43 protein-coding genes, 1 rRNA gene and 1 pseudogene are annotated in these 40999 nt (G+C 70.1%); 23 read left to right on the top strand and 22 right to left on the bottom strand.

The genetic code is table 11. The features are described 5' to 3' along the window. Positions 1-5: 5 nt before the first annotated feature. Positions 6-122, top strand: a 5S ribosomal RNA gene (rrf, locus tag ACH34W_RS53900). Positions 123-163: 41 nt separating this feature from the next. Here the strand turns inward: rrf and ACH34W_RS53895 are convergent. Further along, complete coding sequence (locus ACH34W_RS53895; protein ID WP_395969079.1) at positions 164-1174, bottom strand: saccharopine dehydrogenase family protein; 1011 nt, start codon at positions 1172-1174, stop codon at positions 164-166. A 102-nt stretch (positions 1175-1276) separates the two neighbouring features. On the opposite strand from ACH34W_RS53895, the gene ACH34W_RS53890 reads away from it, so the two are divergent. Continuing rightward, the gene (locus ACH34W_RS53890; protein WP_395969078.1) at positions 1277-2161 is read left to right on the top strand and encodes an AraC family transcriptional regulator; all 885 of its coding nucleotides are present in this window, start codon (positions 1277-1279) and stop codon (positions 2159-2161) included. Here the strand turns inward: ACH34W_RS53890 and ACH34W_RS53885 are convergent. Together ACH34W_RS53885 and ACH34W_RS53880 are read right to left on the bottom strand one after the other, a co-directional pair. After that, a complete protein-coding gene (locus ACH34W_RS53885; RefSeq protein WP_395969077.1) occupies positions 2132-2644 on the bottom strand; it encodes a hemerythrin domain-containing protein in 513 nt (170 codons plus the stop codon). The two genes, ACH34W_RS53890 and ACH34W_RS53885, sit on opposite strands and share 30 nt — an antisense overlap. Positions 2645-2686: 42 nt before the next feature. After that, positions 2687-3799, bottom strand: coding sequence for a serine hydrolase domain-containing protein (locus tag ACH34W_RS53880; RefSeq protein ID WP_395969076.1), 1113 nt, complete (start codon positions 3797-3799; stop codon positions 2687-2689). 110 nt (positions 3800-3909) lie between these two features. On the opposite strand from ACH34W_RS53880, the gene ACH34W_RS53875 reads away from it, so the two are divergent. The 3 genes from ACH34W_RS53875 (at position 3910) to ACH34W_RS53865 (ending at position 6934) form a co-directional block, all read left to right on the top strand. After that, on the top strand, positions 3910-4524 hold the full coding sequence (locus tag ACH34W_RS53875) for a TetR/AcrR family transcriptional regulator (protein WP_395969075.1): 615 nt from the start codon (positions 3910-3912) through the stop codon (positions 4522-4524). Further along, the gene (locus ACH34W_RS53870; protein WP_395969074.1) at positions 4521-5681 is read left to right on the top strand and encodes an NADH:flavin oxidoreductase; all 1161 of its coding nucleotides are present in this window, start codon (positions 4521-4523) and stop codon (positions 5679-5681) included. The genes ACH34W_RS53875 and ACH34W_RS53870 overlap by 4 nt, the downstream gene beginning before the upstream one ends. A 113-nt stretch (positions 5682-5794) precedes the next feature. Beyond that, entirely contained in the window at positions 5795-6934 is a 1140-nt protein-coding gene (locus ACH34W_RS53865) for a serine hydrolase domain-containing protein (protein ID WP_395969073.1), read from the top strand. Here ACH34W_RS53865 and ACH34W_RS53860 read toward each other — a convergent pair. Both ACH34W_RS53860 and ACH34W_RS53855 read right to left on the bottom strand, forming a co-directional pair. Beyond that, positions 6931-7692 (bottom strand): endonuclease/exonuclease/phosphatase family protein, encoded by a 762-nt coding sequence (locus ACH34W_RS53860; RefSeq protein ID WP_395969072.1) that lies wholly within the window; start codon positions 7690-7692, stop codon positions 6931-6933. The genes ACH34W_RS53865 and ACH34W_RS53860 overlap by 4 nt on opposite strands. Before the next feature lie 6 nt (positions 7693-7698). Beyond that, positions 7699-8292 carry a helix-turn-helix domain-containing protein gene (locus ACH34W_RS53855; RefSeq protein ID WP_395969071.1) on the bottom strand — a complete coding sequence of 198 codons (594 nt, stop codon included), beginning with the start codon at positions 8290-8292 and terminating at the stop codon, positions 7699-7701. 78 nt (positions 8293-8370) lie between these two features. Here ACH34W_RS53855 and ACH34W_RS53850 point away from each other — a divergent pair, with 78 nt between their 5' ends. The 3 genes from ACH34W_RS53850 (at position 8371) to ACH34W_RS53840 (ending at position 10064) form a co-directional block, all read left to right on the top strand. Continuing rightward, positions 8371-8745 carry a hypothetical protein gene (locus tag ACH34W_RS53850; protein WP_395969070.1) on the top strand — a complete coding sequence of 125 codons (375 nt, stop codon included), beginning with the start codon at positions 8371-8373 and terminating at the stop codon, positions 8743-8745. Then, positions 8742-9590: a class I SAM-dependent methyltransferase gene (locus ACH34W_RS53845; RefSeq protein WP_395969069.1), complete on the top strand. Its 849-nt coding sequence runs from the start codon at positions 8742-8744 to the stop codon at positions 9588-9590. Before ACH34W_RS53850 ends, ACH34W_RS53845 begins: the two co-directional genes overlap by 4 nt. 87 nt (positions 9591-9677) lie before the next feature. Then, the gene (locus ACH34W_RS53840; RefSeq protein WP_395969068.1) at positions 9678-10064 is read left to right on the top strand and encodes an ATP-binding protein; all 387 of its coding nucleotides are present in this window, start codon (positions 9678-9680) and stop codon (positions 10062-10064) included. A gap of 40 nt (positions 10065-10104) precedes the next feature. Here ACH34W_RS53840 and ACH34W_RS53835 read toward each other — a convergent pair whose 3' ends face one another. Beyond that, positions 10105-10734, bottom strand: a complete 630-nt coding sequence (locus ACH34W_RS53835; RefSeq protein WP_395969067.1) for a GPP34 family phosphoprotein — start codon at positions 10732-10734, stop codon at positions 10105-10107. An 80-nt stretch (positions 10735-10814) separates the two neighbouring features. Here ACH34W_RS53835 and murA point away from each other — a divergent pair, with 80 nt between their 5' ends. After that, on the top strand, positions 10815-12122 hold the full coding sequence (gene murA, locus ACH34W_RS53830) for a UDP-N-acetylglucosamine 1-carboxyvinyltransferase (protein WP_395969066.1): 1308 nt from the start codon (positions 10815-10817) through the stop codon (positions 12120-12122). Positions 12123-12131: 9 nt separating this feature from the next. On the opposite strand, the gene ACH34W_RS53825 is transcribed toward murA, so the two are convergent. Then, complete coding sequence (locus tag ACH34W_RS53825) at positions 12132-12929, bottom strand: MBL fold metallo-hydrolase (protein WP_395969065.1); 798 nt, start codon at positions 12927-12929, stop codon at positions 12132-12134. Between the two features lie 49 nt (positions 12930-12978). Between ACH34W_RS53825 and ACH34W_RS53820 the strand changes: the two genes are divergently transcribed. After that, positions 12979-13407 carry a MerR family transcriptional regulator gene (locus tag ACH34W_RS53820; protein ID WP_395969064.1) on the top strand — a complete coding sequence of 143 codons (429 nt, stop codon included), beginning with the start codon at positions 12979-12981 and terminating at the stop codon, positions 13405-13407. Here ACH34W_RS53820 and ACH34W_RS53815 read toward each other — a convergent pair. Then, a complete protein-coding gene (locus ACH34W_RS53815) occupies positions 13359-14540 on the bottom strand; it encodes an FAD-dependent oxidoreductase (protein WP_395969063.1) in 1182 nt (393 codons plus the stop codon). The two genes, ACH34W_RS53820 and ACH34W_RS53815, sit on opposite strands and share 49 nt — an antisense overlap. Before the next feature lie 62 nt (positions 14541-14602). On the opposite strand from ACH34W_RS53815, the gene ACH34W_RS53810 reads away from it, so the two are divergent. Further along, positions 14603-15235, top strand: coding sequence for a TetR/AcrR family transcriptional regulator (locus ACH34W_RS53810; RefSeq protein WP_395969062.1), 633 nt, complete (start codon positions 14603-14605; stop codon positions 15233-15235). Here the strand turns inward: ACH34W_RS53810 and ACH34W_RS53805 are convergent. Both ACH34W_RS53805 and ACH34W_RS53800 read right to left on the bottom strand, forming a co-directional pair. Further along, a complete protein-coding gene (locus tag ACH34W_RS53805) occupies positions 15227-15838 on the bottom strand; it encodes a TetR/AcrR family transcriptional regulator (RefSeq protein ID WP_395969061.1) in 612 nt (203 codons plus the stop codon). The two genes, ACH34W_RS53810 and ACH34W_RS53805, sit on opposite strands and share 9 nt — an antisense overlap. Before the next feature lie 9 nt (positions 15839-15847). Next, positions 15848-16546 (bottom strand): crotonase/enoyl-CoA hydratase family protein, encoded by a 699-nt coding sequence (locus ACH34W_RS53800; RefSeq protein ID WP_395969060.1) that lies wholly within the window; start codon positions 16544-16546, stop codon positions 15848-15850. A 101-nt stretch (positions 16547-16647) separates the two neighbouring features. On the opposite strand from ACH34W_RS53800, the gene ACH34W_RS53795 reads away from it, so the two are divergent. Next, positions 16648-17511, top strand: coding sequence for an SDR family oxidoreductase (locus tag ACH34W_RS53795; RefSeq protein ID WP_395969059.1), 864 nt, complete (start codon positions 16648-16650; stop codon positions 17509-17511). Positions 17512-17533: 22 nt separating this feature from the next. On the opposite strand, the gene ACH34W_RS53790 is transcribed toward ACH34W_RS53795, so the two are convergent. Beyond that, positions 17534-18706 (bottom strand): pyridoxal phosphate-dependent aminotransferase, encoded by a 1173-nt coding sequence (locus ACH34W_RS53790; RefSeq protein WP_395969058.1) that lies wholly within the window; start codon positions 18704-18706, stop codon positions 17534-17536. A gap of 82 nt (positions 18707-18788) precedes the next feature. On the opposite strand from ACH34W_RS53790, the gene ACH34W_RS53785 reads away from it, so the two are divergent. The 3 genes from ACH34W_RS53785 to ACH34W_RS53775 all read left to right on the top strand — a co-directional run bounded on the left by ACH34W_RS53785 (position 18789) and on the right by ACH34W_RS53775 (position 23008). Next, positions 18789-19724, top strand: coding sequence for an aldo/keto reductase (locus ACH34W_RS53785; protein WP_395969057.1), 936 nt, complete (start codon positions 18789-18791; stop codon positions 19722-19724). Between the two features lie 71 nt (positions 19725-19795). Beyond that, the gene (locus ACH34W_RS53780) at positions 19796-21412 is read left to right on the top strand and encodes an acyl--CoA ligase family protein (RefSeq protein ID WP_395969056.1); all 1617 of its coding nucleotides are present in this window, start codon (positions 19796-19798) and stop codon (positions 21410-21412) included. An 81-nt stretch (positions 21413-21493) separates the two neighbouring features. Further along, on the top strand, positions 21494-23008 hold the full coding sequence (locus ACH34W_RS53775; RefSeq protein WP_395969055.1) for an FAD-dependent monooxygenase: 1515 nt from the start codon (positions 21494-21496) through the stop codon (positions 23006-23008). Here the strand turns inward: ACH34W_RS53775 and ACH34W_RS53770 are convergent. Beyond that, positions 22988-23578: a hypothetical protein gene (locus ACH34W_RS53770; protein WP_395969054.1), complete on the bottom strand. Its 591-nt coding sequence runs from the start codon at positions 23576-23578 to the stop codon at positions 22988-22990. The genes ACH34W_RS53775 and ACH34W_RS53770 overlap by 21 nt on opposite strands. Positions 23579-23673: 95 nt before the next feature. Beyond that, positions 23674-24081: a DUF2795 domain-containing protein gene (locus ACH34W_RS53765; protein WP_395969053.1), complete on the bottom strand. Its 408-nt coding sequence runs from the start codon at positions 24079-24081 to the stop codon at positions 23674-23676. 241 nt (positions 24082-24322) lie between these two features. Between ACH34W_RS53765 and ACH34W_RS53760 the strand changes: the two genes are divergently transcribed. Both ACH34W_RS53760 and ACH34W_RS53755 read left to right on the top strand, forming a co-directional pair. Next, complete coding sequence (locus tag ACH34W_RS53760; RefSeq protein ID WP_395969052.1) at positions 24323-25828, top strand: aminotransferase class I/II-fold pyridoxal phosphate-dependent enzyme; 1506 nt, start codon at positions 24323-24325, stop codon at positions 25826-25828. 49 nt (positions 25829-25877) lie between these two features. Next, positions 25878-26084 (top strand): DUF5302 domain-containing protein, encoded by a 207-nt coding sequence (locus tag ACH34W_RS53755; protein WP_395969051.1) that lies wholly within the window; start codon positions 25878-25880, stop codon positions 26082-26084. 105 nt (positions 26085-26189) lie between these two features. Here the strand turns inward: ACH34W_RS53755 and ACH34W_RS53750 are convergent, their stop codons facing one another. After that, the gene (locus ACH34W_RS53750; RefSeq protein WP_395969050.1) at positions 26190-26828 is read right to left on the bottom strand and encodes a pyridoxamine 5'-phosphate oxidase family protein; all 639 of its coding nucleotides are present in this window, start codon (positions 26826-26828) and stop codon (positions 26190-26192) included. A gap of 26 nt (positions 26829-26854) precedes the next feature. Beyond that, positions 26855-27961: an isoaspartyl peptidase/L-asparaginase family protein gene (locus tag ACH34W_RS53745; protein WP_395969049.1), complete on the bottom strand. Its 1107-nt coding sequence runs from the start codon at positions 27959-27961 to the stop codon at positions 26855-26857. 236 nt (positions 27962-28197) lie between these two features. Here ACH34W_RS53745 and ACH34W_RS53740 point away from each other — a divergent pair, with 236 nt between their 5' ends. After that, positions 28198-28827, top strand: a complete 630-nt coding sequence (locus ACH34W_RS53740) for a TIGR03086 family metal-binding protein (RefSeq protein WP_395969048.1) — start codon at positions 28198-28200, stop codon at positions 28825-28827. Here the strand turns inward: ACH34W_RS53740 and ACH34W_RS53735 are convergent. From ACH34W_RS53735 to ACH34W_RS53725, 3 genes are all read right to left on the bottom strand, one after another. Beyond that, on the bottom strand, positions 28817-29854 hold the full coding sequence (locus ACH34W_RS53735; protein ID WP_395969047.1) for an MBL fold metallo-hydrolase: 1038 nt from the start codon (positions 29852-29854) through the stop codon (positions 28817-28819). The two genes, ACH34W_RS53740 and ACH34W_RS53735, sit on opposite strands and share 11 nt — an antisense overlap. A 75-nt stretch (positions 29855-29929) precedes the next feature. Further along, positions 29930-30814 carry a hypothetical protein gene (locus tag ACH34W_RS53730; RefSeq protein WP_395969046.1) on the bottom strand — a complete coding sequence of 295 codons (885 nt, stop codon included), beginning with the start codon at positions 30812-30814 and terminating at the stop codon, positions 29930-29932. Between the two features lie 10 nt (positions 30815-30824). Next, complete coding sequence (locus ACH34W_RS53725; RefSeq protein WP_395969045.1) at positions 30825-31373, bottom strand: TetR/AcrR family transcriptional regulator; 549 nt, start codon at positions 31371-31373, stop codon at positions 30825-30827. Between the two features lie 82 nt (positions 31374-31455). On the opposite strand from ACH34W_RS53725, the gene ACH34W_RS53720 reads away from it, so the two are divergent. From ACH34W_RS53720 to ACH34W_RS53710, 3 genes are all read left to right on the top strand, one after another. Then, the gene (locus tag ACH34W_RS53720) at positions 31456-32358 is read left to right on the top strand and encodes a TIGR03620 family F420-dependent LLM class oxidoreductase (protein ID WP_395969044.1); all 903 of its coding nucleotides are present in this window, start codon (positions 31456-31458) and stop codon (positions 32356-32358) included. Positions 32359-32424: 66 nt separating this feature from the next. Continuing rightward, on the top strand, positions 32425-34317 hold the full coding sequence (locus ACH34W_RS53715; RefSeq protein WP_395969043.1) for a S41 family peptidase: 1893 nt from the start codon (positions 32425-32427) through the stop codon (positions 34315-34317). Position 34318: 1 nt separating this feature from the next. Beyond that, complete coding sequence (locus ACH34W_RS53710) at positions 34319-34669, top strand: hypothetical protein (protein WP_395969042.1); 351 nt, start codon at positions 34319-34321, stop codon at positions 34667-34669. 362 nt (positions 34670-35031) lie between these two features. Here ACH34W_RS53710 and ACH34W_RS53705 read toward each other — a convergent pair whose 3' ends face one another. Both ACH34W_RS53705 and ACH34W_RS53700 read right to left on the bottom strand, forming a co-directional pair. Further along, a complete protein-coding gene (locus ACH34W_RS53705) occupies positions 35032-35469 on the bottom strand; it encodes a hypothetical protein (RefSeq protein ID WP_395969041.1) in 438 nt (145 codons plus the stop codon). 1386 nt (positions 35470-36855) lie between these two features. Then, positions 36856-37146 carry a hypothetical protein gene (locus tag ACH34W_RS53700; RefSeq protein WP_395969040.1) on the bottom strand — a complete coding sequence of 97 codons (291 nt, stop codon included), beginning with the start codon at positions 37144-37146 and terminating at the stop codon, positions 36856-36858. Between the two features lie 293 nt (positions 37147-37439). Between ACH34W_RS53700 and ACH34W_RS53695 the strand changes: the two genes are divergently transcribed. Both ACH34W_RS53695 and ACH34W_RS53690 read left to right on the top strand, forming a co-directional pair. Then, positions 37440-37757 (top strand): hypothetical protein, encoded by a 318-nt coding sequence (locus ACH34W_RS53695; protein WP_395969039.1) that lies wholly within the window; start codon positions 37440-37442, stop codon positions 37755-37757. A gap of 532 nt (positions 37758-38289) precedes the next feature. Beyond that, on the top strand, positions 38290-39213 hold the full coding sequence (locus ACH34W_RS53690) for a hypothetical protein (RefSeq protein ID WP_395969038.1): 924 nt from the start codon (positions 38290-38292) through the stop codon (positions 39211-39213). Between the two features lie 148 nt (positions 39214-39361). Here the strand turns inward: ACH34W_RS53690 and ACH34W_RS53685 are convergent, their stop codons facing one another. Both ACH34W_RS53685 and ACH34W_RS53680 read right to left on the bottom strand, forming a co-directional pair. Further along, positions 39362-40624, bottom strand: a complete 1263-nt coding sequence (locus ACH34W_RS53685) for a DUF222 domain-containing protein (RefSeq protein ID WP_395969037.1) — start codon at positions 40622-40624, stop codon at positions 39362-39364. A gap of 232 nt (positions 40625-40856) precedes the next feature. Continuing rightward, positions 40857-40999, bottom strand: a pseudogene (locus ACH34W_RS53680) (IS110 family transposase); the annotation flags it as partial.

The raw sequence follows: 40999 nt of genomic DNA, 5'->3' as shown, positions 1-40999 counted from the left end.
GGTCGTTCGGTGGTTATGGCGAAGGGGAAACACCCGGTCCCATCCCGAACCCGGAAGTTAAGCCCTTCAGCGCCGATGGTACTGCACGGGAGACTGTGTGGGAGAGTAGGACACCGCCGGACACATACAGGTAGAAAGGCCCCGCCTCACGGCGGGGCCTTTCTCATTTCACCTGCCAGGTGACTCCGAAGGGTTCCAGGAAGTTCAGGAAGTCGGCCGGATCGAAGGCCTCTGCGGGTGTCCGGGCTCCGCGCGGAGCGCCTCCTTCGGCCAGACGCCGGGCGCCTTCGACGGCGATCACGGCGGTGAGGCGGTAGGCGTCGAGGCCTGTCACCCAGCCTTGTGCTTGACCACCCTGCGCATCGGTGGCCTCGGCGAGCATGAACCATCTGCCCATGGCTCGTTCCTCCGCATCCGGAACCTCTGGCACACTCTCGATCACGTCGGCGCCCAGAGACAGGAAGAGCTCGGCGACTTCCTCACGGATTGCACTGCGCACGCGTGCCGCCTGGATGTGCCGGGGTGCCAAGGCCACGCCGGGCAAGGCGAAGTTCCGCACGGCGACCTCGGCCTCCTCTCCGGGAACCTGGATCGTCGATCGGGCGCCCGCGTTCACCGGATGCCAGTCGCCGTCGGCGAATTCGAGCGGTACCTGGGTGGCGACCGCAGCCATTGACCGGGCCGTGCCTCTGGAGGCGGCACCTGGGCCGCGGAGGTCCGCGATGAGCAGGTCCGCGGGGGAAGCCTCCAGGCGTTCGGCGGTGAGACGGGCGATCAGGTCGCCGGGGGCTCCGTCGTCGGCCATGGCGGGGACGATGGTGATTCCGCTCTCCTCGCGGAAGGTGGTGAGGATGTGGTGGACGTAGCGTTGCTCTCCGGCGGTGTCGACGTAGTGGGCGCCGGCGGCTATCGCGGCCCGGACGACAGGCTCGCCCCAGAGGGTGAACGGCCCGGCGCCGTTGACGACCGCATCGCAGTCCTTGAATGCCGCGGCGAGGGTGTTCACGTCCTCCAGTCCCGCGACCCGGACATCGTCCGCCTCGACCTCCGCGGCCACCCGGCGAAGGCGTTCCTCGTTGCGGCCCACGACCACGGTCGTGACACCACGGCGGTGCAGTTCATGGGCGGCAAGCCCTCCGGTGAATCCGCTTGCTCCATATACAGCGATCTTCATGGGAACCACGCTAGGGAGAGTCGACGAGACTCCCTATGCTCCAGGATCCAGGAGCCATATCCGTTCGTCTCATGAAGGTGGATATGCCTATACGCTCGATGCATGGACGTGCTCAGTGACGCGATCGGGGCGATGCGGCTCGGCCGGCCGCATTCCTCACGTACGGTCCTGGAGTCTCCTTGGGAGATCCACTTCGAGCCTCAGCAGGGAGCCGGGTTCCATGTGATCCTTCAGGGCTCCTGCCGGCTGATCCCCGCTGTGGGCGAGCCGATCCTCCTGGGCGTGGGAGACGTGGCGTTCATGCCGCGCGAGCTGGGCCATGGCATCGCATGCCCTGAGGATGCCGGCGTCACGCAGATGCTCTGCGGTGCGTACGGCCTCGACCAGGCCAGAGCCCACCCGCTGTTCGCCGAGCTCCCGGAGGTCGTGCATCTCCCGGCGCGCGTCGGCCGTCACCCGTCGCTCCAGGGCGCGATCGAGCTGCTCGGACAGGAGTTGGACCGCGACACCCCGCTCGGCGGCGATGCCGCGTTGCCCGCCTTGCTCGATCTGCTCCTGCTGTATCTCGTTCGGGCCTGGTACGACGGCCGGCCCGGTGACACGGCGACCGGCTGGGCCGCTGCGCTCCGGGACCCGGCGGTCGCAGCCGCCCTGCGCGGCATCCACGAGGAACCCGAGCGCCTCTGGACGGTCCAGTCGCTGGCCGGTCACGCGGGCCTGTCCCGGGCGGCCTTCGCGCGGCGGTTCACCGAGCTGGTCGGATCGCCACCGCTGGCCTACCTCACCTGGTGGCGCATGACGATGGCCGCGCGCCTCCTGCGCGACACCGACCTGCCGCTCCGCGCCGTCGCCGTCCGCACCGGCTACACCTCGGAGTTCGCCTTCGCCAGGGCGTTCAAACGCGAGTTCGGCGCCGCGCCAGGTCAGTACAGGCACGCGCCGCGACAGCGTGAGCCGCTAGGTGCTGCGCAGGAAGTCGGGTCGTGACTCCGTCCAGCTTGGAACCTTCAGCTCGTTGAGGGCGGTGACGATGCGCCGCTCCTCGAACGTGAAGTGCGACTCCATGATGGCGGCGAGGCCGTCGAGCTCGCCGCGCACCTTCGCCGCCTCATCCTCGCCCAGCTCCGCCGGTTCGCTGAGACCGCCGACGAGAGCCTCGATCTTGCGGAGGATCCCGTCCACCAGCTGATGGTCCTGCTCCAGCTGTTCGATCACGGGACGCAGCTCGGGGAACTGCTCGGCGAGGGCGGGGAAGGCCCCCGCGTCCTCGCCGGTGTGGTGACGCTCCAGCGCGGAGCAGAACGTCAGACAGTGCGCCCGCAGCTCGCGCGGGCGCTCGCCCGTTCCGTCGAGGAAGGCATCGACGTTGTCCTGGAGACGGGCGAGCTCCTCGCGGAGCCACAGGTGGACTTCGATCAGCTGGGTGCCGAACGCCGCGAGGCGGCCGTCCGGATCGGCGTGCGTGGTCATCGCCGCCGATTATGCCGGACCGTGCCGGCTTTGCCTGACTGCTCAGAACGCCTTCCTGACGAGGGTGACGAGCTCGGCCGAGGTGGCGAAGTCGCCGCTGACGGTGTTCTTGGTCAGGGCGAACGCGACGCCGGTCGAAGGGTCTCCGAAGCCGAAGCTCCCGCCGGCACCGCCCATCCCGAAGGCCGTGGGGGAGTCGAGCGACGAGTCGACCGGCAGGCCGAGGGCGTATCCGAGCCCCCACGTGGCCGGGTTGCCGAAGACCTCGTCGGTGCCGCTGATCGACACCGTGGTCACCTCCTCCAGGCGTTCCGGCGAGATCAGGCGGACGTCGTCGACCTCGCCCATCATTGCCGCCAGCATGCGGGCGGTGGCACGGGCTGAGGTCTTGCCGCCCGCCGGGATGTCCGCGACCAGGACGTCCGTGCGGTTGCCGAACTCGGCGGTCGGGAAGAGCTCCATCGGCCCGGCCCGGAACATGGGGGAGTCGGCAGGCATCTCCGGCCACTCCTCGCCTGCGCCGTCATCGCCTGCCGCGTCCTCCAACGTGGCGAGCCTGCCGTGCTCGGACTCGGGCATGCCGAAGTAGAGCTCGCCGTCCACGCCCAGGGGCACGGCGTTGTCCTCCCGCAGCACTTGGGAAATGGGCTTCCCAGTCGCCCGCCGCACGACCTCGCCCGCGATATAGCCGAAGGTGTAGGCGTGGTAGCCCGTCTTCGTCCCCGGCTCCCACCACAGTTCGGCGTCGGCGACGGCCGCGCACATCTTGTCCCAGTCGCAGACGTCTTCGACGGACGTGTCCAGCGGGATGCCGGGGACACCCGCCGAGTGGTCCAGCACGTGTCGCACTGTCACCTTGTCCTTGCCATGGGCACCGAACTCCGGCCACACCTCGACGACAGGCATGCCGTAGTCGAGAACACCGCGTTCGGCGAGCACGTGCACGACGGCTGACGTCGCGGCCTTGCCGATCGAGAAGTTGTAGAAGACGGTGCCCGGGGTGACGGAACGTCCGGTCGCGGCGTCCGCCACGCCCGCGACCGCCTCGACCACCGGCTCGCCATGGCGGTACACGGAGACCTGGAGGCCGCGTTCCGCGCCCGACTCCACGAGGCGGTCGAGGGTCTGCTGTACCTGCTTCTGGATATCGCTCATACAGGGGAGACTCTCGTCCGCCCGCAAAGTCATCGCTCCTCGGCGAAGACCGTCCATCGCTGATTCAATCAGTGATTGACGCGTAGGTGACCCGGTGTTTCACTGGGCGGGTGCCGCCTGAGGAGCATGTCCGCCGCCGCCTGCTGGACGCTGCCGAAAGCCTCTTGCGCGATCGGGGATACGAGAGTCTTTCGGTCCGCGCGGTCAACAGGGCGGCGGGGATGAACCCCGCCGCCGTCCACTATCACTTCGGGTCGAAGCATGCGCTGGTCACCGCGTTGCTCGAACGGCGCCTGAGGCCGGTCTGGGACGGCCGGCTGGCCGACCTGGACAAGCTCGCCGGGGCGGGCACGCCGCCGGACATCAGCGATCTCGCCGCGTTCCTGGTCGAGCCGATGGCGCGGCTCGCCACCGACGAGGACGAACGCTGGGCCCTGGCGCTGCTGGCCCGGCTCGTCCTGACGGACGCCGCGCTGCCCTGGCAGTCACCCTGGTCGGCTCCCGGACCCTGGATCGCAATGATCCGCCGGGCTCGGCCCGAGCTGCCCGCCGGCGTGGCGGCGGAACGCTGGCGGCTGGCGCGGGACCTGGTCCTGGTCACCTACGGCGCGCCCCTGGCAGAGCCGGGTGAACGGCCCGCACCGCCTTCTCCGGAGGTGGTCACCGCGTTCGTCGCGGCGGGACTCGCCGCGCCCCATCCCCGCGCGGAAGGTAACGGCGCATGACCAAGGTCTTCGAACCGGCCCGCCTCGGACCTCTCACTCTTCGCAACCGCGTCATCAAGGCCGCGACGTTCGAGGGGAGGACTCCGCGCGGGGCGGTCACCGACGAGCTGATCAGATTCCATCGCGGCATCGCGGCCGGTGGCGCCGCGATGACGACCGTGGCCTACTGCGCCGTGGCACCAGAGGGGCGGACGGAGCGGCGGCAGATCCACATGAGCCGCGAGGCGGTGCCCGGCCTGATCCGGCTCGCCGAGGCCGTCCACGCCGAGGGCGCCGCGGTGTCGGCTCAGCTCGGCCACGCGGGACCGGTCGCCGACGCCCGTTCCAACCGGGCGCCCGCGCTGAGCGCCTCCCGGCGGCTGAGCCCGCTGACCGGGCGCTTCATCCAGGCCGCGAGTGCCGATGACATCGACCGCGTCACCGCCGCACACGCCGACGCCGCCGTGCTCGCCGCGGAGGCCGGGTTCGACGCCGTCGAGCTGCATTTCGGGCACAACTACCTGATCAGTTCCTTCCTGAGCCCGCGCCTCAACCGGCGCGGCGACGGCTGGGGCGGGACGCTGGACAACAGGGCGCGCCTCGGCCGTCAGGTGGCCGAAGCGGTGCGGGCCAAGGTGGGCACGCGCATCGCGGTCACGGCGAAACTCAACATGGACGACGGAGTCCGCGGCGGCCTCCGGCCGGACGAGAGCCTGCGGTTCGCCCAGATGCTGGAGGCGGACGGGCACCTGGACGCCATCGAGCTGACGGCGGGGAGTTCCCTGCTCAACCCGATGTACCTCTTCCATGGAAGGGCGCCGGTCAAGGAGTTCGCGGCCGCCTTCCCGCAACCACTGCGTTCAGGGCTCCGGCTGTTCGGCCGTTTCTTCCTGCGCGAATACCCGTACACGCCGCTCTATCTGTTGCCGCTGGCGCGCGAGTTCAGAACGGCCCTCCGTATGCCGCTGATCCTGCTCGGCGGGGTCACCGATCACGCCGGGATGACGCGGGCCATGGAGGAGGGCTTCGAGTTCGTGGCCATGGGCCGCGCGCTGCTCATGGAGCCCGATCTCATTGAACGAATCCGGCGAGACACCTCCACCGCCTCGGCGTGCATCCACTGCAACCGCTGCATGCCGACCATTTACCGGGGGACACACTGCCCTCTCGCGGGTTGACCTCCACCTGAGTCGAGGTCCTACCGTCGTGCGTGACGGAGGCGGCGAGGGAGCGCCAAGCGCAGCTTGTCCGTTGGACAGGACGGCTGGGTGGGGGCTGAGAGAATGCGGGCATGGGGATGAGCAGTGAGACGGGCAGTGAGACGGGCCCGGCAGAGATCGTGCGGCCGGGTTTCGAGGCCGTGCGTGAGCTCTTCGCGGAGATCGCGGCGACGCGGCCGCAGGTGAACGCGGCGCTCGCGGCGTACGTCGACGGCGAGCCCGTCGTCGATCTGTGGACCGGTCCCGCCTACCGGGCCGACAGCATCCAGGGTGTCTACTCGGCCACCAAGGGCGCGGCCGGCATCGCGCTCGCCCTGCTGATCCAGCGCGGGCTCCTCGATCCCGACGCGCCGGTCGCCGACTACTGGCCCGAGTTCGCCGCCGCGGGCAAGGATGCGATCACGGTGCGCGGGCTGGCGTCCCACCAGGCCGGGCTGGTGAACGTGGACGGCGGGTTCACGTTCGACGAGTTCACCGGGCACACACGGCTGGCCGAACGCCTCGCGGCGCAGCGGCCGTTCTGGGAGCCGGGGACGGGCCACGGCTATCACGCGCTCACGATCGGCACGCTGGTCAGCGAGCTGTTCCTGCGCGTGACCGGGCAGCCGGTCGGCGAGTTCTTCCGGCGGGAGATCGCCGAGCCGTACGGCGTGGACTTCTTCATCGGGCTGCCGGAGCGTGAGGAGCCGCGGGTCGTGCCGAGCCTGCCCATCGACATCGGGGGAGACGGCCCGCCGCCGTTCGACATGCCGCCGTTCTTCCGCCAGGCGATGAACATCGGCGTGGACTTCGAAGGAGGCAGCAACCTGCCCGGCCTGCGGTCGTTCCGCGCCGCCGGGGTGGCGTCCATCGGCGGCTTCGGGAGCGCCCGCGGCCTGGCCAGGCTCTACGCCGTCGCCACCCAGGAGGTCGACGGCCGCCCGCCGCTGCTCACCCCGGAGACCCGGGCGGCGGTCGCCGAGGTCCAGGTCTCCGGCGCTGACCTGGTGCTGCCGTTTGCGACCACGTACTCCATGCTCTTCGAGCTGGCCGCTCCCACCGCTGGGCCTGGGTCGTTCGGCCACTCGGGCGCCAACGGCGCCCTGGCCTACGCCGATCCCGGTCTCGGGCTCGCGTTCGGCTACACGACCGACACGCCCAGCTCGGTAGGCGGCGCCGATCCGGTGACCGCCGACCTCTCGCACGCCCTCGCCGCCGCCATCCGCCCCTAACACCCGGCTCGCCCGGCTCGTTCGGCGTGGAGTTCGGCCGCGACTCCGTAGTGGTCGGACAGGTAGTCGCAGCGGCCGTCGGGCAGCCTTACACGATCCTGGAACACGAGCTCGGCGCTGCCCGTGAACCCGCGTACGAAGACATGGTCGATCGGGGGAAAGGGCGTGCTCCCCGGCTCTGGCCGGAACGTCGGCCGCGTGTCGTTCTCCAGGAGGTCACGCATCCCCGACCTGGCCGCGAACTCCTTCAGCAGCGGCGATTCGCGATGCACGTTGAAATCGCCTGCCGCGACTACGGGAAAGTCCTTCGGGATGCCGGCGATGATGCCGCCGAGCCGATGCAGTTCCCCTTCCAGCACCGGCCTGTAACGGCTGCCTGGGGACCAGTCGCCGTCCCGGTTGTAGGTCAGGTGCGTGTTGACGACGGCCAGATCCCCGCCGGGCGCACGGACGCGTGCCACCTGCACACCTTTGCGCATGAGAAACTCCGGACGGGGCGGTCCCGCCATGGAGTACGGCGTGAACTGGAGGCGCTCGATCGGCCATCGCGACAACATCACCAGTCCGCCCTTGAGCATGAAGACTCCGTTCGCGGCGCAGTGCGGGAGACACCGGCGCACGAGCGGCAGGTTTGGGCGGTAGGCGAACTCCTGCAGGCAGACGATGTCGTAGTCGTCTCGTTCAAGCTGGTCGGCCAGGCCACGCAGACGCGACCGTGCGGACCCGCGGAAGAGCGTGTTGAACGTCAGCAGTCTCATCCGGCCTCAACCTCGCAGAGATCCTGGCGTACGGCCCAGGAGACGGCGTGCGAGCCGGGTGAAATGGGCCTGGTCAGCGAAGTGGCCCGCGTTCGCCGCCATCGCGGGGGAGACGGTGCCGAGCTGGGCCACCGCGTGCCGGAGCCGGTGCCACTGGCGGAGACGGACGAGCGGGATCCCCACCGCGCCGTGCACGAGGCCGCGCAGTCCGGACGGCGACAATCCGACGTCGTCGGCGAGCGTCATGATCGAGGGCCGGTCGAGCCGCTCGAGCACGTACGCGAGACGCGGATCGAGTGCGGGCGGTGATCCCAGAAGCGGATCGAGGGCCTCACGAAGGCCGTCCGCGTCCGCGAGGTCGAGCAACCGGCGTACTGACCGTTCATCGAGCTGCCGTACCCTCTCGCCTCTGCCCGGGCCGGTCCTCCAGAGATCCACGAAGACCGCGAGGTAGCCGGTCGTGGTCGAGCACGTGTGCGCGTGCTGCGGCGGGATGACCAGACCCGGAGCGCTGACGGCCCGCCTCCCGTCCTCCTGGGCCGTGGTGGCGCCGCCGTCGCAGAGCACGATCTTCCAGGCGGGATGTGCGTGCCTCGTCACCTGGGCAGCGTGGTCTTCCCCGAAAACGGTGGCAAAACGTTCAATACGCAGTGTCCCAGTCGTTTCCATGCTCACGTCATGGAATCTATCGCTGCGTATGTCCTCGGGTTCTTCCTCCTCGTGGTCGGCTCCACCCACTGGCTGGTCCCCCGCTATTACTTGAGGCTGGTGCCGGCGTGGACGCCGTATCCCAGGTATCTGGTGGCGTTGAGCGGGGCCGCGGAGGTGATCATCGGGGTCCTCGTCCTGCTGCCAGGCACCCGGTCCCCGGCGGCATGGGCCGCCGCCGCGCTGATCACCGGGTATCTGGTGTCCCACATCGACGCGCTGGTACGGGCGGACGCCGCCAAACCGTGGATCCTCGACCGCCCGGCGGGCGCTGCCGCCCGGATCGTGGTGAACGCCGGTTACATCGCCTTCGCCGTTGTCGTTGCGATGGAGAATTCACGGTGAGTGAGGAGGGTATCACTGGTCGTATGAAGGTCAAGGTCCAGACCGGTTTCACGCCGGTTCAGGCGACACTGTACGAGACGCTGGCCGGGCGGGCCCTGGACAGCCGCGCGCGGCGGCCCATCCTCGGAGATCCGACGGCCGTGGACACGGTCCGGAAGGTCGACTTCGACTTCAGCCGGCTGAAGATCGGCAGCGGCTTCGTCACCCGGGTGGCCATCCAGACGCGATATCTCGACAAGGCGGTACGGGGCTTCGTCACCGCCCATCCGGACGCGGTCGTCGTGGACCTGGGCGCCGGGTTGGACGCCCGCATCTTCCGTGTGATCCCGCCCTCGTCCGTGGCGTGGTTCGACGTCGACTTCCCCGAGGTCGCCGCCGCCCGGCGGCGGGTCCTGCCGGAGCATCCGCAGGCGCAGCAGATCGGCACCTGCCTCACCGACCCGCGCTGGCTGGACCAGGTCCCGGATGATCGGCCGGCCATGGTCGTCGCGGACGGTCTGCTGCCGTTCCTGACGCAGGAGGAGATCAAGGCCCTCGTGAACCGGCTGACCGGGCACTTCCACCGGGGGGAGTTGGCGTTCAACGGTGACCACCCGAGCGTCGCGGCGCTCGCCAGGTACCTCCCCGCCATGAAGAAGGTCGCCGCCCTGGTGCGGTCGGCCCCGTTCGCCGACCCGCGCGAGCCCGAGTCGTGGGCCCCGCGGGTGCGGCTCATCCAGGAGACCAGCCTGGCGCACGTTCCCGAGGTCGCCCTGTTCCCACCCGCCATCCGGCTCGGGACGCGGCTCGCCGGGCGCAGCAGCACGCTGTCACGGTCGGTGAGAGTCCTCAGATACCGCTTCTGAGTCCCGTCCCGACTGATCACCTGACAAGGGATCTGTTACACATCGTAATGGGACATGTCCATGAAGTATTCAGGGTAGAACTGCCACATGGGGGCCATGGTGGTGCTGGGAACGGTCACAGCGGACCGGCGGCCCTCGACGGTCGAGTTCCTGCGCCGGTATGTGGACGGCACTCTGGACACGGCGGGAGTGGACGCGGAGGACGCCCGGCTCGTGGTCAGCGAGCTCGGCACGAACGCCGTCACCCATGGCTCGGGTGAGCTGGTCGGGCTCTTCGTCGCCGCGGACGAGGACTGTGTCCGGGTGGAGGTCACCGACGGAGGCAGCGGAAGCCCGCGGGAACGCCGCGCGGAGGCCGAGGACGAGGGCGGCCGCGGCCTGATGATCGTGACCGCGGTCGCCGAGCACTGGGGGGTGCGCCGCGACGAACGCGGCACGACCGTATGGGCCGAGGTGGCCCGCAAACCGCGCTGATCAGCGCTGATCCAGCGCTGATCAGCCCTAGATGGGCGCGCTAGATCAGGACGGCGTGCGCGGCTGCCGCGCGGAGCACGCGGCCCACCGCCGTCCCGGCCCAGTCGTGTTCGGTGACGCGCTCGACCCGTTCGCGCAGCTCCTTGCCCTTGATGCCGAACAGCCGGCTGGTGAGGCCGGACGCGTGCGCCAGCGCCAGCAGCGTGGTGGTGCGGTCGTCGGCGTGGCCCGCGTCGAGCGCGGCGGCGAGCCGGGTGCGGATCTCCAGCTCGGGTCCGGCGTCCCGCTCGGGGTAGCGCTTGCTCGGGATGAGCCCGAGGATGCGGAACGCCTCAGCGTCCAGGATGCCGCGCTCGGTCAGGCGTGCCAGCCGCTGTTGGGCGAGTTCGTTGTCGATCAGGCGGCTCACCCACCAGTCGGGTTTGCGGGGCTTGGTCTCACGGGCGATCCGGGCGAGCACGGCGTCCAGATCGGCGTTGTCGAGCGAGCTCACGTCGCTGACGGTGACGTGGTCGTCCGCCAGCGTGATCCGGCCGGCGAGCGACAGCTCCGCCAGGAAGGCGCCGGCCAGCCCGGCCCGGACCACGGACGACTGGACGAGCAGGCGTCCGTCGTTCTCCCGCAGGGCGAGCAGGAGGAACTCGTCGGCGAGGGGCAGCGCACACTCCATAGGTGTCTCCTGTCCTAAAAATCGTCGGCAAGAATGAGACGTACTCCGGAAGGGACCGGTTCGGGCCATAGGCTGCACGGGTGACCGAGAAGCTGTGGCAGATCGAACCTTCCGGACCGCTGCGCGGGGACGTCACCGTCCGTGGCGCCAAGAACGCGGTCAGCAAACACATGGTGGCGGCGATGCTCGGCGGCGCGCCGAGCACCATCCGCAACGCCCCCGACGTCGGCGAGGTGGGCATCACCGCGGCGATGCTGGAGCACATCGGCATGACGGTCGAACGCTCCGGCGGCGAGATCACGGTCGTGCCGGGACCCGTCACCGACCCGAGCGTGGCCAAGGCGTTCACCGGGCTCAACCGCATCCCGATCCTCATGCTCGGCCCGCTCCTGCACCTGGCCGGCGAGGCGTTCGTGCCCCTGGTCGGCGGCGACCCGATCGGCCGCCGGCCGGTCGACTTCCACGTGGACGCGCTGCGCGCGTTCGGCGCCGAGGTGGAGATCGCCGAGGACGGCATCCACGCCCGCGCCAAGCGGCTCCGCGGTACGCGGATCAACCTGCCCTACCCCAGCGTCGGCGCGACGGAGACCGTGCTGCTGGCCGCCGTGCTGGCCGAGGGCCGGACGGTCATCCGCAACGCCGCCACCGAGCCGGAGATCATCGAGCTGGCGCTGTTCCTGCAGCGCATGGGCGCGGGCATCGAGTTCAGCCCCGACCGCCGGATCGTCGTCGAGGGCGTACCCGAGCTCAGCGGTGCGCAGACCCGGCTCGCCGGCGACCGTATCGAGGCGTTCTCCTATCTGGTCGCGGGACTGGTCACCGGTGGCGAGGTCCGGGTGCACGGCTGCCCGCAGGACCGGCTGGTCACGCCGATCACCACGCTGGCGCGGATGGGGGCCCGGTTCGAGATCACCGACGACTGGATCATGGCGTCGGCGCCGAATCTGCTGAACCCCGCCGCCGTGCAGACCGACACCCATCCCGGGTTCGCCACGGACTGGCAGACGCCGCTGATGGTGTTGTTCACCCAGGCCGACGGCATGTCGGTGCTGCACGAGACGGTGTACGAGAACCGGCTGGCGTACGTGCCCGCGCTGCAGAGCATGGGCGCCGAGATCGAGGTGTACGACACCTGCCTGGGCGGCCCCGCCTGCCGCTACCACGACGCGGGCGCCAAGCACTCGGCGGTCGTGCGCGGCATCTCCAAGCTGCGCGGCGGCGACGTCACGATGCCCGACATCCGGGCGGGGTTCTCCGCGGTGCTGGCCGCCGCCGTCGCCAACGGCCCGTCCACGCTGCGCGGCGTGCACCACATCGAACGCGGCTACCACCACCCGGTCGAGCAGTTCCGCGCGCTCGGCCTCAACCTCTCCAGCCGGGCGGTCTAGCCGGGCGGTCTAGCCGGCGAGCCGGGCGAACTCCCACGGGTCGTGGGCGGAGAAGACCGTGACCTCGTCCCCGTGGTCGCGCACGAGCTCGCGCAATCGGGCCTGCGTGCCGAGCCGCAGGTCGTGGTGGACCTCGGCGTTCGTCTGCACGAGGTCCATCAGCGGGTGCGGGTGGGGGCTCGGCTGTAGCTCGCGGTGGTAGTAGTACGCGTCGCCGCAGTGCAGGAGCCAGCGGTCACCGTCCTGGACGGCGACACCGGCGTGACCCGCGGTGTGCCCGCCGAGCGGGATCAGCCGGATCCCCGGCGGCAGGCCCTTCGGCTGGACAGAGGTGAAGCCGAACCAGTCGTCGCCCGGCTCGGGGCTGTAGGTGACCCAGTTCGGGCCGTGCGCCCAATGGGCGGGCCGGTAGCGGCGAGTGGGGGCCTCCGCCAGCGCCGCATCTAGTTCGGCGGCGAGCACATGGACGTGTGCGTCCGGAAAGTCCGGAAGGCCGCCGCAGTGGTCGACGTCGAGGTGGGTCACGATGATGTGCCGCACGTCCGAGGCCTGGAAACCGAGCCGCTCGATCTGGCGTACGGCCGTCTCCTCCTCGCTGAGGACGGGCTGAGCCATCTCGACCCACTCGGCGCCGAGGGTACCGTCCGGATCCCGCACGTCGTCGAGCCCCAGGCCCGTCTCGACGAGGACCAGCCCGTCGCCGGTCTCGACCAGCAGGCAGTGGTTCACGGCGTGCGCGGGCGGCGGCCCGCTGTAGGTGGCTTCGATCTCCCGGACGGACCCGCAGTTCAGGTGGTGAATGTTCATGACGGCTAGAGTGCGACTTGAAGCGCGCTTCAAGTCAAGGGGGACGATCATGTTGCTGGACATCGCCGAGGTCGCCGAACGCACCGGACTCGCCCCGTCGGCCCTCCGGTACTACGAGAAGGAGGGCCTCATCGAGTCCAGCGGCCGCAACGGCCTGCGCCGCATCTACCACCCCGACGTGCTGGAACGGCTCGGCCTGATCACGTGCGCCCGCAGCGCCGGATTCTCGATCGCGGAGATCGGCCGGTTCCTGGTCGCCACACCCGAGGACGGGCCGATCCTGCGCGAGCGCATGGGCCGGAAGGCCGCCGAGTTGGACCACAAGATCGACCAGCTCGTCCGGATGCGCGCCAGCCTCCGCCACGCCGCGACCTGCACGCACGAGCCCATGGTCGACTGCCCCGACTTCAAGCGCGCCGTCCGGAACGTCTACGCCCCCGAAGAGACCGCAGAACGCCAGCCTGCCGCCACTTCGTGAGTGAAGAGCCACGCGGTGGCGCGTTCGTAGAAGAGCTTGACGAACACGGGCATCACCGCGTTGCGAAGGCGGCGCCCCACCGGGCCCGCTGTCTTGGCATCCCGGTTGGCGCTCGCTGACTTGACCAGCTTGGCGATCCGCTTCCGGCGGGCCGCGTCGTACGCCGCGAGGGCGGCCGGGACGTCCGGCGCGTCCTCCAGCGACCGGGCGAGCACGACCGCGTCCTCGATGGCCATGGATGCTCCCTGACCGGCGCCCACCGGGTGGCCGGAATCGCCCACCAGCACGATCCGCTCGTCATGCCAGACGGGGACTTCGGCGAGGACGTGCATGAGCGTCGGCCGCTGCATCGTCGCCGCCGCGCCCAGCAGGGCCGACGGCACCTCTTCGTGCCGGTAGACGCCCTTGAGAAACTCCAGATCGACCGCGTCCAGGTCGGGCTCCTCCGCGGCTGAGACCTGCGCCGCCCACCAGACGTCGCCGCCCGGGACGGGGATGTAGGCGAACGCCCCGTTCCGGCCGAACACCATGTTGAACGTGCCCGGTTGGCTGAACGTGCCGGCGTCCACGCCGCGCGTGACGCCGGAGACGGTGTAGAGGCCCGCGTACACCGGCTCGGGCGCTCCGGTGTCGAGGATGCGGCGTGTCGCGGACCAGATCCCGTCGGCCCCCACGAGCAGGTCGGCCTCCGCCGTCCGCCCGCTCTCGAACTCGGCGCGGACCTTCGCGCCGACACGGGTCGCGCCCACGAGCCGTTCACCGGTGACGATGTGGGCACCCGACTCGACGGCCTTGTCGCGCAGCGTCTCGACGAGGTGCCCGCGCATCAGGCTGATGCTCCGCAGCGGCTCGTCTGACAGGCGACCGCGCGGCGTGTCGCCCAGCAGGCGGCCCGAGTCGGCCCACAGCCGCTGCCGCTCCACCTCGAAACCGGCTGCCTGGACCGCCTCCAGGCAGCCGAGCGCGTCCAGCGCCTTGAGCCCGTTGGTCGCCAGGCTCAGGAACGAGCCGACCGTGCCGGCCGGGTCGGCGTACGCCTCGTACACCGTCACCTCGGCTCCCGTGCGCCGAAGTGCGAGCGCGCTCGTTGTGCCCGCCACTCCGCTGCCCACCACGATGACCTGCATGTTCATCTCCTGAATAATGATTCACTGAATCTATATTCGGTGAATTTAAGCTCAGTATGATGTCGTCCGTGAGTGAACGTCAAGGGGGAGTGCGCAAGGCGAAGGCGGCCGAGACCCAGGCCGCGCTGAAGGACGCCGCCCGCCGCCTGTTCATGGAACGCGGCTACCTCAACACCAAGATCACCGACATCACGGCCGCGGCCGGGCGGGCCACCGGCTCGTTCTACGACCACTTCACGAGTAAGGAGGAACTGCTCAAGGCACTGATGGCCGACATGGAAGGGCAAGCGGACGCCGAGATCGAGTCGGCCGGGCATCCGCGTGATCACGACCTGACCGACCGGGGCCAGCTGCACGATCACCTGGCGATCGCCTGGAACGTGCTGCGCGACAACCTTCCCGTGGTCGTGGCCCAGATGCAGTCGGTGATCGCGGCGAGGCCGGCCTCCGGGCTCGCGTGGCGGAGCCTGGCCGCGGAGACCGAGACCTTCCGCGACCATCTGGAATTCCTACGGGAACGCGGGAATCCCCTGCCGGGCGATCCCACCCTGGTCGCGGCCGCGATGGGGGCGATGATGTCGATGTTCGGCTATGCCGTCCTCACCGCCGGCGAGCACGGCCCGGAGGCCACCGAGGACGAGATCGTGGACACGCTGACCGACCTGCTCCTGCACGGCCTGGCCGGTCCCGCGTCAGCCTGAGGGGTCCGCAGACTCCGGTGCAAAGCCGTCGATCATTGCGTGGACCGCCAGGCCCCAGCGGCGGTCCACCGACGCCTGGGAGGTGCCGAGCCAGCCCGCGGTCTCCTGCGCGGCCATGCCCTGGGCGAGCGCGAGGAGAACGTGGGCCGCGTCGGTGGGGTCGCCGCTCATCTGGCCCGCCGCGACGCAGCGACGCACGCCGCCGACGAAGAACTCGCGGACCGCGGCGGCGGCCTGGAGGTCCTCGGCCCCCGGATCGAACTCGGCGAACGGGCGGGCGAACATCACCTCGGCGAGCACGGGGTTGTCGAGGACGAAACCGCGGAAGACCTGGACGACCCGCTCCAGATCGGCCCGCGGGTCGTCGGTGGGCGCGCCGTCCTCCAGGCGGTGCAGCAGCCGCCGGAACCCCTCGAAGAAGATCTCGCGCACGAGCCCGGCCTTGTCGCCGAAGAGCTCGTACACCGCGGGGACGGAGGTGCCCGCGCCCTGCGCCACCTTGCGGGCGGTGAAAGCGGTCACCCCTTCGTCGGCGAGCATCGCCATCGCCGCCTGGAGGACCCGGTCTCGCAGCTCGGGCGTTCGCAGCTTGGCTCTCGGCACGCGGGGACCCTATCGGGCGGCGCCGGCCCGGAAAGTGAGGGAGTCGGCGTCGATCGCCTGGCGCACGCCCGCCAGGGCACCCTCGCGGGCTCGCAGCTTGGTCGCCGCGTGCGCCTCCATGTCGAGGCCGGCCATCGCCACTGCGGCCGTCCGCGCGGCCTCGGCCAGCTCCGTCGCAGGCACGATCTGGTCGAGGAATCCCGCTGCCACGGCGCCCTCCGGCTCGAAGGCCTCGGCCAGCGTCACGGCGCGGTTGAAGGCGGCGGGCGTCAGCCGCTGCCGGAGGAGCTCCACCGCCGCGCGCGGCACCGTGATCCCGATCGCCACCTCGTTCGCGCTGATCCGGTACGACCCGGTGGCGCCCATCCGGTGGTCGCCGGCGACCAGCAGGAACGAGCCCATGGCGATCGCGTGGCCCGTGCAGGCGACGACGACGGGATAGGGGAACGACAGGAGCCGGGCGGCGAGCTCGAACCCGCTCCGGACCATGTCCAGCGCGGCGGCTCCGCCCGCCCGCAGCGTCGGAAGGTCGAAACCCGCGGAGAAGAGACCCTCACGCCCGGTCAGCAGGACCACCGCCCGGTCGGCCAAGGCCCGGTCGAGTGCCGCGTCGAGCTCGGCGAGCATCCGCGGCGACATCACGTTCACCTTGCCGTCGTCCATGGCGATCGTGGCGACGGATCGCTCCAGCGTGTATGTGACGACCATGCGCCGACCCTAACCGGAACAACGTTACGGAATCAAGTTCCGATTCAACCCCGGCTCATATGGGACATAGATTGGCCTAAATGGCGCCTAACGTCGGCACCATGAAGATCTTGGTGACCGGCGCGACCGGATTCGTCGGGCGGAACGTTGTCGGCCAGCTGCTCCAGAGAGGCGTACGCGTCCGTGGGCTGACCCGTGACCCCGCCTCCGCAGGTCTGCCCGAGGCCGCCGAGGTCGTCCGGGGCGACCTCACCCGCCCGGACACCCTGGCCGGCGCGTTCGAGGGAGTGGACCGCCTCTACCTCTTCCCGGTGGAGGAGACCGCCGGCGAGGTCGTCGCCATGGCGAAGCGGGCGGGGGTGACGCGCATCGTGGACCTCTCCGCCGCGTCCGTCACCGTCGGGTTGCACACCAACCCGGTGGAGCAGGTGGTCGAGGAGTCGGGCCTCGAGTGGACGCACCTGCGGCCCGGCGGCTTCATGGCCAACATGTTGCAGATCTGGGCGCCCTCCGTCCGTGCCGAACGGGTCGTGCGTTACCCGTTCGGCGACGAGCCGCAGAATCTGATCCACGAGGGCGACATCGCGGCCGTCGCGGTCACGGCTCTCCTGGAGGACGGCCACCACGGCGCCGCGTACACCCTCACCGGACCGGCGACGATCACGACCCGCGAGCAGGTGCGGGCCATCGGCGCCGCACTGGAGGAGGAGGTCCGGTACGAGGAGGTCACGCGTGAACAGGCCCGGGAGCTGATGAAAACCCAGGGCGGCTTCGCCGCCGAGGCCGCCGACCTCATGCTCGGCTTCGCCGACTACGGCGGCGAGGAGGCGTCAGGGGAGGGCGGCTACTCGGACCAGGACTGGTCGGCGCTGGACAAGCCGTGGCCCGACGTTGAGCGGGTCCTCGGGCGCCCCGCCCGCACCTACGCCGAGTGGGCCCGCGATCATGCGGCGGACTTCCGCTGACTCAGGCGATTGCCCCAGGCGCTCAGGGCCCGTCCGACAAGGCCCGTCCGAAGCGCTCACCCAGGTCGGCTAGGCGTTCCACCGGTTCGTTGGCGAAGACGAGACGGAGGTAGTGATCGCCGCTCGGGCCCCAGCCGTTCATCGGCGTGGCGGCGACCTTGCCGTGCTGGAGGAGGCGACGCGACAGCTCCCCGGGGGACAGGCCGAGCGGCCGCGTGTCCACGAGCAGTGACCAGCCGCCGTGTGGCCGGACGACCGGATGGCCGGCGAGCTGGTCGAGGACGACCTCGCACCGCTCGCGCCACACGGCGGTCGCCGCCGCTACATCGGCGTCCGCATCGGGGGCGGCCAGCGCGGTGGCGACCGCGTTCTGCGCGATGCCGACCTGGCAGACGACGTTGGTCAGGCCGACCAGGCGGATGTCGGCGAGGATCGGCGCGGGCGCGGTGACCCAGCCGACCCGCCATCCGATCATCCGGAGCTCCTTGGCCGCGGCGCCCACGGTGATGGTCCGCTCGGCCAGTCCCGGCACGGCGGCGACGGGATGGCCGGGCGGGCGGCCGTCGAAGCGGATGCGCTCCATCGCCGCGTCATAGATCAGCCAGGCGTCGTGGCGTTCCAGCGCCGCCGCCAGCGCCTCCCAGTGCTCCTGCCCGAGCACGAGGCCGGTGGGCATCGCCGGGCCCATCATGAGCACCGCGCCCGTGTTCGGCCCGACGGCCTCGGCGAGCCGCTGCGGGTCGACCGACCAGCCCTCGGGGGACGCGTCGCACGGGACGAATCGCGTGACGCCGCCCGCGAGCCGTACGCGGTTGACCAGCCCGGCGTAGATCGGATCGCAGAGCACGACCTCCTGCCCCGGCTCGATCGTCGCCAGCAGCACGTTGAAGACGCCGTTGAGACCGCCCGCCACGCTGACGCACTCCGTGTCGGGATCGTAGGCGTGACCGGCGATGCGGCCGACGTGCGCGGCGGCGGCCTCCAGGAGCGAACGGTGGCCCTGGAACGGCAGGTAGCTGTTGGCGTCGTCGTCATCGACGGCGGCGCGGGTCGCCTCGAGCGCCACCGCCGGGGGCCGCAGGTCGGTGTCGAGGTTCTCGAGCCGCAGCAGATCGGGGTCGTGCGCCGCGTCGGCCGCGTCCCCGACCTTGTCCACGCCGATGCCCGGGATGGCGCGGAGTCTGGAGACGGTCATGACCCGATCATGCCCCGCGGTCCTCCGGTCAAAGATCGGAAATCTTGGAATAGTGCTCGGGGGTGCCGGGTTGCCGGTCTGTATGGGACACATCGGCAACACTGACCTGGAAGTACGGCCGTTCGCGCTGGGCGGCAACGTCTTCGGCTGGACGGCGGACCGGGACGGCTCGTTCGCGGTACTGGACGCCTACACCGAGGGAGGCGGCAACTTCGTCGACACCGCGGACGGCTATTCCGCGTGGGTGGAGGGCAACTCCGGCGGGGAGTCGGAGACCGTCATCGGTGAGTGGATCAGGGCGCGCCGCAACCGCGACGACGTCGTGATCGCCACCAAGGTGGGGGCGCATCCGCGGTTCCGCGGGCTCAAGGCCGACACGATCAAACGCGCCGCCGAGGAGTCGCTGCGCAGGCTCGGCACTGACCACATCGACCTCTACTACTCGCACTTCGACGACCCGGAGACGCCGGTGGCCGAGACGCTCGGCGCGCTCGACCAGCTGGTCCGCGAGGGCAAAGTGCGCTACATCGCCGCCTCGAACTTCACCGCCGAACGGCTCGCCGAGTCGCTCTCGCACTCGGAGGCTGAGGGCATCGCCAAGTACGTGGCCTTCCAGCCGCACTACAACCTCGTCTCCCGCGACACCTACGAGGGCGAGCTCGCCGAGACCGTGCAGGCGAACGGCCTGGCCGCGCTGCCCTACTACGCGCTCGCCTCGGGCTTCCTCACCGGCAAGTACCGTCCCGGTCAGAAGGTGGAGAGCGCGCGGGCCGGCATGGCCGCCGAGTACCTGGCGAGCGAACGCGGGCAGAGGGTGCTCACCGCCCTCGACCAGGTGGCCGGGGAGCAGAACGCCGAGATCGCAACCGTGGCGCTGGCCTGGCTCAAGTCCCGGCCCACCGTTGTCGCGCCGATCGCCAGTGCCCGAACGGTCGAGCAGCTGGGCCCGCTGCTCGCGGTGGCCGACGTGGATCTGACGTCCGGGCAGATCGCCCTGCTCGACGACGCCTCCGCCTGACCAGAGGTGATTCCCTCGCCCGGCCGGTTGTTCTAGCGTTCATCTCGGCGCGAACGACCTCTGGAGGACCAATGGAGACCGGACCGGCCTACACCCCGCTCACCCCGCTGTCGTTCCTGAAACGATCGGCGGAGGTCTTCCCCAGTAAGACAGCGATCTCTTACGGGGAACGCAGCGAGACGTACGCGACGTTCGCCGCTCAGGTCGTCCGCGTCGCACGGGGTCTTCAGGCCCTCGGCGTCGGGCCGGGGGACCGCGTCGCCTATCTCGCGCCGAACGTGCCGGAGATGCTGGTCGCGCACTTCGCCGTGCCGCTGGCCGGGGCGGTCCTCGTCGCGATCAACACGCGGCTGGCGCCCGAGGAGGTCCGCTACATCCTCGATCACAGCGGCGCGAAGGTCCTGGTGGTGGACTCCGGCCTGCATCCGACGGTGGCGCCGCTGATCGGCGGTCTCGCCACCGTGCGGGAGATCGTGACCGTCACCGATCCGGCGTCCGGCGCGGCGCCCGATCCGGCCGTGGGCGGCATCGTCTACACCGACCTGCTGGCCCAGGGCTCGGACGAGCCGCTGCCCTGGGAGGTCGCCGACGAGAACGCGATCATCTCGATCAACTACACCTCCGGCACGACGGGGCGGCCGAAGGGCGTCACCTACACGCACCGCGGCGCGTACCTCAACGCCCTCGGAGAGGTGACGCACTCGCGGCACACCCCGGACAGCGTCTACCTGTGGACGCTGCCGATGTTCCACTGCAACGGCTGGTGCACGCCGTGGGCGCTCGCTGCCATCGGCGGAACGCAGGTCTGCCTGCGGGCGGTCGACGCCGGACGCATCTGGCAGCTGATCGACGACGAGGGCGTCACCCATCTGAACGGGGCGCCCACGGTCCTGGTGACCATCGCGAACGCCCCGCAGGCCCACCCGCTCGAACGGCCGCTGGTCGTGACCACCGCGGGCGCGCCGCCCAGCCCGACGATCATCGGCCAGATGGAGGGTCTCGGCGCCCGCATCGTGCACGTCTACGGCCTCACCGAGACCTACGGCCCCTACTCGGTCTGCGAGCCGCAGCCGGGCTGGTCCGGGCTGGAGGCGGCCGAGCGCGCCCGCCTGCTGGCCCGCCAGGGCGTCGGGATGCTCCAGACGGACGGGCTGCGCGTCGTGGACGCGGGCGACAACGACGTGCCGTGGGACGGGGAGACGCTCGGCGAGATCGTCATGCGCGGCAACAACGTCATGGCGGGCTACTACCGCGACGAGGAGACCACCGCCAAGGCGTTCCGCGGCGGCTGGTTCCACTCCGGCGACCTCGGCGTCCGCCACCCGGACGGCTATGTGGAGCTGCGTGACCGGTCGAAGGACATCATCGTGTCCGGCGGCGAGAACATCTCCACCGTCGAGGTCGAGCGTGCGATCGACTCGCATCCGGCCGTGCTGGAGGTCGCGGTCGTCGCGGTGCCGGACGAGAAGTGGGGCGAACGGCCCAAGGCGTTCGTGATCACGCGTCCGGGCGCCTCGGTCACGGCGGACGAGCTGGTCGAGCACGTGCGGGGGCGGCTGGCGCGCTTCAAGGCGCCCGACCGGATCGACTTCGTCACCGAGCTGCCCAAGACCTCCACCGGGAAGATCCAGAAGTTCCAGCTCCGGGAGAAGGAGTGGGCCGGGCACGACCGCCGCATCAAGGGCTGACCGAATCCCTGCGAAGATGTGCATAGCCCGTCGTGAGGGGGAAGGCCGCCTACGAACCCTGATCGAGATCGGAGGCGTGCGATGCCTGCCACCGGGAACGTGCTGATCGTGGGGGCGGGCCCGACCGGGCTGCTCCTCGCCGGAGATCTGGCGGACGCCGGTGTCGCCTGCACGGTGCTGGAGCGCCGTGCGGAGGAGCTCAACCTCACCCGCGCGTTCGCCGTGCACGCGCGCACCCTGGAACTGCTCGACGCCCGCGGTGTCGCCGAGGAGCTCGTCGCCACCGGGCAGCGCGTCGGGCGCGTCAACCTCTTCGGGCGGGCCGCGCTGGATCTGACGCGGCTGCCGAGCCGGTTCCCGTACGTGCTGGTCACACCGCAGTACGAGACGGAGCGGGTGCTGGAGGAGCGAGCCCTCGCCGCGGGGGCGGAGATCGTGCGCGGCGCCGAGGTCACCGGCCTGCGGCAGGACGCCGACGGCGTCGAGGTGGACGTGCGATACGGCGACGGCACGACCGGCGCGCGCCGCGCCACCTACGCCGTGGGCACGGACGGTGTTGGGAGCACGGTGCGGCAGGCGCTGGGCCTGCCGTTCCCCGGCAACTCGGCGATCCGCTCGGTGATGCTGGCCGACGTGCGGCTGACCGACGAGCCGCCCGAGGTGCTGACCGCCGGCGCGACGGGCGACGCCTTCGCGTTCATCGCTCCGTTCGGCGACGGCTGGTACCGGGTCATCGGCTGGAACCGGCACCACCAGGTGCCCGACACCGAGCCGGTCGACATGGACGAGCTCCGCGACGTCGTGCGCCGTGCGCTCGGCACCGACCACGGCATCCACGGCGAGCGCTGGACCTCGCGGTTCCACAGCGACGAGCGCCAGGTGCCCCGCTACCGGTCCGGGCGGGTGTTCCTCGCGGGTGACGCCGCGCACGTGCACTCCCCGGCGGGCGGGCAGGGCATGAACGTGGGGATGCAGGACGCCGCCAACCTCAGCTGGAAGCTCGCCGCCGAGCTGCACGGCTGGGCGGGGCCCGGCCTCCTGGACACCTACGACGAGGAACGGCATCCGGTGGGGCGGCTCGTGCTCCGCGGCAGTGGCGCGGCGCTGCGCGCGGCCCTGGTCGAGCCGCCCGCCTTCCGGTTCGCGCGGACCGTCGGCGCGGGAGTGGCGACAAGGTTCCGGCCGGTGGCCCGGCGCCTGGCCCGCGCGGTCTCCGGCATCGCCGTCTCCTACCCGGCGCCGCCCGGGGCCCATCGCCTGATCGGCAGGCGCGCGCCCGACGTACCGCTGTGCGGCAAGCCGTCGCGGCTGTATGAGGCGCTCCGGGAAGGGCGTTTCGTCCTCGTCGTCGCGGCGAACGACCCGGCGGTGACCTACCTGGCGACCAGGAGCTGGACGGACCGTGTGCACTGCGACGTCGCGAACGGTGTCACGCACACGACGGCGCTGGTCAGGCCGGACGGGTATGTCGCCTGGGCGACCGACGAGACGGCTCCCGACCGGCGGGCCGCCGCGATCCGCACCGCGCTGACGCACTGGTGCGGGGCCCCCGTCGACCACCATCACTCACACGGCTCAGGGAGTCTCCTGAGCTGAATCGTGCTGCTGAGCTGAATCGGGCAGTTGAGGTGAGGCGGGCTGCGTGGGTGAGGCGGGCTGCTGGGGTGAGGCGGGCGCGGCGACGGCCACGGTCACCTGGCCGGTCTCGTGCTGGAATGAGAGCCGCTCGGCGGGGAGCCAGCGCACGTCGGTGTCCTTGGCGATGAGGAACTCGGGCGCCCCGCCCGCCGCGGCGCCGAGCCGGACGCCGACCACCCGCCAGCCGGGACTGTCCACACCGTCGAGCACGGTGGCGTGCAGGCCGGGCGGCAGCGCGACCAGCCCGTCCGGTCGCCCGGCGGCGATGCCGCGCGCCAGCGCGTCGCTCGCCGCGACGACCGACCAGATGAACCCGGCGCCGAGCACGAACGCCAGCTTCTGCGCGCCCGACAGCCCGTGCCACGGCCCGCTGTCGCCGAGCTGGTCCAGCAGGAAGAACGTGCCGATGAGCGCGACGGCGACCGTGCCCAGCCCACGGGTGACCAGCAGCGTCCCGGATTTGATGGCCTCGTTGGCCGGATCGCCGGCGACCATCTTCTTGATCTTGTCGATGGGTGGTTCCGCCATGATCGCCTCCACGGGCCGGGGGGTGCTCCTTCCAGCGTCGCACCCGGCCCCGGTCCGTGACAGGCGTTCTTCCCCCGTGGATCAGAAGCGGTGGATCAGAAGCGGCGGTTCTCCTGGCCGATGCCGAGCTCACTGGTCACGTCGGCAAGGTTCTCGTACTGACGGTTCGGCAGGTTTCTCAGCGCGGCGACCGCCCCGTCGGGCGCACCCTGGGCGGCGGCGTGCTCAGCGATCTCCCTGCCCGACGCCGGATAGTGCACGCCGACGATCATTCGCGCGAACGCGGCACGTTCCTCCACGTCATCCGGTGTCATCCCGGGAGGGGTGCCCTCTTCCCTGGGCGTCGTCCCGGCGGTCGGGTCACGGCCGGTGTCGGTGGACACCGGCTCCGTCTCCTTGAACTCCTCCGCGTGCGTGGGATGGCCGCCGCGCACCAGTCCCTCCGTTTCGTGCTCCATCTGGTCATCCAGCTTCGGGCCGTGCTTGCTGCTCTTGTCAGTCATGGCCTTCTCCCTTCACGCCGACTCCCTTCACGCCGACTCTGTTAACGCCGACATGGGGGGATGCGCCGGTCCCGGGTCGGTTTCGGGACCGGCACACCACGCCTGCATCCGGTGGTCCCCCGACGGCCACCGAGGTCTGTCGCCTCGCTGTTTCCCCATGTGAGGGGATCGTTCCCAGTCGGCGTCGCCTAAACGGGCGGTGTTCTGGTGCGGGCCCGAACGAGTCGGCGAGGATGGCGGGATGAGCGGACATATGACACCGGACGAATTCCGCAGGTACGGCAAGCAGGTCATCGACTGGATCGCCGACTATCACGAGAAGATCGAGTCCTATCCGGTCCTGTCCCAGGTGCAGCCGGGGGAGGTGGCCGCGGGCCTGCCCGATCATCCTCCTGAGCAGGGTGAGGGCTTCGACACGTTGCTGGCCGACCTCGACCGGGTGATCATGCCGGGGATCACGCACTGGCAGCACCCGGACTTCTTCGCCTACTTCCCGTCGAACGTGAGCGGCCCCGCGATCCTGGGCGATCTCCTTTCGGCCGGGATCGGGATTCAGGGGATGTTGTGGGCGACCAGTCCGGCCTGCACCGAACTGGAGACGCGTGTGCTGGACTGGCTGGCGGAGCTCCTGGACCTGCCCGCCCGGTTCCGGAGTGACGGGCGCGGGCGCGACGGTGCCGGCACCGCGGGCGGCGGGGTGATCCAGGACTCGGCGTCCAGCGCCTGCCTGGTGGCGATCCTGGCTGCGCTCGAACGCGCGGGCGGCGGCACGGCCGCGAGGGAGGGGATCGCCCGGCGTCACACGCTCTATGTCAGCTCGCAGACGCATTCGTCGCTGGAGAAGGCGGCCCGGATCACGGGGATCGGGGCGGCGAACGTGCGGGTGGTGGACGTCGATCCGGTGACGCTGGCGATGGACCCGGCGCACCTGGACGCGCTGCTCGCGCAGGACGCGGCGGCGGGTGCGGTGCCGGTGCTGGTGTGCGCGACGGTCGGCACGACGTCCACGACGGCGATCGATCCCGTACCGGAGATCGGCGCGGTGTGCCGGGAGCATGGTGTCTGGCTGCATGTGGACGCCGCGTACGCGGGTGCGGCGGCGGTCTGCCCGGAGTTCAGGTGGATCAACGCGGGCCTGGAGGAGTACGCCGACTCGTACGCGACCAATCCCCACAAGTGGCTGCTCACCAACTTCGACTGCACGGCGCTCTGGGTGGCGGACCGGGAGCCCTTGATCGGCGCCCTGTCGATCCTGCCGGAGTACCTGCGCAACACCGCCACGACCTCGGGCGAGGTGATCGACTACCGGGACTGGCAGATCTCGCTGGGCCGCCGGTTCCGGGCGCTGAAGTTGTGGTCGGTCATCCGGTGGTACGGCGCGGAGGGGCTGCGCGAGCACATCCGGACCGGGGTCCGGCTCGCTCGGGAGCTGGCCGGCTGGATCCGCGACGACCCCGATTTCGAGCTGTTCGAGGACCCGAGGTTCGGCCTGGTGTGCTTCCGGCCCCGCTGGGAGGGGGTGCCGGACGAGGAGGCCGACACCGCCACGCTCGTGCTCATGGAACGGCTCAACGCCTCCGGGGACCTTTACCTGACCCACACCAAGGCTCGCGGGCGGGTCCTGCTGCGGCTGGCGATCGGCGGGCCTGCCACCGGGGACCGGCACGTACGGGCCGCCTGGGAGCGCATCAGGCAGGAATCCGGGCAGGTCCGGTTGGGCGATGGGGGCCCGGACATGCGAGGGTAGAGAGTGCTGGCATAGATTTTCTTCTTGGCATGAGAGCTGGAGGTCCGCAATGGCCGACTCGGCAGAGGATCGCGAGAACACCGAGGGCACCGAGGGCACCGAGGATGACGTGAAGCGCAAGTTCCGGGAGGCCCTGGAGCGCAAGCGCGGCGCGGCGGACCAGCACGCCAACGGCGGGGGCAAGAGCGGGTCGAAGGTGCGGGGCACTCACGGCCGCGCCGACCATCAGCGCCAGTTCCGCCGCAAGAGCGGCTGAACGGCTGAACGGTTCCAGAGAGCGGGGAGAGAACGCGACCCGGCTCCGGTAGGAGTGCGGCGATCCGGCGCGGGTGCGGCGATGCCGCGCCCGCGCCGGGTGCTTTCAGCCCGCGTACAGCTTTTTGTTGTAGTTGCCCTCGGAGTAGTAGGCCTCGAGTTCCTCGATGGTCTCCGTCGGCTTCTGGACTTCCTTGACCAGGCGGGCGTGGGAGGGCAGGTCGTCTGCGGTCCAGGTCTCCGGCTTCCAGAGCCCCGACCGCATGAACGCCTTGGCGCAGTGGAAGAAGATCTCCTCGACCTCCACGACGAGGGCCAGCTGGGGCCGGTGGCCCTTGACGACCATCTCGTCGAAGAAGGGCGCCTCCCGGACCAGGCGGGCCCGGCCGTTGATGCGCAGGGTCTCCCGCCGGCCGGGGATGAGGAAGATCAGCCCGGCGTGCGGGTTGACCAGGATGTTGCGGAATCCGTCCGCGCGCCGGTTGCCCGGGCGGTCGGGGATCGCGATGGTCGTGTCGTCGATGACGTGCGTGAAGCCCGCCGGGTCGCCCTTGGGCGAGACATCGCAGCGGCCCTCGAGGTCAGAGGTGGCGATCAGGCAGAACGGCGACGCGGCGAGCCATTCCCGGTCGCGGTCGTGGAGCCGCGCCCGCTCCTTGCTGACCGCCCGGGGCATCACCTCCCCGAGCAGTTCGCGCAGTTCGGCTTCGGACGTGACCTCGGTGAACTCCGCCGCGTGCGTCATCGCCGTCCCTCTCCTGGGGTGGATGGTCAGCTTGCCGGGGTCTCGTCATCGTACAGACGGGTCACGATCTTCCCGTCGCCGGTGACATAGCCGTTGATGATCCCCTTGGTGCTGTGCGGCGCGGCGAGATTGCCCCGCGGGTCGAGGGCGATGGCGCCGCCGGTCGCGCCGAGCGCGGGGATCTTCTGGGTGATGACCGTGGCGGCGGCCTTCTGCACCGGCATGCGGGCGTACTCCATGAGGGCCGAGATGTCGTACGCGGCGACGCCCCGGATGAAGACCTCGCCGGTGCCGGTGCAGGAGATCGCGACGGTGCGGTTGTTGGCGTACGTGCCGGCGCCGATGACGGGGGAGTCACCCACCCGGCCGACCTGCTTGTTGGTCAGACCGCCCGTCGAGGTCGCGGAGGCGACGTTGCGGGAGCCGTCCACGGCGATCGCGCCGACCGTCCCGCCGACCTCGCGGTCCTTGCTCGTGGGCTGCGCGCCGTTCTGGACCTTCGTGGTGCCCTTGGCGGCCATGAGGGAGTCCCAGCGGCGCTGCGTCCAGAAGTAGTCCTGCGTGGTGTACGGGACGCCGTTGCGGAGGGCGAAGTCGTCGGCGCCCTTGCCCGCCATGAACACGTGGGGAGACTTCTCCATCACCATCCGGGCGAGGGTGATCGGATTCTTGGTGTGGTGCACCCCGGCCACGGCGCCCGACTTGAGGTCCTTGCCGTTCATGATGGACGCGTCGAGTTCGTGCTCGGCGTCGGTGTTGAACACCGCGCCCTTGCCGGCGTTGAAGTTCGGGTCGTCCTCCAGGACGTTGACCGCCTTCTCGACCGCGTCGAGGACCGGCTTGCCGTCCTTGACCAGGGCGTAGCCGGTCTGCAGGGCCTTGGTGAGGCCGTCGCGGTACGCCTTCTCCTGCTCGGGGGTGATGCTGCCGCGCGGTATCGAGCCTGCGCCACCGTGCACGGCGAGGACGACGTTCCGGATGGTCGATGCCGGTGGGGCTTGTACGGAGGCCTGGGGCTGTACCGGGGCCTCGGTGGTGGTGGCGGCGCCGGCGGCGAACTGGGAGCCGGACAACCCGACGACCAGGGCGGCGAGACCGGCGGAGATCAGGAAGGAGCGCTTGGGAGTCGGCATTCGAACCTCCGTGTGCACGAGGCAGGGGGAAATGACCATGGTCGTCGTCCCCTCGGTGACCTCCGGCGACACCCGCAATTCCTGCCAAAGCTCCGACACGGGGTGGAGGTTCTCCCAGCTCCGCTCCCGCGTGATCTCCCGGCATCGAGGGCCTGTCTCCGATGACTTTCCGGTCGGTCGCGGGTCTCTATAGATGAAGGGAGGCCCCCGATGAAGACGACCGTGCGGCGCGGCCGATGAACGCGGCCGAGGCAGCGGCGCTGCAGAGCTACAGCGCAGGTTTGCTGGAAGGTGCGATCGGCTTCGCCTTGGAGGCGGTGGAGGACGTGACGACCGCGGCACTCGCCCGCCCGACGCCCTGCCGCGGCTGGAACCTGCGCATGTTGTTCCTGCACGTCAACGATTCGCTCGACGCCCTGTGCGAGGGCATCGACCGTGGCACCGTGATGTTGTTCCCAGACGGAGAGCCGGACGTGCCCGATACCGATCTGGTCGCCGCCTTCCAGGATCGTGCCCGCCGGCTGCTCGCCGCGTGGACCGGCGACGGCGGTCCCGGCCATGTGGTCACCGTCGCGGGCTGCCCGATGCGGGCGGGCGCGATGGCGAGCACCGGCGCCATGGAGATCGCGGTGCACGGCTGGGACGTCTCGCGCGCGTGCGGCAAGGACCGCCCGATCCCGCCGGAGCTCGCGCGGCACCTGCTGCGGGTCGCCCCGATGGTCGCCCGTGACGACGTCCGGCACGGGCTGTTCGCGCCGCCGGTCGCCGTGCCGCCGGAGGCCTCGCCGAGCGACCGGCTCGTCGGCTTCCTGGGGCGCGACCCGGGCTGGACGGGGCTCGCGGGGGACGGGGGGATCAGCCCTTGAGCGAGTAGCGGCGCACCCCGCCGGTCTCGGTCGCCTCCAGCACGCCCTGGTCGACCAGCACGTCGAGGTGGGCATCGATTTCGAGCACGGCCAGCATCTGGCTGAAGACGTCCAGGTCGTCGAGCTTCTTCTGCCGCCGCGTCCATGGCATGGAACGTGCCACCTCGAACGCGGTGGAGTGGCCGGAGCGCACCTGCCGGGCGGCGACGTCCAGCCGGGCCTCGTGGTGCCTGATCAGCTCGTCGACCCGGATGTGCACGCTGGGGGTGACCGGGCCGTGCGCGGGCAGCAACAGGGTGTCGGGCATGTCGCGGACGATCCGCAACGACTCCAGGTAGCTGCGTAGCGGCTTCGGCTCGGGCTCGGTCTCCAGGCCGATCGACGGCGTGATGTGCGGAAGCACGTGATCTCCGGCGAACAGCAGCCCCGCGCCGGCGTCGCGGAGCACGATGTGGCCGCGCGTGTGCCCGGGCGTCGCGAAGACGTCCAGGCCGCGCCGGGCCAGCGTGACGCACTCACCGTCGTCGAGCCAGGCGTCCGGCATGGTGTGCGGAATCTTGCGTTCCTCGGCGTTGACGCCGGCGGCGGCGACATGGTCCGCCACATCGGGCGCGCCGCAGCGGCGCAGCAGCTCGACCTGGCGGGGGTGGAGCCCCTTGGCGACGTCGAACGCCTGAAGGGAGGGCTGCTCGCCCCGGCCGATCCGGACCCGCGTGCCGAACGACTCCCGCAGGGCCAGCGCCTGGGAGTAGTGATCCCAGTGCGCGTGGGTGACCAGGAACTGCGTGACATCGTCCAGCCGGTGGCCGAGGAAGCGCAGGGCGTCCTTGAGGGCCGCGCGACTGTCGGGCATCGCCCAGCCCGAGTCCACGACGACGAGGCCGTCCGGGTCTTCGATCACGTACACGTTCACGGCGTGCAGCGACGGGATGGGCAGGGCGAGCGGGATGCGGTGCACGCCGGGGGCGACGGGATGGGCGCCTGGTTCGGTCCAGTCCGCCGGTTGCTCCATGACCGGTTCCGCCACCGTGGCCCCCTCAGTATTAGAACGTCGTTCGGGCAGAACCTACTGTATGTTTTGTTCCGTTTTGTAACGGGGGCCCTACATCTGGGCGGCTGCCGACTCGCGGCGGGCCTCCTCGGCCGCGCCCGCCGCCCGTTCATGGGCCCGCTCGGCCTTGTCGAGCTTGCGCTGAGCTGCCTCCTGGCGGGAGATCGCCTCGTCCAGCTCCCGCCGGAGCCCCGCCACCTCATCTGTGATCTTGTTCAGCTCGCGCTTGGCCCGGTTCAGCTCGTCCTTGCGCTGGGACAGGGCCTTCTCGGCCTCCCGCGCTAGCCGCCTGGCCTTTTCAGCGCGCCTCCGGGCGAGCTCGTCGGCCTCCGAGGCCTGTTCTGGTTCAGGCTCCGGCTCGGAGCGTCCGAAGGACCTCGCGGCCTTCGCTTTGGTCGCCTTCGCCGTTTTTACGCTCTTGGGATGCTCGGGGCGCTTCTGGGCAGGCACCGCCGGGAAGCCGAAACCGGCGGTGCCGAAGCCGCTGTGGCTGCGCGGCTGGGGGAGTCGTCCCTCCTGGACCTCCTCCGCCACGTCCTCGTCCACCGTGGCCGCCTGCAGGGTGTTCTCGACCTCCCGCACCGCCTGGTCACGCAGAGGATGCCCGGCCTCCCTCGCGAGCCGTCCGGCCGTCCGGACGAGCTGTGCGATCAGCTCGCTGCGCCGCTGCTCCAGCTCGCCGATATGTCCGCCGGAGGCCCAGGCGGCCCGCATGTCGGCACCGACCTCGAGCAGCTGCCCGAGCTCCTCTGCGGCTTCGCGGGACAGCCGATTGACCGCCCAGGCCGACACGGTCGGGCGGCGCAGGGCGCCGATCTCCTTGGCCAGCCCGGCGTCACCCGCCGCCTTGGCCTGCTGCGCGAGGTCCTTGCGCGTGGCCACGAACTCCGGCGGGGCGACCCCGTAAAGCTCGCGTGCGGCGCTGGAGAGATCCACGATGGGATCTCTACCCGCTGTGGAGCCCGTCCAGCACGACGGCGAGCAGCCGGTCCGCCTGGCCCTCGTCGGCTGTGGCTGCGGCCGAGGTGGCGAGGGCGATACCGGTGATCAGCCGGAGCAGATCGTCCGCGGTGAGATCGGCGCGCACGGAACCTTCCCGCTGGGCCCGGCCGAGCACCCCCGCGGCGGCGTCACGGATCACCTGGTGGCAGTCGAAGCCCAGGTCCGGCGGCTTCTCGATCATCAAGTAGCCGGTCAGGCCGTGGTCGGTGCGCGCGTGGCGGAGGAAGGCGCGCAGCCATGAGGAGAACGCCTCGTCGGGTGACGCCGAGCCGGCCAGCTCCTCCGCGCGTTCGCACAACGTCAGGACCCGGTCGCGCAGCACGGCCGTCAACAGCGACTCGCGGTTGGGGAAATGCCGGTAGAGCGTGCCGGACCCGACTCCGGCCCGCCGGGCGATCTCGTTCAGCGACGCGTCCGGGCCCTCCCTGGCGAACGTCTCCCGCGCGGCTGTGACGAGCCGGTCGCGGTTCCGGCGCGCGTCGGCTCTCTGCATGCACCCATCCTAGCCAAACGGAGAGGTTCTCCGTATAGTCCCGGAGCGAACCGGAGAACCTCTCCGGAAAAGGGAGTACGCAATGACGATCAACGACCTCGGCCAGGTCGGCCTCTGGACCTTCACGTTCGAGGCGCAGCCCGCCACGCGGGTGCGCGAGGCCGCCGCCGAACTCGAAGAGCTGGGCTACGGGGCGCTCTGGTTCGGCGAGGGGCTGGGCAGGGACACCGTCAGCCAGGCGTGGCTGCTGCTGTCGGCCACACAGCGGATCGTGGTCGCATCCGGGATCGCGAACGTGGCGTACCGGGATCCGATCGCGATGGCTGCCGCGGAACGCGCACTGGGCGAGGCGTTCCCGGGCCGCTACATCCTGGGCCTCGGCGGTCAGCGGGTGGACGCCGTGAGCGGTGTCTTCGACGGCTACCCGATGCCGCCGGTCGGCCGCCCGGTGCCGATGATGTGCGGCTACCTGGACTCGATGGACGCCGTGCCCGCGCACGGCCCGAGGCCCGACCCGGCACCCCGCCGCGTTCTGGCGGCGCTCGGCCCGAAGATGCTCGAACTGGCCGCCGAACGCACCTGGGGCGCGCACCCGTACTTCGTGCCCGTTGAGCACACCGTCCGGGCCAGGGAGACCGTGGGACCGGACGCCTTCCTCGGAGTCGAGCAGGCCGTCGTCCTCGACACCGACCTCGGCCGTGCCCGCGAGGTGGCCCGGGCCCACGTGACGGGCTACGTCGAGGCCGCTCCGCACCAGGAGGCGAACATGCGGCGCCTCGGCTTCGGGGACGCCGACCTCGTCGGTGGCGCCAGTGACCGGCTGGTGGACGCGATCGTCGCGTACGGAGACACCGACACGATCCGCAAGCGCGTTCAGGATCACTTGAACGCCGGCGCCGACCACGTCTGCCTCCAGGTCATCACCGCCGACCCCTCGGCGCTGCCGATGAAGGAGTGGCGCGAACTGGCCACCGCCTTGTTGTGACCACCCCATGACAAGGGGTGGCCGTTCGTTCAGAGTGAGGTTCCGGGGCGAAGGACGGGGTGGGTCATGACTGAGGCGAGCGCGACGACGCTGCCGGATTTCCTCAAGGCGAACGAGATCGGCCGGCTGACGGTGGACGACCGGCGGCTGATCGTGCGGCAGGCACTGCTGATCCTTGAGCAGAACTACGCGCTGCTGCCGTTCAAGGCGGCGCGGTACGGGATCAACCCCGTGCAACGCCTGCGCCTGATGCAGGCAAGGCTGGGCCGTCCAGGGGACCAGGAACCGGAGTGGCGCTTCCACGCCGAGCTGGTCGACATCTTCAACTCGCTGCGCGACCTGCACACCCGCTACGTTCTGCCGCGGCCCTTCAGCGACGCCGTCGCCCGCCTGCCGTTCCTGCTCAAGGAGTTCACGGAGGACGGGCGGCGGCGCTACCTGGTGGGGCGGCGGATCGCGAACGAGCCGGAGCTCCCGCACGACACCTTCCGGTTCGGCGTGGAGATCACGCACTGGAACGGAGTGCCGATCGAACGGGCCGTCGAGCGCCATGCCGAGCGGTTCCCCGGCGCGAATCCCGAGGCCCGGCACGCCCGCGCGGTGGAGAGATTCACGGTGCGCTCGCTCGGCTTCGGCCCGCCGCCGGACGAGGACTGGGTGACCGTCCGGTACCTCCACGATGGCCAGCCGCAGTCAGTCAATCTGATCTGGGACGTCAGCTCGATCGTCCCCGAGTCGGCCGATCTCGGCGGCCAGCTGGAGACACCACTCGCCTACGACGTCGAAGGCATGCGCATCGCCCGGACGCGCACCCGGCTGTTCGCGCCGGAGTTCCTCGCCGCCGAGGAATCGGGCGAGCCGGTCGACCCCGGCCCCGAGGGCGTCACCGTCTCCCCGGAGATGGCGACCGTGTTCGAGGCACGCCGCGTGACCGCAGGGGGACGGGTGTTCGGCCACCTGCGCATCCGGTCGTTCTCCTTGCCGCCAAGCGGGATCGAGGGATTCGTCCGGGAATTCATCCGGCTGCTCGGCGAACTACCGCAGGACGGACTCGTCGTCGACATCCGCGGCAACCCAGGCGGGGCGATCGTCGCCTCCGAGCTATGCCTGCAGGCGCTCACGGCCAAGGCGATCGAGCCCGAACCCGCCCAGTTCACCGCCACCCTGCTCAACCTGCGTATCTGCCGGGCCAACGACATCATGGCGTCGTGGCTGCCGTCGATGGAGCAAGCCCTCGAAACGGGTGCCCCCTACTCCGCGGCCATCCCGTTCACTCCAGCAGAGCTACTCGCCCAAGTGCCCCAGTCGTACTTCGGCCCGATCGTCCTCCTGACCGATGCCCGCTGCTACTCGGCGGCCGACATCTTCGCCGCCGGGTTCCAGGACAACCGCATAGGCCTGGTGCTCGGAGTCGACGGCAACACCGGCGCGGGCGGCGGCAACGTCTGGCGGACAGCCAACCTGCTCGGCTCACTCCCCGCGGCCGACGACTTCCCCTTCCGCCCGCTGCCCGGCGGCGCCGACCTGTCGTTCGTCATCCGCCGCCTCCTCCGCGTCGGACCGAACGCGGGCACGCCGCTGGAGGACTACGGCGTGATCCCCGACGAACGCCACGTCACGACCCGCAAGGACATCACGAACAGCGACGCAGACCTGATGACCACCGCAGCCACCCTGCTGGGCAAGGGCGTACCCCGCCGCCTAGACGCCGAACTGTCCGAGGTGAACAGCGAACTGACCGTCACGTTCGGCGTCCTGGGCATCGACCGGGCCGACGTCATCGTGGACGGCAGGCCGCGCGTCACCGTCGACCTAGGCGGCAACCCGGCGCCGGTCCCGGTCCCGGGCGCCGGAACCCCACACACGGTCCGGATCGAGGGCTACGACGGCCAGGCCCTGGTCGCCGTCCGGACGTTCGTACGCACGGCAACGGGCCTGCAGTTGCGAACGACCTTCTGAGATGGCCGACAACATCAGGCTGCACGTGAGCGGCACACCCGACCAGGCCCGCACCGTGATCGAGCAGGTCCTCCAAGCCGACGGTTTCCGCTTCACCTGGGAAGGCCCCGGAAAAGCGGTGGTCGAGCGCGGCAGCCGCAAGAAGGCCCTGTGGCTCGGCGTGCTCGCCCTCCACTACAAGTACGTCCTCCTGATGTACCCGCAGGAAGGCAGCGTGGTGATCGACCTCGCCCTGGGAACGACCGGCATGCACGGCGGCGCCATCGGCATGGTCAAGATCCGCAACAAGCTCGACGAGATCGAGCACAGCCTCAAAGCCGCCTTCCACTCAGCAGGCACCCTCATCACCTGACCGTCCAGCTCGCACCAGACCGGTTCGCAGCACAGACAACTTGATCATTTGACAGATCACGAAGCACGGCCTGGGCGTCAATGTGACCGTACATCCGGCGGTGGGAGAAAGGGCTTTGCCGAGCTTCGCGCGAGTGTCCGTCGCGGCTGGTCTCTGCCAGCGTTCCTGTTTGCGGTTGCCGGGGTTTGGTGGGTTCGGCAGCAGCGGCTCGATGCGCTCCCGGAGACTGTCGGGCACGTCCACGGGGGCTGCTCACCCTACGCGCACCCCCATGGCACGCCTGCCATCACCATGCGTCGCGCTAGGACGCACATTTTGTTATCGCTTCCCTTCTGGCCGGCGATGGCCAGCCGCGTTCCGGTTCAGGCCCGCTCGAAGGTGAGGTCGAAGTCCTTCCGCCAGGTCTTGCCCTCGTCCTCGGATGCCTCCCAACGTCCGAGGATGCGATCCTTCTCGACGTCGGCTACGAAGCGCTGGTGGAGGTCCGGGTCCTCGCGGGTCATGGTCCAGTGCCCGCCGTCGAAGGTCATGGCGTACTGGCGGCATACACCGCGGTCGTCTTGGTAGAGCGCGACGTAGGCGTCGTTCGGGTCGCTGCGTCCGATGACGATGGTCATCTCGGAGTGGTCTGTGCGTTCGCCGAGCTCCGTCCGCACGACCAGGAAGGACTCCCCGAGCAGCTCGACGGTGGTCTTGCCCGGCACCTTGATGCCCGGCGGTTCGATGAACCAGGCGTCCGACATCGTTGTCGTCCACTCGCCGACGAGCCCGTCGAGCTTTTCGAGTTCGATATTGCGCATCGTTTCTCCGATCGGTTCGACCCGCGACGCGATCACCGATCGCTCGCGAAGGCAACGCCTCGCCTGTTGAGCATTCTCCTAGGACCCTAGCCGCGCTGCGCGCGGGAGGGTTGTGCCACTGCATCCCGGTCACGCTCACGGTCGCAGCCGCGCAGGGTCTGCGAGCTCGGCAGCGGTCCGCCTTCGCGTGGCCGTCTCCCGGCTGCGGCTGGGGTCAGGGCTCAGGCGCATCGGCGAGATGTGTGAGGGGCACAGCAGCGTGCCGAAGTGACTGTTCGCCGGACGCTGGTGAAGGGCTTTGCCGCGCCGGGTGCCTGGTGGTGGTGTATTCCGGCCAGGTTCGTACCGCGGCGGTGGGTGTGGCATGGACGTGATCGATGCGGTGTGGCGCACGTCGGCGCGCAGCGCAGACAATGAACCGTATTGCTCACCCTGTGGCGCCGCCGGTCACCCGTGGCGGCGAGGGTGAGCTAGGGCAAGGCACCGCGCCAGCGTGACGCCGGTGGGCAGTGATGGAAAGACCTGGCCGCGCTATGCGCCGGGAGCTTGTGCTGCTGCATCCGGCCATGGTTATGGCTGCAGCTGCCTAAGGTCTGCGAGCTCGGCATCAGTTATCCCTTGTGTGCGGGCCGCTTCCCCGCCTGCGGGTTACCGCTGGGCTGGTCCTCAGAGATCGGCGGCGAGGTGGGCGAGGGGTAGGGCTGGGCACTGCCGTGGCCGCGCATCTGGTGGAGGGAAGAGCCTTGCCGCGCCGCGCGCGGAGATGGCTGCTGCGTCCCGGCCATGTTGATGCCCGTAGTGACCTAAGGTCTGCGAGCCCGGCGTGAATGCCCCTTGTGCGGCCGTCGCTCGGCTGCGGGTTAACGCTGGGCTGATGTTCAGACTCGGCAGCGGGGTGAGCGGGAGGTGGAGCGATGTGCCGACGTGACTGCGCGTCTGCTGGTGGGGGAAGGGTCTTGGTGCGTTGCGCGGGGAGGTTGGTGCTGTCACATGCTGGCAATGCTCATGGCTGTGGCGGCCGAGTTTCTGTGAGCTCGGCATCGGGCCGTCCCTTTTGATGCGGCCGGTCGCCCGCCTGCAGGTCAACCCCGGGACTGGGGGCTCAATCTTGGCAGCGAGGCGAGCGGAGGGAAGGGCTGGTGGCGGGGCTGCGGACTGGGGCGGGATGGGTGCTAAGGCTGCCCGACGGTGACTGCGGACATGCTGAAGGGTGCAGCTCGTTCTGAGGGACCCGCTGAGCTGGACGGACGGTCACTGAAACGCTCTGCACCGATCGAACTCACAGGTCGGCGTCGGTGATGATCCGGTGCATCAGGGTGGGCGGCAGCGCGGAGTTGGCAGCGGCGTCGTCGGCGACCTCTGGGTCGGGATCGGAGAGCAGCCGTTTCAACAGCTCATTGGTGATGTTGGGATGGCGGGCGGCCCCGCGCGGCGTAGGAAGGGTTCTGATGCGGCGGCCAGGCGCTGGAGGGTTGTCACGGGTAGTTCGGGATCTCGCAGGGCAAGGTACTGCACGCGCGGGTCAGGTTCGTCGACGAACGTGCGCAGCCGGTGACGGGGAAAGTTGGGGTGCTCGACAAGGAGCGGTTCGATGTGGAGTACGTCGCCGTGAGCGCGCACCAGCCGTTCCAGGACTTCGGGAGGCGTGTCCGAACGGCGTGCGGCGGCACGGCGCACCGAGATGGCCGGGTCGTTGTCAAGCCGCCGCCAGGCCTCCTCGGGGAGGTCCCTGCGGGAGGCCAGAGAAACACCTCGTGCGGGCAGTCCAGGTAGGTCAGCCGCTCCTTGAGTGACAGTTCGCGCACCCAGTGCGGCTCGGCGAAATTCCAATCCAGCGCCACGCTGGCCGCGACGCTGCCGTCAGCCCGTTCGGTTTCCACCAGCGCGAACAGCCGGTTCCTGGTTTCGGCGGCAACGTGGCGGCTCAGCGCCACCGCCACCCGCACGATCGGATCGTCGACGCTTAGCAGTTGGACGACCATCTCAGCGGACAAGTGCGGGTTGTGGGCAACCGCCTGGTGGACCTCCTGATCCTCGATCCGCATGAGCTCGGCGAACTGGTCCATCGTCAACGGCATGTAGCGCGCCACGTCGGCGCGCATGGACGGATCGGCGATACAACGATCCGCCCATCGCGGGGGGATGCCCGGTTGTTCGCGCTCGGTAGCGGCCGCACGGACCCGCGGCTCCGGGTCAGCCAGCAGTGCCTCCTGCACGGCGACCGGTCTGTCGTGCCAGGTGCGCGCGATGGCAGCGCGCAGGGCGGGGTCCGGAGCGCCGGCCAGTGACGTCCGAGATCGACCGTAGGCCTCCTCCAGATCATCCATGCCGATCGTCACTTGGCGGTTCACGCAAGAGCGGACGAAATCCGCGTGGGCTCCACGGATCGCCGACTCGGGATGGTCGGCAATCTTTCGGCGCATCGCCGGGGACACTCGATCGCCGTGAAGGAGCGTCGCCGCGTTCTTGCCTCTGTGTGTCAAAAGGGCCTCGACGACGGCATCAGCGAGCCTTCCCTGACGCATTGATATCCCGTGCCTGCCAGCCGCATGCGCGGCCAGCCGCACCAGAATCCCTTCAGGGGCCGCCGGGTTGCGCCCCAACCCGGACAGCCGCGGATGAGCAAGGCTGGTCATGCGGCCAAGATAATCGGGTCCCTCCACGCCTGGTCCACGACGAAGGCCGATCACGCGATCAAACAGCCCTAGCTGCAACCCCCAGCTCAAAAATTCACCGCCTTCGAGTCGCGCCCAAGGGCCGCTATCGGACGCCGAGAAACCGGGTTTTGGCTCGTGCAGACCGCCGGTTACCCTCACGACCATGGTTGACCAGGGGCCGGCGGCCATGGCGGAAGGGCGGCCGACCACGGCTCGGCTGCAGAGCGTGCTGAACCGCGCCGCACGGGTCGTGCTCGTCGAGGGATCACCGGACCAGGTCGACTCCGCCGACCTGGCACGGACGGTGGTGACCGGGGCCGACATCGCCGACCTGGCTGGGCTGCTGGCCATTGTGGACGGCGGAACCGGTGACAGGTGCTTGTGCGCTGGGTGGCCGACGATCCTCGTTCACGATGTGCACGACGAGCTGATTGCCTGCTGGACGCTGCACCACCAGGACAGCATCCGCGGTGTCGGTGACTGCGACGCCGACCTGCGCGACGGTCCGGCGCTCACCGCCTGGCTGGCCGAGCGAGGCCTGACCGGATCTCAACAAGCCAAGGCGGAACTGGCGGCCCAGGACACCCGGGACCAACAGCGCCGGATGCGCTGGATGCAAGGCGCGCCACCGGGACTGACCGAGGCTGCCCGGGCCGTGGCACTTCGCCCGGAAGATGACCCGGTGGCCTGGTCGCACCGGATCCAGGCGGCCGAAGTCCATTTGGCGGCTCTCACGCGCCGCCGCTATCCCGACGGGATCGAACGCATCCGTGCCCTGCTGGCATGGGCAGGGCTCCCCGCTCGGGAACCCGGTGGCCTGTACTGGTACGACCTGGCAGTGCAGCGGCTGCTTCTGGCTGAACCCGCCGATCTCATCTTTGCCGCGCTCACTGCACAGCCCCCCAGCCCGGCCCAGCTCGACGGAGCGGCCGACCTGTTCGGCTGCCTGGAGTGGACCACCGCGCACGGCACGCATCTGCCCCCGTCACTGACGTCGATGCTGGTCGCGCACATCCAAGCCGACGGCACCGGCCCCATGAGGACACGGCTTGAATGGGGCTACTACGGCGCCGAACGGTCTGCCTGACGGGCCCAGCTCGGTCTAGGGGCCCACTGAGCTGGGCAGACTGGCCCTGCAGAAAAGCTGCACCCCATGCTAGTAGCGGGGGGTGGGGGCGTGCCTGTAGGCCCGGCACTGGGTCCGCGCCGGGCTGCAGGCTGGGGTGTGGGGGTGGTCAGGCCGCGTGGTCGTGCCAGGGATTGTCGGCCTGATCGACAGGTCTGCCGCGTCTGGATCTGGTGGTCCCGTCGGGTGGCAGTGCCCGATACCGGTAGCGGCCATCCTCGGTGGTGGTGATGTGTATCTGGTGGGGGTGGGTGTGTTTCCAGCGGTTGTGCCAGCCGCAGCACAACGCCAGCTTGTCGATGTCGGTGGGGCTGTTGCCCAGCGCCCACCCATCGACATGATCGACCTCGCACAACAACCCCGGCACCTCACAGCCCTGCACCGCACAGGTGTCATACAAGGTCTCCAGCACCCGGCGTTGCCCGGCGGTGGCGATCCGCACCGCATGCCCCAGATACAGCGGGACGTGGTCGGGGCTGAGGATCAGTGGGGAGATTCCGGCGTTGAGGGCGATGCGCCGCACCTGCGCCGCCGGGATCGGCGTGCCGTCACGCAGCCGCCCAGGCCGGTCATCGCCGGTCAGGGTCTGCAGGTCGGCGATGACAGTGACCCGGGTGTCCCTGTGCCCGCCCGCCAGGACGGTGGATAGGGCGGCGGCGGTGCGTTCGGCCAGGTCGCGGCGGTCGTCGGTGCCGGCGGGTTTGGCCAAGGGCGCGAGGGTGCCGTCCAGGATGGCGGTGTCTTCGGGGTTGAGCCACCCGTGCAGGTAGCAGCCGCCATCCAGCGACCGGCTGACGGTCATCCACGACCGCTGATACCCCCGCTGCGCGTCCTCGGGCGGCTTGTCTTCCCCGGTGAGTTCGGCGACCAGGTCATGCACTTTGCGGCCCAGCCGCGCCAGGTTCCGCGCCGACACCCCGCCAGCCACCGCCTCCAGCAGGATGCCTTCGGCGGCCGTACAGTCGTCATCGTTGAGGCGTTGTACGGCGTCGGCGATGGTGGCGGCGTACCCGTAGGACAGGTCGCCGGTGGCCAGTTGCTGGTTTACCTGCTGCAGGCGGGGGAGTTGGCGGGCCAGGGTGAGGCGTTCTTGGGCGCGGCCCTCGCGCATGCCCAGCCGGCACCGCAACCACGCCTGAGTGGACGCCAGACCCCAGTGCTTGGGCTCGCCGGTCCGGTCCACCACCGCGATCAACCCCGCCAGTGCATGCTCGCCCTGATCCAGCGCGGCGGCGAACCGTTCGGCCAACTCCATGCACACCGGACCCGACTCCGGCGCCGCACGCTGGGCGAGTTGCGCGTTGATCGCGGCGGCCGCTTCCACCAAGTCAGCGGTGGAAGCGGAGTCTAGTCCCGCCACGATCGAATCCATGCTGTTATTGTATCGCCACGTTCGGTGATGTGGTGGCGGAATTGAGTGACATTAATGTCCGTGTCTGGACACCCCCTCTTGTTGGTGGGCTGGGTGGGATGTCATCCCACGGCTGTCGGTGGTCAAGGGCGGGTGAATCGGAGATTAAGTCGGCTGGGAAAAGGTGACGGTTGAGCGGTGCCGAAATGACCCGCTGTGCTTCCGTGCAGCAGTTCGCGCCTTGCTGATGCTCCTATGTTGTCAATGGATTTGGGGTTGTGAGGATGTGGTAGATCTCGCGGGCGACATAGCGTTTGAGGCAGCGGATGATTTCTTTCTTGGACAGGCCGTCTTTGGTGCGCCGTTGCACGTAATCGCGGGTGCGGGGATCGCGGG

This window comes from Actinomadura sp. 6N118 (genome assembly GCF_044326415.1).
Classification (GTDB): domain Bacteria; phylum Actinomycetota; class Actinomycetes; order Streptosporangiales; family Streptosporangiaceae; genus Spirillospora.
The sequence above is the reverse complement of the archived record's forward strand: the minus strand, read 5'-3'. Positions and strand labels throughout refer to the sequence as shown.

Excerpts from the sequence above, each read along its gene's own strand:
- ACH34W_RS53710 (WP_395969042.1), top strand. The coding sequence starts at position 34,319 with ATGGCCGACAACATCAGGCTGCACGTGAGCGGCACACCCGACCAGGCC.
- ACH34W_RS53705 (WP_395969041.1), bottom strand. The coding sequence starts at position 35,469 with ATGCGCAATATCGAACTCGAAAAGCTCGACGGGCTCGTCGGCGAGTGG.
- ACH34W_RS53865 (WP_395969073.1), top strand. The coding sequence starts at position 5,795 with ATGGGGATGAGCAGTGAGACGGGCAGTGAGACGGGCCCGGCAGAGATC.
- ACH34W_RS53840 (WP_395969068.1), top strand. The coding sequence starts at position 9,678 with ATGGGGGCCATGGTGGTGCTGGGAACGGTCACAGCGGACCGGCGGCCC.
- ACH34W_RS53790 (WP_395969058.1), bottom strand. The coding sequence starts at position 18,706 with ATGACCGTCTCCAGACTCCGCGCCATCCCGGGCATCGGCGTGGACAAG.
- ACH34W_RS53885 (WP_395969077.1), bottom strand. The coding sequence starts at position 2,644 with ATGACCACGCACGCCGATCCGGACGGCCGCCTCGCGGCGTTCGGCACC.
- ACH34W_RS53765 (WP_395969053.1), bottom strand. The coding sequence starts at position 24,081 with ATGACTGACAAGAGCAGCAAGCACGGCCCGAAGCTGGATGACCAGATG.
- ACH34W_RS53725 (WP_395969045.1), bottom strand. The coding sequence starts at position 31,373 with ATGCAGAGAGCCGACGCGCGCCGGAACCGCGACCGGCTCGTCACAGCC.
- ACH34W_RS53755 (WP_395969051.1), top strand. The coding sequence starts at position 25,878 with ATGGCCGACTCGGCAGAGGATCGCGAGAACACCGAGGGCACCGAGGGC.
- ACH34W_RS53880 (WP_395969076.1), bottom strand. The coding sequence starts at position 3,799 with ATGAGCGATATCCAGAAGCAGGTACAGCAGACCCTCGACCGCCTCGTG.
- ACH34W_RS53715 (WP_395969043.1), top strand. The coding sequence starts at position 32,425 with ATGACTGAGGCGAGCGCGACGACGCTGCCGGATTTCCTCAAGGCGAAC.
- ACH34W_RS53750 (WP_395969050.1), bottom strand. The coding sequence starts at position 26,828 with ATGACGCACGCGGCGGAGTTCACCGAGGTCACGTCCGAAGCCGAACTG.
- ACH34W_RS53850 (WP_395969070.1), top strand. The coding sequence starts at position 8,371 with ATGGAATCTATCGCTGCGTATGTCCTCGGGTTCTTCCTCCTCGTGGTC.
- ACH34W_RS53685 (WP_395969037.1), bottom strand. The coding sequence starts at position 40,624 with ATGGATTCGATCGTGGCGGGACTAGACTCCGCTTCCACCGCTGACTTG.
- ACH34W_RS53870 (WP_395969074.1), top strand. The coding sequence starts at position 4,521 with ATGACCAAGGTCTTCGAACCGGCCCGCCTCGGACCTCTCACTCTTCGC.
- ACH34W_RS53780 (WP_395969056.1), top strand. The coding sequence starts at position 19,796 with ATGGAGACCGGACCGGCCTACACCCCGCTCACCCCGCTGTCGTTCCTG.
- ACH34W_RS53770 (WP_395969054.1), bottom strand. The coding sequence starts at position 23,578 with ATGGCGGAACCACCCATCGACAAGATCAAGAAGATGGTCGCCGGCGAT.
- ACH34W_RS53795 (WP_395969059.1), top strand. The coding sequence starts at position 16,648 with ATGAAGATCTTGGTGACCGGCGCGACCGGATTCGTCGGGCGGAACGTT.
- ACH34W_RS53745 (WP_395969049.1), bottom strand. The coding sequence starts at position 27,961 with ATGCCGACTCCCAAGCGCTCCTTCCTGATCTCCGCCGGTCTCGCCGCC.
- ACH34W_RS53860 (WP_395969072.1), bottom strand. The coding sequence starts at position 7,692 with ATGAGACTGCTGACGTTCAACACGCTCTTCCGCGGGTCCGCACGGTCG.
- ACH34W_RS53820 (WP_395969064.1), top strand. The coding sequence starts at position 12,979 with ATGTTGCTGGACATCGCCGAGGTCGCCGAACGCACCGGACTCGCCCCG.
- ACH34W_RS53800 (WP_395969060.1), bottom strand. The coding sequence starts at position 16,546 with ATGGTCGTCACATACACGCTGGAGCGATCCGTCGCCACGATCGCCATG.
- ACH34W_RS53775 (WP_395969055.1), top strand. The coding sequence starts at position 21,494 with ATGCCTGCCACCGGGAACGTGCTGATCGTGGGGGCGGGCCCGACCGGG.
- ACH34W_RS53890 (WP_395969078.1), top strand. The coding sequence starts at position 1,277 with ATGGACGTGCTCAGTGACGCGATCGGGGCGATGCGGCTCGGCCGGCCG.
- ACH34W_RS53835 (WP_395969067.1), bottom strand. The coding sequence starts at position 10,734 with ATGGAGTGTGCGCTGCCCCTCGCCGACGAGTTCCTCCTGCTCGCCCTG.
- ACH34W_RS53895 (WP_395969079.1), bottom strand. The coding sequence starts at position 1,174 with ATGAAGATCGCTGTATATGGAGCAAGCGGATTCACCGGAGGGCTTGCC.
- ACH34W_RS53690 (WP_395969038.1), top strand. The coding sequence starts at position 38,290 with ATGGTTGACCAGGGGCCGGCGGCCATGGCGGAAGGGCGGCCGACCACG.
- ACH34W_RS53785 (WP_395969057.1), top strand. The coding sequence starts at position 18,789 with ATGGGACACATCGGCAACACTGACCTGGAAGTACGGCCGTTCGCGCTG.
- ACH34W_RS53825 (WP_395969065.1), bottom strand. The coding sequence starts at position 12,929 with ATGAACATTCACCACCTGAACTGCGGGTCCGTCCGGGAGATCGAAGCC.
- ACH34W_RS53720 (WP_395969044.1), top strand. The coding sequence starts at position 31,456 with ATGACGATCAACGACCTCGGCCAGGTCGGCCTCTGGACCTTCACGTTC.
- ACH34W_RS53760 (WP_395969052.1), top strand. The coding sequence starts at position 24,323 with ATGAGCGGACATATGACACCGGACGAATTCCGCAGGTACGGCAAGCAG.
- ACH34W_RS53815 (WP_395969063.1), bottom strand. The coding sequence starts at position 14,540 with ATGAACATGCAGGTCATCGTGGTGGGCAGCGGAGTGGCGGGCACAACG.
- ACH34W_RS53740 (WP_395969048.1), top strand. The coding sequence starts at position 28,198 with ATGAACGCGGCCGAGGCAGCGGCGCTGCAGAGCTACAGCGCAGGTTTG.